At 45.2% G+C, this 57,671-nt stretch carries 52 protein-coding genes and 1 pseudogene (2 of these 53 only partly in view); 26 read left to right on the top strand and 27 right to left on the bottom strand.

Annotated features, from left to right (window positions below):
- From D8S93_RS05210 to pheT, 5 genes are all read left to right on the top strand, one after another.
- Window positions 1-406: the end of an efflux RND transporter permease subunit gene (locus D8S93_RS05210; RefSeq protein ID WP_152812309.1), read on the top strand. 1,973 nt of this gene lie to the left of the window's left edge; 406 of the gene's 2,379 nt are visible here — the last part of the coding sequence; its start codon lies off the left edge, out of view; its stop codon occupies window positions 404-406.
- An 18-nt stretch (window positions 407-424) separates the two neighbouring features.
- Window positions 425-1,216, top strand: coding sequence for an outer membrane lipoprotein-sorting protein (locus tag D8S93_RS05205; RefSeq protein WP_048626274.1), 792 nt, complete (start codon window positions 425-427; stop codon window positions 1,214-1,216).
- Window positions 1,217-1,226: 10 nt separating this feature from the next.
- A complete protein-coding gene (locus D8S93_RS05200) occupies window positions 1,227-2,402 on the top strand; it encodes a hypothetical protein (protein WP_152812307.1) in 1,176 nt (391 codons plus the stop codon).
- 191 nt (window positions 2,403-2,593) lie between these two features.
- Window positions 2,594-3,577 (top strand): phenylalanine--tRNA ligase subunit alpha, encoded by a 984-nt coding sequence (gene pheS, locus D8S93_RS05195; protein WP_005385470.1) that lies wholly within the window; start codon window positions 2,594-2,596, stop codon window positions 3,575-3,577.
- Window positions 3,578-3,595: 18 nt separating this feature from the next.
- A complete protein-coding gene (gene pheT / locus D8S93_RS05190) occupies window positions 3,596-6,001 on the top strand; it encodes a phenylalanine--tRNA ligase subunit beta (RefSeq protein ID WP_005395908.1) in 2,406 nt (801 codons plus the stop codon).
- A gap of 217 nt (window positions 6,002-6,218) precedes the next feature.
- Here the strand turns inward: pheT and D8S93_RS05185 are convergent, their stop codons facing one another.
- Window positions 6,219-7,100 (bottom strand): AEC family transporter, encoded by an 882-nt coding sequence (locus tag D8S93_RS05185; protein ID WP_047008656.1) that lies wholly within the window; start codon window positions 7,098-7,100, stop codon window positions 6,219-6,221.
- 533 nt (window positions 7,101-7,633) lie between these two features.
- On the opposite strand from D8S93_RS05185, the gene ihfA reads away from it, so the two are divergent.
- Window positions 7,634-7,930 carry an integration host factor subunit alpha gene (ihfA, locus tag D8S93_RS05180; protein WP_005377899.1) on the top strand — a complete coding sequence of 99 codons (297 nt, stop codon included), beginning with the start codon at window positions 7,634-7,636 and terminating at the stop codon, window positions 7,928-7,930.
- A gap of 123 nt (window positions 7,931-8,053) precedes the next feature.
- On the opposite strand, the gene D8S93_RS05175 is transcribed toward ihfA, so the two are convergent.
- A complete protein-coding gene (locus tag D8S93_RS05175) occupies window positions 8,054-8,833 on the bottom strand; it encodes a RelA/SpoT domain-containing protein (RefSeq protein WP_006741655.1) in 780 nt (259 codons plus the stop codon).
- A 316-nt stretch (window positions 8,834-9,149) separates the two neighbouring features.
- Here D8S93_RS05175 and D8S93_RS05170 point away from each other — a divergent pair, with 316 nt between their 5' ends.
- A complete protein-coding gene (locus tag D8S93_RS05170) occupies window positions 9,150-9,800 on the top strand; it encodes a thiopurine S-methyltransferase (protein WP_152812305.1) in 651 nt (216 codons plus the stop codon).
- 72 nt (window positions 9,801-9,872) lie between these two features.
- On the opposite strand, the gene purT is transcribed toward D8S93_RS05170, so the two are convergent.
- From purT to D8S93_RS05135, 7 genes are all read right to left on the bottom strand, one after another.
- The gene (gene purT, locus D8S93_RS05165) at window positions 9,873-11,048 is read right to left on the bottom strand and encodes a formate-dependent phosphoribosylglycinamide formyltransferase (protein ID WP_152812303.1); all 1,176 of its coding nucleotides are present in this window, start codon (window positions 11,046-11,048) and stop codon (window positions 9,873-9,875) included.
- A gap of 146 nt (window positions 11,049-11,194) precedes the next feature.
- Window positions 11,195-12,082 carry a cytidine deaminase gene (gene cdd / locus D8S93_RS05160; RefSeq protein ID WP_005397788.1) on the bottom strand — a complete coding sequence of 296 codons (888 nt, stop codon included), beginning with the start codon at window positions 12,080-12,082 and terminating at the stop codon, window positions 11,195-11,197.
- A gap of 443 nt (window positions 12,083-12,525) precedes the next feature.
- On the bottom strand, window positions 12,526-13,203 hold the full coding sequence (locus tag D8S93_RS05155; RefSeq protein WP_005377888.1) for an LrgB family protein: 678 nt from the start codon (window positions 13,201-13,203) through the stop codon (window positions 12,526-12,528).
- A gap of 1 nt (window position 13,204) precedes the next feature.
- Window positions 13,205-13,579: a CidA/LrgA family protein gene (locus D8S93_RS05150; protein ID WP_005397786.1), complete on the bottom strand. Its 375-nt coding sequence runs from the start codon at window positions 13,577-13,579 to the stop codon at window positions 13,205-13,207.
- Between the two features lie 55 nt (window positions 13,580-13,634).
- A complete protein-coding gene (sbcB, locus tag D8S93_RS05145; protein WP_130546027.1) occupies window positions 13,635-15,056 on the bottom strand; it encodes an exodeoxyribonuclease I in 1,422 nt (473 codons plus the stop codon).
- Window positions 15,057-15,212: 156 nt separating this feature from the next.
- Window positions 15,213-16,586 (bottom strand): L-cystine transporter, encoded by a 1,374-nt coding sequence (locus tag D8S93_RS05140; RefSeq protein ID WP_152812301.1) that lies wholly within the window; start codon window positions 16,584-16,586, stop codon window positions 15,213-15,215.
- A 200-nt stretch (window positions 16,587-16,786) separates the two neighbouring features.
- Entirely contained in the window at window positions 16,787-17,476 is a 690-nt protein-coding gene (locus D8S93_RS05135; protein WP_152812299.1) for an NAD(P)H-binding protein, read from the bottom strand.
- Between the two features lie 247 nt (window positions 17,477-17,723).
- Here D8S93_RS05135 and cobT point away from each other — a divergent pair, with 247 nt between their 5' ends.
- The 8 genes from cobT to btuD all read left to right on the top strand — a co-directional run bounded on the left by cobT (window position 17,724) and on the right by btuD (window position 25,789).
- Window positions 17,724-18,767 carry a nicotinate-nucleotide--dimethylbenzimidazole phosphoribosyltransferase gene (gene cobT, locus D8S93_RS05130; protein ID WP_048626282.1) on the top strand — a complete coding sequence of 348 codons (1,044 nt, stop codon included), beginning with the start codon at window positions 17,724-17,726 and terminating at the stop codon, window positions 18,765-18,767.
- Window positions 18,767-19,573, top strand: coding sequence for an adenosylcobinamide-GDP ribazoletransferase (locus D8S93_RS05125; protein ID WP_319802964.1), 807 nt, complete (start codon window positions 18,767-18,769; stop codon window positions 19,571-19,573). Before cobT ends, D8S93_RS05125 begins: the two co-directional genes overlap by 1 nt.
- Window positions 19,570-20,103, top strand: a complete 534-nt coding sequence (gene cobU / locus D8S93_RS05120) for a bifunctional adenosylcobinamide kinase/adenosylcobinamide-phosphate guanylyltransferase (RefSeq protein ID WP_152812297.1) — start codon at window positions 19,570-19,572, stop codon at window positions 20,101-20,103. Before D8S93_RS05125 ends, cobU begins: the two co-directional genes overlap by 4 nt.
- Window positions 20,104-20,114: 11 nt before the next feature.
- Window positions 20,115-20,729 (top strand): alpha-ribazole phosphatase, encoded by a 615-nt coding sequence (cobC, locus tag D8S93_RS05115; RefSeq protein ID WP_074191208.1) that lies wholly within the window; start codon window positions 20,115-20,117, stop codon window positions 20,727-20,729.
- A gap of 128 nt (window positions 20,730-20,857) precedes the next feature.
- Window positions 20,858-22,654, top strand: coding sequence for a M3 family oligoendopeptidase (locus D8S93_RS05110; protein WP_152812295.1), 1,797 nt, complete (start codon window positions 20,858-20,860; stop codon window positions 22,652-22,654).
- A 274-nt stretch (window positions 22,655-22,928) separates the two neighbouring features.
- On the top strand, window positions 22,929-23,957 hold the full coding sequence (locus D8S93_RS05105; protein WP_006741645.1) for a succinylglutamate desuccinylase: 1,029 nt from the start codon (window positions 22,929-22,931) through the stop codon (window positions 23,955-23,957).
- Window positions 23,958-24,039: 82 nt separating this feature from the next.
- On the top strand, window positions 24,040-25,035 hold the full coding sequence (btuC, locus tag D8S93_RS05100; protein ID WP_053807303.1) for a vitamin B12 ABC transporter permease BtuC: 996 nt from the start codon (window positions 24,040-24,042) through the stop codon (window positions 25,033-25,035).
- A complete protein-coding gene (btuD, locus tag D8S93_RS05095) occupies window positions 25,022-25,789 on the top strand; it encodes a vitamin B12 ABC transporter ATP-binding protein BtuD (RefSeq protein ID WP_139059910.1) in 768 nt (255 codons plus the stop codon). Before btuC ends, btuD begins: the two co-directional genes overlap by 14 nt.
- A 69-nt stretch (window positions 25,790-25,858) precedes the next feature.
- Here the strand turns inward: btuD and D8S93_RS05090 are convergent, their stop codons facing one another.
- From D8S93_RS05090 to D8S93_RS05080, 3 genes are all read right to left on the bottom strand, one after another.
- Window positions 25,859-26,434, bottom strand: a complete 576-nt coding sequence (locus D8S93_RS05090) for a nucleoside triphosphate pyrophosphohydrolase family protein (protein ID WP_005397767.1) — start codon at window positions 26,432-26,434, stop codon at window positions 25,859-25,861.
- 110 nt (window positions 26,435-26,544) lie between these two features.
- The gene (locus tag D8S93_RS05085) at window positions 26,545-27,117 is read right to left on the bottom strand and encodes a DUF1415 domain-containing protein (RefSeq protein ID WP_025766766.1); all 573 of its coding nucleotides are present in this window, start codon (window positions 27,115-27,117) and stop codon (window positions 26,545-26,547) included.
- Between the two features lie 89 nt (window positions 27,118-27,206).
- The gene (locus D8S93_RS05080) at window positions 27,207-28,430 is read right to left on the bottom strand and encodes an MFS transporter (RefSeq protein WP_152812293.1); all 1,224 of its coding nucleotides are present in this window, start codon (window positions 28,428-28,430) and stop codon (window positions 27,207-27,209) included.
- Window positions 28,431-28,536: 106 nt separating this feature from the next.
- Here D8S93_RS05080 and D8S93_RS05075 point away from each other — a divergent pair, with 106 nt between their 5' ends.
- On the top strand, window positions 28,537-29,406 hold the full coding sequence (locus D8S93_RS05075) for a LysR family transcriptional regulator (protein ID WP_025766764.1): 870 nt from the start codon (window positions 28,537-28,539) through the stop codon (window positions 29,404-29,406).
- 27 nt (window positions 29,407-29,433) lie between these two features.
- Here the strand turns inward: D8S93_RS05075 and D8S93_RS05070 are convergent, their stop codons facing one another.
- Entirely contained in the window at window positions 29,434-29,664 is a 231-nt protein-coding gene (locus D8S93_RS05070; protein WP_005377871.1) for a glutaredoxin family protein, read from the bottom strand.
- A 138-nt stretch (window positions 29,665-29,802) separates the two neighbouring features.
- Here D8S93_RS05070 and D8S93_RS05065 point away from each other — a divergent pair, with 138 nt between their 5' ends.
- Window positions 29,803-30,318, top strand: a complete 516-nt coding sequence (locus D8S93_RS05065) for a M48 family metallopeptidase (RefSeq protein ID WP_005377870.1) — start codon at window positions 29,803-29,805, stop codon at window positions 30,316-30,318.
- Complete coding sequence (gene rlmF / locus D8S93_RS05060; protein WP_152812291.1) at window positions 30,305-31,432, top strand: 23S rRNA (adenine(1618)-N(6))-methyltransferase RlmF; 1,128 nt, start codon at window positions 30,305-30,307, stop codon at window positions 31,430-31,432. The genes D8S93_RS05065 and rlmF overlap by 14 nt, the downstream gene beginning before the upstream one ends.
- Window positions 31,433-31,503: 71 nt before the next feature.
- Here the strand turns inward: rlmF and D8S93_RS05055 are convergent, their stop codons facing one another.
- The 6 genes from D8S93_RS05055 to D8S93_RS05030 all read right to left on the bottom strand — a co-directional run bounded on the left by D8S93_RS05055 (window position 31,504) and on the right by D8S93_RS05030 (window position 38,029).
- Entirely contained in the window at window positions 31,504-31,824 is a 321-nt protein-coding gene (locus D8S93_RS05055; protein ID WP_005397755.1) for a hypothetical protein, read from the bottom strand.
- A gap of 70 nt (window positions 31,825-31,894) precedes the next feature.
- The gene (locus tag D8S93_RS05050; protein WP_319802963.1) at window positions 31,895-33,487 is read right to left on the bottom strand and encodes a S41 family peptidase; all 1,593 of its coding nucleotides are present in this window, start codon (window positions 33,485-33,487) and stop codon (window positions 31,895-31,897) included.
- 364 nt (window positions 33,488-33,851) lie between these two features.
- On the bottom strand, window positions 33,852-34,616 hold the full coding sequence (locus tag D8S93_RS05045) for a transcriptional regulator (protein ID WP_152812289.1): 765 nt from the start codon (window positions 34,614-34,616) through the stop codon (window positions 33,852-33,854).
- A gap of 30 nt (window positions 34,617-34,646) precedes the next feature.
- Complete coding sequence (locus tag D8S93_RS05040; RefSeq protein WP_005377862.1) at window positions 34,647-35,321, bottom strand: GntR family transcriptional regulator; 675 nt, start codon at window positions 35,319-35,321, stop codon at window positions 34,647-34,649.
- 152 nt (window positions 35,322-35,473) lie between these two features.
- Complete coding sequence (locus tag D8S93_RS05035; protein ID WP_152812287.1) at window positions 35,474-37,006, bottom strand: aldehyde dehydrogenase (NADP(+)); 1,533 nt, start codon at window positions 37,004-37,006, stop codon at window positions 35,474-35,476.
- Between the two features lie 21 nt (window positions 37,007-37,027).
- Window positions 37,028-38,029 carry a 4-hydroxyproline epimerase gene (locus tag D8S93_RS05030; RefSeq protein ID WP_152812285.1) on the bottom strand — a complete coding sequence of 334 codons (1,002 nt, stop codon included), beginning with the start codon at window positions 38,027-38,029 and terminating at the stop codon, window positions 37,028-37,030.
- Window positions 38,030-38,138: 109 nt separating this feature from the next.
- Between D8S93_RS05030 and D8S93_RS05025 the strand changes: the two genes are divergently transcribed.
- The 7 genes from D8S93_RS05025 (at window position 38,139) to D8S93_RS04995 (ending at window position 45,950) form a co-directional block, all read left to right on the top strand.
- Entirely contained in the window at window positions 38,139-39,395 is a 1,257-nt protein-coding gene (locus D8S93_RS05025) for an NAD(P)/FAD-dependent oxidoreductase (protein ID WP_152812283.1), read from the top strand.
- Window positions 39,396-39,520: 125 nt separating this feature from the next.
- Window positions 39,521-40,594, top strand: coding sequence for a polyamine ABC transporter substrate-binding protein (locus D8S93_RS05020; protein ID WP_104974200.1), 1,074 nt, complete (start codon window positions 39,521-39,523; stop codon window positions 40,592-40,594).
- 87 nt (window positions 40,595-40,681) lie between these two features.
- A complete protein-coding gene (locus tag D8S93_RS05015; RefSeq protein WP_005393500.1) occupies window positions 40,682-41,656 on the top strand; it encodes an ornithine cyclodeaminase family protein in 975 nt (324 codons plus the stop codon).
- Between the two features lie 56 nt (window positions 41,657-41,712).
- Complete coding sequence (locus D8S93_RS05010; protein ID WP_104969357.1) at window positions 41,713-42,627, top strand: dihydrodipicolinate synthase family protein; 915 nt, start codon at window positions 41,713-41,715, stop codon at window positions 42,625-42,627.
- A 73-nt stretch (window positions 42,628-42,700) separates the two neighbouring features.
- Window positions 42,701-43,822 (top strand): ABC transporter ATP-binding protein, encoded by a 1,122-nt coding sequence (locus D8S93_RS05005; protein ID WP_005393496.1) that lies wholly within the window; start codon window positions 42,701-42,703, stop codon window positions 43,820-43,822.
- The gene (locus tag D8S93_RS05000; protein ID WP_152812281.1) at window positions 43,819-45,099 is read left to right on the top strand and encodes an ABC transporter permease; all 1,281 of its coding nucleotides are present in this window, start codon (window positions 43,819-43,821) and stop codon (window positions 45,097-45,099) included. The genes D8S93_RS05005 and D8S93_RS05000 overlap by 4 nt, the downstream gene beginning before the upstream one ends.
- 2 nt (window positions 45,100-45,101) lie before the next feature.
- Entirely contained in the window at window positions 45,102-45,950 is an 849-nt protein-coding gene (locus D8S93_RS04995; protein ID WP_152812279.1) for an ABC transporter permease, read from the top strand.
- A 120-nt stretch (window positions 45,951-46,070) separates the two neighbouring features.
- Here the strand turns inward: D8S93_RS04995 and D8S93_RS04990 are convergent.
- A pseudogene (locus tag D8S93_RS04990) lies at window positions 46,071-46,505 on the bottom strand (hypothetical protein).
- Window positions 46,506-46,807: 302 nt separating this feature from the next.
- On the opposite strand from D8S93_RS04990, the gene D8S93_RS04985 reads away from it, so the two are divergent.
- The gene (locus D8S93_RS04985; RefSeq protein ID WP_152812277.1) at window positions 46,808-49,252 is read left to right on the top strand and encodes a collagenase; all 2,445 of its coding nucleotides are present in this window, start codon (window positions 46,808-46,810) and stop codon (window positions 49,250-49,252) included.
- 160 nt (window positions 49,253-49,412) lie between these two features.
- Here the strand turns inward: D8S93_RS04985 and D8S93_RS04980 are convergent, their stop codons facing one another.
- The 7 genes from D8S93_RS04980 to D8S93_RS04950 form a co-directional block, all read right to left on the bottom strand.
- Complete coding sequence (locus D8S93_RS04980) at window positions 49,413-51,209, bottom strand: aminopeptidase P family protein (RefSeq protein WP_152812275.1); 1,797 nt, start codon at window positions 51,207-51,209, stop codon at window positions 49,413-49,415.
- Window positions 51,209-52,201 (bottom strand): ABC transporter ATP-binding protein, encoded by a 993-nt coding sequence (locus D8S93_RS04975; RefSeq protein WP_046874865.1) that lies wholly within the window; start codon window positions 52,199-52,201, stop codon window positions 51,209-51,211. Before D8S93_RS04975 ends, D8S93_RS04980 begins: the two co-directional genes overlap by 1 nt.
- A 9-nt stretch (window positions 52,202-52,210) precedes the next feature.
- Entirely contained in the window at window positions 52,211-53,194 is a 984-nt protein-coding gene (locus tag D8S93_RS04970) for an ABC transporter ATP-binding protein (protein ID WP_152812273.1), read from the bottom strand.
- 10 nt (window positions 53,195-53,204) lie between these two features.
- Window positions 53,205-54,137 (bottom strand): ABC transporter permease subunit, encoded by a 933-nt coding sequence (locus D8S93_RS04965; RefSeq protein ID WP_152812271.1) that lies wholly within the window; start codon window positions 54,135-54,137, stop codon window positions 53,205-53,207.
- Window positions 54,138-54,146: 9 nt separating this feature from the next.
- Window positions 54,147-55,067 (bottom strand): oligopeptide ABC transporter permease OppB, encoded by a 921-nt coding sequence (gene oppB / locus D8S93_RS04960; protein ID WP_005377838.1) that lies wholly within the window; start codon window positions 55,065-55,067, stop codon window positions 54,147-54,149.
- 144 nt (window positions 55,068-55,211) lie between these two features.
- Complete coding sequence (locus D8S93_RS04955; RefSeq protein WP_152812269.1) at window positions 55,212-56,822, bottom strand: peptide ABC transporter substrate-binding protein; 1,611 nt, start codon at window positions 56,820-56,822, stop codon at window positions 55,212-55,214.
- A gap of 260 nt (window positions 56,823-57,082) precedes the next feature.
- Window positions 57,083-57,671, bottom strand: the 3' portion of a protein-coding gene (locus D8S93_RS04950; RefSeq protein WP_152812267.1) for a M20/M25/M40 family metallo-hydrolase. Its footprint extends 518 nt past the window's final position; 589 of the gene's 1,107 nt are visible here — the last part of the coding sequence; its start codon lies off the right edge, out of view — the gene reads right to left on this strand; its stop codon occupies window positions 57,083-57,085.

Below are 57,671 nucleotides of genomic sequence, written 5' to 3'. Positions count from 1 at the left end.
GGTTTCTGGTGAAATTAATTTGGGGTTGTCTGTTGTTGTGACGTTGACGCTTGGCGTTGTGGTTGATGATGCCGTTCATTTTCTCTCTAAATACCAACACGCTCGTAAAGATGGCCATAGCGCGGAACAAGCGGTTCGTTACGCTTTTCGCACCGTGGGGCGCGCGCTTTGGATTACGACTGTCGTGCTTGTTGCTGGTTTCTCCGTTCTGGCGATGTCGAGCTTCCGCTTAAATGCCGATATGGGACAGTTGAGTGCCATTGTTATCTTCATTGCTCTTGTTGTGGATTTCATCTTTCTACCGACTCTACTGATGTTGTTTGACAAAGGCGTCTACGACGAGGTGGGCCGCCGAAACAAGCTTAAATCAACTGACTCTCAAACCACGGCTGTTACTCAGTCATAACGAATCAAAGGATTGAACATGAATTTACTAAAAAATGCCTTAAAAGTATCTGCACTTTCTGTCTCGCTTTTTATGAGTCATGCGGTGTTAGCGGATGAAGCGAAAGGATTAGAAATTGCTCAAGAGCGCAAAGCCCGTGATGAAGGGTGGGGGGATTCTGTTGCTACCATGAAAATGATTCTGCGGAACGCACAAGGAGAAAGCAGCACACGTTTAATGCGCCTCCAATCACTCGAAGTTGAGGACGATGGTGACAAAGGACTCACAATATTTGATGAACCAAGAGATGTGAAAGGCACCGCGTTTCTCAACCACTCTCATACAGTGGGTGCCGATGACCAGTGGCTTTACCTTCCAGCACTGAAGCGTGTGAAACGTATTTCCTCGCGTAACAAATCAGGCCCTTTCATGGGCAGTGAATTTGCGTATGAGGATCTCAGTTCCTTTGAGATTGAAAAATACCGTTTCAACTACCTAAAAGATGACAGCATAAACGGGCAAGATGTTTTCGTCGTAGAGCAAATTCCGACCGATAAGAACTCAGGTTATACCAAGCAAACGGTGTGGTTAGATAAAGCGCATTACCGCCCACTGAAAGTTGAGTTTTACGATCGCAAAGGGTCGTTGTTAAAAACGCTTTCTTTTTCCGATTACAAGCAGTACCTCAACCAATATTGGCGAGCGCACACTATGGCGATGACAAATCATCAAACAGGAAAAAGCACTGAGCTAACAACAAGTGAAATGCGCTTTAACACTGGGCTCGAAGACAATGATTTTCATAAGAATGTGTTAAAACGAGTGAGGTAGTGGAGGAGAAATGAACCGATCAAATGTTGGGTTGTTGCTTAGCGCAGCAACCTCTCTTTACTCGATGCCTCTTGCCGCCGTTGAGCTTGCAGGACAAGTCAATATTGAGCATCGTCAGTTTTTTGATTCTGGCTCTCAGGGTCAGAGAAAAGCGCAAACGTCATTGGTTTTGCAGCCAGAATTTTACTGGGAGATGCAAAATGGTGATGCGAGCTTTACCCTCACACCTTTCTATCGTTTGGATAGTCTAGACGATGAGCGAAGTCATGGAGACATAAGAGAGGCGCTTTATCTGACTTATTGGGATGATTATGAGCTTCGAGTTGGGATTAGTAAGGTCTTTTGGGGAGTGACGGAATCCGCCCATTTGGTTGATGTAGTAAACCAGACAGACGCCATTGAAGCCGTCGATGGTGAAGATAAGCTCGGTCAGCCGATGTTGCATTTTACCTCATTCAAAGATTGGGGCACCGTCCATGCAATGTTATTACCTTACTTTAGGGAACGAACGTTTGCGGGTACTGACGGTCGTTTACGAACCGAACCTGTTGTCTCAGATGATGCTATCTATGAATCAAGCAGAGAAGAAAAGCAGGTAGATGTGGCTTTTCGATATTCGAAAATGCTTGGCGATTGGGACGTAGGCCTGAGCTATTTATATGGAACAAACCGGGATCCTTACTTTCGTTTTGAGTACGGGGAATTAAAGCCTTACTACGCTCTGATGAGTCATGTCGGTCTCGATGTACAAGGAATCGTTGGCGATTGGTTATGGAAACTCGAAAGTGTTTATCGAGATAGTGCTGATAATCATGTTGGCCTTGTGACGGGATTTGAGTACACCTTCGTTGGCGCATTTGACACGGTTTGGGATGTGGGTGTGATTGGTGAATACCTCTATGACAGTCGTGGGAATAACGCACAAACTATCGGTCAAAATGATGTGTTTGCAGGCATTCGTTGGGCGCTCAACGACGAGGACGGAACGGAATTATTGACGGGAATCACAAAGGATTTAGATAACGCCGATGTTTACAATGCCAAGTTAGAAGCCTCGAGCCGAATATCGAATAACTTTAAGTGGCAAATTGATGCTTGGTTGTTCAAAAATGAAACGCCAAACGATTTGCTCTATTTCGCCCGAGATGACGATTTTATCGAGCTATCTATTCAATACTATTTCTAAAACAAAAGGGCACAACTTAACGTCAGATTAATGAAAGATGACATTTTTGACGTTTTTGTGCTCTTTTTATTCAATAACCTCTTCTTTTCGTAATTCAATTTGGCATTGGTGCCTGGTTTGGCTACTATGTACAGCTATCAAAAAACCAATCACTCCCTTATGGACACTACCAACAGGTAGATGAGGAAACGATGCAACATCTAGAAGAGATCATTGCTAGCGCGAGCACTGCAATTGAAGCTGCCGAATCGCTAGTCGCACTTGATGAAGTGCGTGTTCAGTATCTGGGTAAAAAAGGTGAGCTAACTGCTCAACTTCAAAGCCTAGGCAAACTACCACCAGAAGAACGCCGTGAAGCTGGTCAAGAAATCAACAAAGCGAAAGGCGTAGTTCAGCAAGCTATCGCAGCTCGTAAAGACGCACTACAACGTGCAGAGCTTGAAGCGAAACTAGCAGCAGAAACAATCGACGTAACACTACCAGGTCGTCGTATTGAGAACGGTGGTTTACACCCAGTAACTCGTACTGTAGAGCGTATTGAGAAGTTCTTTGGCGAACTTGGTTTTAACACCGAAGCTGGCCCAGAGATCGAAGATGCATTCCACAACTTTGATGCGCTAAACATTGCCGCTGACCACCCAGCGCGTACTGATCACGATACTTTCTTCTTCAACCCAGATTTGATGCTTCGTACTCATACGTCAGGCGTACAGATCCGTACGATGGAAAATGGTAAACCACCATTCCGTTTCATCGCACCGGGCCGTGTATACCGTAACGACTACGACCAAACTCATACCCCAATGTTCCACCAAGTGGAAGGTATGCTGGTTGATGAGAACGTAAACTTTGCACAGTTGAAAGGTATCCTGCACGATTTCCTATGTAACTTCTTCGAAGAAGAAGTAGAAGTACGTTTCCGTCCATCTTACTTCCCATTCACTGAACCTTCAGCTGAAGTAGACGTGAAAGGCAAAAACGGTAAATGGTTAGAAGTACTAGGCTGCGGTATGGTTCACCCGAACGTACTACGTAGCGTAGGCATCGATCCTGAAAAATACTCTGGTTTCGCATTCGGTATGGGTGTTGAGCGTCTAACGATGCTTCGTTATGGCGTGAACGATCTACGTGCGTTCTTCGAAAACGATCTTCGTTTCCTAAAACAGTTCAAGTAATCCAGAGGGTTCATCAACATGAAATTCAGCGAATCATGGCTTCGTGAGTGGGTAAACCCAGCGGTTACTACTGACGAACTCACTCATCAAATTACAATGGCCGGCCTAGAGGTAGACGACGTTCTTCCTGTAGCGGGTTCTTTCACTGGCGTTAAAGTGGGTCACGTTGTTGAATGTGGTCAACACCCAGACGCAGACAAACTTCGCGTTACTAAAGTAGATGTAGGCGAAGAAGAGCTTCTAGACATCGTTTGTGGCGCACCTAACTGTCGCCAAGGTCTGAAAGTAGCGGTAGCAACAGTTGGTGCTGTTCTTCCAGGCGATTTCAAAATCAAAAAAGCGAAACTACGTGGCCAGCCATCTCACGGCATGCTTTGTTCGTTCACTGAACTAGGCATTGATGTTGAGTCAGACGGCATCATGGAACTAGCAGAAGACGCAGTAATCGGTACTGATTTCCGTGAATTCCTAGGTCTAGATGACGTAACGGTAGACGTAGATCTAACAGCAAACCGCGCTGACTGTTTCAGCATTCGTGGTCTAGCTCGTGAAGTTGGCGTACTAAACCGTGCTGACGTGACTGAGCCATCAGTAGAAGCAGTTGCCCCTTCAATCGACGATAAAGTGTCTATTGAAGTGAAAGCTCCTGCTGCGTGTCCTCGTTACCTAGGTCGTGTTGTTAAGAACGTAAACGTTCAAGCTGAAACGCCACTATGGATGCAAGAGAAACTGCGTCGTTGTGGTATTCGCTCTATCGACCCTGTTGTAGACATCACTAACTATGTTCTTCTAGAGCAAGGTCAACCAATGCACGCATTCGATCTAGCGAAGATCGAAGGTGGCATCGTAGTTCGTATGGCTGAGCAAGGTGAGAAGCTAACACTTCTTGACGGCAGCGAAGCAGAACTAAATGCAGATACATTAGTTGTAGCTGACCACAACAAAGCACTTGCAATCGCAGGTATCTTTGGTGGTGAAGAGTCTGGTGTAACAACTGAGACTAAAGACGTTCTACTAGAGTGTGCATTCTTTGCACCTGACCATATCCGCGGTCGCGCTCGTAGCTATGGTCTTCACACTGATTCTTCAATGCGTTTCGAGCGTGGTGTGGATTACGCACTACAAGTGAGCGCAATGGAGCGTGCAACTCAGCTTCTTGTTGAAATCTGTGGCGGTGAAGTAGCACCTGTTGTTGCAGTAGAGTCTGAAGCAGACCTACCTAAGCCAAACAAAGTTGCTCTACGTCGCACTAAACTAGACAACCTACTAGGTCACCACATCGCTGATGCTGACGTAGTAGAAATCCTAGAGCGTCTAGGTTTGACTGTTGAAGTTTCTGAAGAAGGTTGGTTGGCAGTAGCGCCAACATGGCGTTTCGATATCGCTATAGAGCAAGATCTGATTGAAGAAGTTGGCCGTATTTACGGTTACGACAACATTCCTAACCAACACCCAGCCGCAGCACTTAAGATGCACAACCACGTTGAAGCGGATCTTCCACTGAAACGCGTTCGTGATCTTCTTGTTGACCGTGGTTACCACGAAGCAATTACATACAGCTTCGTTGAGCCTGAACAACAAAAGCTAGTGGTACCTGGTGTTGAGCCTCTAGTGCTTCCAAACCCAATTTCAGCAGATATGTCAGCAATGCGTCTTGGTCTTATCCAAGGTCTGCTGAATACGGTTGTTCACAACCAGAAACGTCAACAGCCACGCGTTCGTCTATTCGAATACGGCCTACGTTTCATCCCATGTGAATCTGCAGAAAACGGCATGCGCCAAGAGCCTATGCTTGCAGGTGTTATTGCTGGTACTCGTGGTGAAGAGCACTGGGATATCGAAACTAACACCGTTGATTTCTTCGACCTTAAAGGCGACCTAGAAGCAGTTCTAGAACTGTCAGCTAACGAAAAAGCGTACTCTTTCGCTGCACTGTCACCTGAAAGCAAAAAAGCTAACCCAGCACTTCACCCAGGTCAATCTGCGGCAATCATCGTAGATGGTAAAGAAGTGGGGGTGATCGGTACCGTTCACCCTGAGCTTGAGCGTAAGTTCGGTCTAAACGGTCGTACTATCGTATTCGAAATCGAATGGTCTGCAATCAACAGTAAAGTGATTCCAGAAGCGGTTCAGCTTTCTAAATTCCCATCAAACCGTCGTGACATCGCAGTAGTTGTGGACGAAGCGGTAGCATCTGGTGACATCGTTAATGCTTGTTTAGAGCAAGGTGGCGAGTTCCTTAAAGATGCGAAACTGTTCGACGTGTACGTAGGTAAAGGCGTTGAAGACGGTAAGAAGAGCTTAGCAATCGCTCTGACTCTACAATCAGTTGAGCGTACGCTTGAAGATGCAGACATCGCAGGTGCGGTAGACGCTATCGTGGCTCACGTTTCTGAGAAGTTTGGTGCTGCTCTACGTGACTAAGCGTTAGACGAACTATCTCTCTTAAGAAACTAAAAACCCTGTCAAATCGGCAGGGTTTTTTTATGTTGAGCATCATCTTATTGTGATTCACGTACTAGGCCGTTTACGTCACCTCCAACAACCTCAAAAATCTGGACCAAACTTGAGGTAACGCTTAATCGAGACTTGGCATATATCGTTTTTCAGCCAACAGACGCTAACGCTAGCTTATTGGCGGCTAGGCAGCGAGTGAGAGGGTATAGCTAAGCAGAAGTGGCAGCGTAAGAATACTGAAAAAGTTGCCAAATAGTACCATTGACGCCACTTTCATGGGCTCTATATTCAGCCTTTCCGCAAATAGGTAATTCATGACGGCTGGTGGCAGCATTGTGAAGAGTACCATCATTTGCAATTGCATCGTTGGAAGGGGAATTAACCAATAAATAAGTGCAAATGCAACCGCCCCAGTTGCAAGCGACTGCACGGTACACAATACACCAACCTTTAAACCGTCCACTCTTAAATGACACATTTGCGCCCCCAGGGATAAAAGCATCACGGGTACTGCCGCTTGCCCAAGTAGAGCAGTCGCTTCGTATAAAGGTGCCCATGCCCCCACATTTGACACGTTGAGAAACAGAGCCAACGACGCAGCTAAAAAGATTGGCATCTTGACTATTTGCTTAAAAGGGTTGCCATGACTAAGTAGCATTACACCTAAACTAATGTGCAAGCATGCTGATACGACAAATAGCAGTACTGCTGAGGATAGCGCAATTTCTCCAAACGTATAGGTAAACAAAGGAATAGCAAGGTTTCCGCTATTGCGAAACATATGTGGTGGTGCCCAGGTTTTAAACGACAGTGACGTCAATCGACATACTGGGATCATGAGTAGTGCAGGAACCAAAACCGCGACAATTGCTGCAAAAAGGAGTGGTCCCTGATTCGAGTCTAACGGCATGCTAACGAGCGAAGAAAACACCAGCGCAGGTGTGAAAACCTCAATGTTAATGCGGTTGATTGGACGAAAGTCAGGCTTGATGTAACGACCTACCAAATAGCCGACGCCGACAAGAGCAAAGACAGGGAAAAGAATATTTATGATTTGATTAATCATGGTCGCCTAGATGAAGTGTAAGGAGCTAATGTGGAGATACACGAAGAACCACATTATCAACCTTTATATATTGCGTCATCGCTGAACAGTGAGAAACGTGGGTTTAATCAAGCTTTCTAAGCACAGTTACAAAGCCAGGTGGTCATACCATTTAGTTCAATTGTTACGTATCGAGTTACATACAAATCACTGAATTTACGACAAGTTCTATGTCAAGTGTCTGTTAAATAACCAATCTCTGATATTTTTATTAAATAGTGATTAATGTTGATATTTAAACTACTTTTAGTTTTATCAGCTGGATGTTTTTCCTATTAAAGAGAAAACAAAAACAAAAATATCAAAATGTTGGCGTTTAACAATAATTTACATAGTGCTATTCCTTTTGTTCGCCAAGAAAAAAGTTGGCGAAAATCATAAGCTTGTCATACACTTCCTGATGTAACCCCGATATGTTGTTGAATTGGTAGGGTAAAACTGCTCTGGCGCTACACTAACGTAGCATTGTTTAACATAGCTTTGAGGAAAGTTTTATGGCGCTCACAAAAGCCGAACTGGCAGAAAACCTGTTTGATAAATTAGGATTTAGTAAGCGGGACGCCAAGGAAACGGTGGAAGTGTTCTTTGAAGAGATTCGTAAGGCACTGGAAAGTGGCGAACAGGTAAAACTGTCAGGTTTTGGTAACTTTGATCTTCGTGACAAGAATGAACGACCTGGTCGTAACCCGAAAACCGGTGAAGATATTCCAATTACTGCTCGACGTGTAGTGACTTTTCGCCCGGGTCAGAAGTTAAAAGCTCGTGTAGAAAACCTGAAGAAAGTACAGTAAGCCGAATAAATGGATCACGCTAAGGCGTGGTCTTTTTTTTGCGTAAAACTTGTGTCGCATATAAACGAAAACCACCGCAATGCGGTGGTTTTTCTGTTTTTGAGTATATCTTAATGATATGGATTACGCTGCTTCTAGGTGCGTTGTTAAGTATGGTTGCCATGCTTGTTGGTACAAGTTTTTAGACTGTGCACGCATGTTGCGAATAGAAGCGAGTTCTAGTTCGCTTAGTTCGCGTTTCTCCATCATCGCTTGGCGTTCTAGTTTCTGGATTTTTTCGTATAGGTCGTGTTCAGGACCGCTTTTCACATCTGCGATGGCTTTTAAGTGCAGTTGAACTTCCGCAACTAGATTTGTCTTTGGTAAACGAACGAGTAAGTTCAAGTCTCTATAGCCTGAAGGACCAGGTTTTTTGAAGCGATTTTTTACTTTAACAATTGTTGTTTCACGCTCTAAGGTTTCATAAATGGAGACTAAGCTCGCGACGTCTTCAGCAACAATCGTGGCACGGGCTAGGTCAGTAATGCGTTCGACTTTTCCATCTAACTCCAAAGCTATTTTTTCTTCTGCTCGTTGTTTGGACTTTACGCCTGCGAAGTATGGCTGAGCATCATTAAGAAGTGCGGTACTTTTACAGATAGTTTCAAGCTCAAATTGTGCTTGGTGAGCTTTGCTGTAAAGAATGTCGAAGTCAGTGTATGGCTGAGTTGGAGTTGCGTCGATTGACTGAATACCATACAAGCCGCTAAGGCTATGTTTAAAGAGTTTCGAACAAACTTCGTTTTGGCTTGTTGAACGATTTTGATCGCCACTCGGCGCTGGGGTAATTGGAAGTGCGGCAAATGCCGGTGCACGGCTAAGTACCAAAAGCATCAATGCTGTAGTACGAAGAAATAAGCTCATTCACTCTCCTTAACTTGCTTGTACTTAGAAAATAGGGAACATAAAGGTCGCTAAGTTCGGCAAATCAGGTACTAACTTATTAATGGGGTCATTACGAAAGATTCCAAGGTTTCAGTTTTGTCTTGAAGTGGAATCGTGCGTTAGATCACCATTTCTCTTTTCTTTATTCTGTTTATCAGACAAAGGCGTGGTTCCTATAAGAACGTTTACATCCTATCACCGCTGTATTAACCAAAGATGAACGGCATAGACAAATTGAAAAAAATCGTTAGTCTTACTTCTCAAAATGAAAATCAGCCGACAAGTAGAAAGTAAAATGAGAGACCAAGAGTTTTGGCATAATAAATGGGCCAGTAATCAAATCGGATTTCACTTGGAAGATGTAAACCCGCTATTACCTGCATATTGGCAACACACAAACCCAAAGCGTGAAGACAAAGTGTTAGTGCCTTTGTGTGGAAAGTCAGAAGACTTGATTTGGTTAGCGATGAAGCATGATTCAGTTGAAGGTGTTGAGCTGAGCCATATCGCTGTTCGTGCCTTTTTTGCTGAACATTTTTATACGCCAACCGTGACGCCTGTTAATGGTATGCACGAGCTTTATCAATTTGATGAGCTTTCTATTTATACTGGGGACTTTTTCACTGCTCCAGTATCTCAAGCCGATATCATTTATGATCGCGCCGCGTTGGTTGCTTTACCGCAAGATATGCGAGAGGAGTATGTAGAGCGCCTCAAGCAACTTTTGAATCCAGGCGGTCGTATTTTGCTTGTTACACTCAACTATCCTCAAGAAGAGATGGCGGGGCCTCCATTTAGCGTGCCAGTTGAAGAGATTGAGCAGTTATTTTCAGGTTACAAAGTTACCTGCTTGAACGTAGATGAAGCTGATGAAAACCATCCTAAAATTGCTAAAAAAGGCTTAAGGCGCTTCTCTGAAGAAGTGTACTTAATCGAGAGTGAATAGGTTTTTCTCGGTTTGGAACACGAAATAGCGCAGCAATTAGAGCTGCGCTGTTTTTTGTAGGATTGGAGCTCGTTAATAAGTAATATTCACTTTTGATGCACTTTCAATAGCACCTTGAACGGCCTCTTCGGTGGTTTTTCGTCGCGTAAGGACAACACCTAAACGACGGCGACCATCGATTTCTGGCTTGCCGAATAGACGAACTTGCGTTTGAGGTTGAGCTAAGGCTTTGGTTAGGTTGTCAAAGCGAATGTTTGTGGAAGTCCCTTGACCAAGAATAACGGCCGACGCAGATGGGCCATATTGTACGATATTATTAATCGGCATTCCGGTAAATGCACGTACGTGGAGAGCAAACTCTGACATTTCCTGAGAAATCATAGTGACCATGCCTGTATCGTGTGGGCGAGGAGAGACCTCATTGAAAATGACCTTATCGCCTTTAACAAATAACTCAACACCAAAGATGCCGTAGCCACCGAGTGCGTTGACTACTTTCTCAGCAGTGTATTCTGCTGCTTTTACTGCGTTTTCTGACATGGCTTGCGGTTGCCATGATTCGCGGTAGTCGCCATCTTCCTGACGATGGCCAATTGGAGCACAGAAGTGAACACCGTCAACGGCTCTTACGGTCAATAAAGTGATTTCGTAATCGAAGTCGATAAAACCTTCCACGATCACGCGACCTGTACCCGTACGTCCGCCTTCCTGTGCGTAATCCCATGCTTTTGCTACGTCGTCTTCGGTCTTGATGACACTTTGCCCTTTACCTGAAGAGCTCATAACTGGCTTTACTACGCACGGGATGCCTACATGCTCAACCGCGGCTTTGAAGTCTTCAAAAGTATCTGAAAAACGATAAGGTGATGTCGTCAGTTCTAGTTCTTCTGCAGCCAAACGTCGGATACCTTCACGATTCATTGTTAGCTTGGTTGCCTTAGCGGTTGGAACAACATTCAGCCCTTTTTCTTCAAGCTCTACCAGTTTGTCGGTTGCGATAGCTTCGATTTCAGGTACGACGTAAGTAGGTTGTTCCTTCGCAATAACTTCTTCTAAGGCGCTTCCATCTAACATATCGATGACGTAACTACGGTGAGCAATTTGCATCGCTGGAGCATTAGCATAGCGATCACAAGCAATCACTTCTAAACCAAGTCTCTGACATTCAATTGCGACTTCTTTACCGAGTTCGCCAGAGCCTAAAAGTAATACACGGGTAGCATTTGCGCTGGTTGCAGTGCCAAACATAGTGTTCCCTTACAAAAATAGAGTGGTGAGACAGAAATTGCAGGAGATCATACTGAAGTTTCATGACAAAGCAAACGTTTGCTTTTGGTTTTTAGGCAATAAAAAAGCTCTACATGCCGTAGAGCTTTTTATACTGAAATTGTCGCTTATACGTTGACAAAACTAAGTGGAATATCTGGATTCAACGCTTCTAACGTTGATTGCGTATCAGCCAAATGACTGATCTTGCCTTCTGAGTTTTCTACCAGAGCAGCGGCTTTGATATTGTCAAAAGTTTCGCCCGCAAGTAGTACTTGGATCAGCGCAACTTGTAATGGCGGCAAGCTAGGGTTAAACGCCGCATTTTCCGCATAAGCACCTTGGAATACACGGCCGCTAGCCATTTCTAATGCTAAGCCACTCAAGTTGTTGGTATATGGTGAGTGGCTCATGTTCATCGCTTCAACAGCGCTTTGAATTAGAGTGTCTTCATCATCGCATGAGAACTGATGCTTTACTTCTGCCATTAAGCCGGATTCGATACCGAGATCGTTTGGTCCAAAGGCTTCAGGTAGGTATTCATGCAGCGACTTTTCTTCGCGTTCTGGTAGCTGGATTTTAAGCTCGTTTGCGGTAGATAACTCGTTCATGAACTGACGGCAGTGACCACATGGGCTGAAGTTAATAGTGATATCTTTAATACCACGTTCACCTTTCATCCAAGCATGGCTAATTGCAGACTGCTCAGCGTGAACTGTTTGACCTAACTGAACACCAAAGAATTCCATGTTGGCACCGAAGTAAAGGCGACCTGAGAGACCACGAACGATAGCACCGACATAAAATTCAGAAAGAGGAGCATAGGAATATGCTGCGGCAAAAGGAAGTAGAGCAACACGAAGCTCTTTATCTGATAGACCGGTAGCTGAAAGCAACTGCTCAAACTGTTGAACTGAAAGCGTAGCATCAAAATCATCAGCTTGGATGATAGGAGCAAGTTGTTTGGAAAGTGCTTCTGGAGCGCCTGCTAGCGCCTGTTCAATGCGACTTTTCATGTTGAATCCTTGTTATTGCATGGACAGTTATTCTATGTGAAGGATAGAAATGTTCCGTGCGTTAGATCACGATAAATAATGCAATTTATAATTCTGTTACATAATTAGAGTGAGCTCACACATGTATTCGATTGCACTGACGTGAAGCGTTATCTCCGTCTCACAATTAACCATATCAGTATATATTCATATGACCAAGACGCTGGGATATGTTAATTACGATGCCTACATGTCCACACAACGTTATTCCTAGATATCTAAGCAACGTTGAGTCAGTAATATTGCACTGAATGTTGAAGTTATTAGTGTGTATCTCGACAGAGTGCCTTAACGATCTTACTAGAACGGGTTGTTAGATGAGGTAATACAGAATTTTGGAAGGGATAAGGAAGAAACAGGAAGGCCACGGCCTGCCGGAAGGAGGGCAGACCGAGAGCGCTTAACTATTGATATAGCCAGACAGCCAAAGCAAAAAAGCTTGGAGCCAAAATAGAAGTGATGATACCGCATAAAACCAAGGCGAGTGATGAGAACGCGGCATCAATGGGCTGTTTCTCTGCACATGTCGCGGTGCCTAAGGCATGAGACACGGTACCCATTGTTAGGCCACGTGCAATCGGGTGTTTAATTCCAATTAAGTTGTAAATTGGGTATGCCAAAATCGCGCCCAATAAACCAACAATCAGAACCAAGATCGCCGCAACAGCAGCTTCACCACCGAGGTGACTCGAAATTTCCATTGCTATTGGCGTAGTGACGGATTTACCCACTAGACTTGCGATTAAACTGATATCCGCTTTGAAAGCGACTGCGATCAAGGTGGTTGTCATCATCGACATCACACTGCCTACTGTGCAAGCAAAAGTGATGATTCGCCAGTTTGCTTTAATTTGTGGTAGTTGTTCATATAACGGGTAAGCCAGAGCAACTACGGCTGGTTGAAGTAAAAAACTGATCCCTTCGTTATCCGCATAATACGTTTCAAACGGTACATTTAAGTAAGTAAGCAAAGGAATGAGCACTGCAATACTGATCAGCAAAGGATTTGCTAGAGGATTATTCACTTTGATTGCAATTTGGCGCGCGACAAGAAAAACCGCAATGGTAACAACTAACCACATATCAGTGCTTCTCCTTTAGCAAGTAGTCCAGCAGCCAAGCGAGGCTGACTAGTACAATGAGTGAGCCTCCAACTGCGCTAGCAATGATAGGGAGGGCATTAGCGAGTAGCATATCGAAATGTTGCATTAATCCCACGCTAATAGGAACGAACAATAAGATCATATAGCGGATAAATAGCGTGGCGCCCGGTTTGACCCAGTCGACTTTTACAAGCCCAAGAGTCATGGAGAAAAACAGTACGAGCATACCGATGACACTTCCAGGAACGGAAACGCCAGTGAACTTTTGAATGGTAATTCCGATGCCAAGTGCTCCCATGATGAGGAAGATTGAAATGAGCAGTTGGATCAGTTGTAAGAATCGTTCTTTAATCATTTTGACAGTATATAAACAACAAGCACACCATAAGGTGCGCTTGTATTAGGAGGAGTTAAGAAGCTAAGCTCTCTACATAACGGTACACGGATTTTAATATCGCAATCTTCTTTTCGTCACTTTCATGTTCGTGAACTAAGTTTTCTAAATTCAGCATGTACTCTTCAATTTGGCTTTCAAACACTTCTCGACAGTGTAGTGCCCAGCGTCTTTGTTCTTGCTCGTCTAATGTGCCTGGGAAGTTACGCGCACGATAGCGGAACAATAGAGGTTTAATACGCTTGTCATCAAATTCAATGTCTAATGCAGCAAGATTATTCGGGTCGGTTTCTCGAATGATATCCATAGCTGCGCGATCAGCCGGAGAAAAGAACCCGTCGTAAAGCTGTGTATCGACGTCATCACTTTTATCGAATTTACGCTCGACTGAAAAGAGGCTAATCAGCTTTTCTCTAATTTCAGGATGTTGGCGCAACAAAGCGAGATTAGCGAGACATTGCTGGCGATCAATGCCAATAGACTCCGCATTTTCAGCCGTTAACGTTTTTGCAGGGGCGAGAATAGGGCATTTGTTCAAATGAACTAGTTTAACTGGCACTGGTAGCAATTCACCAAGATCTTCGCGCTTAGTGTAGAGTCTTTCGTGTAGCTCTTCTGCGGATAGCTCAAGAATAGGTTGAGGGTCTTTCGCTAAATCGATGGTGATAACGGCGTTATTATTGGTTGGATGCCAAGCAACAGGCACAATCCAGCTAGTGTACTGACATTCGCGCCCTAGCATACCTGAAACGTGCATCAACGGTGTCATGTTGACTATGTCGACTAAATCATTGAGCTTGCGCTTTTGGCGCATAGAAAAAAAGTAATCAAACAATTTTGGTTGCGCTGCTTTTACTTTCTTTGCCATTTCGATAGTCGCAATCACATCTGCCATCGCATCGTGCGCGTTACTATGTTCTATGCCGTTAGCAACAGACAAGTGCTCTAATTTAAAACTAGTGAAGCCATCTTCGTTTTCTGGCCATTCTACGCCTTCTGGGCGAAGGGCGTGGCACGCGCGTAATACATCGAGTAAATCCCAACGCGAGTTACCGTTTTGCCAACTCCATGCGTATGGATCGATAAAGTTGCGATAACAAGTATAACGTGTCACTTCGTCATCAAAGCGAATGCTGTTGTAGCCTAAACTGGTGGTATTTGGTTTCGCGAGTTCAGCGTGAATCTTAGCGATAAACTCAGGCTCAGAAAGGCCTTCTTGAACCGTTTTTTGCGGAGTAATACCAGTAATAAGCGCAGCTTCAGGAGACGGAAGATAATCAGCCGGTGGTTGACAGTACATGACTAAAGGCTCGCCGATGATATTGAAGTTTTCATCTGTACGAACACCAGCAAACTGGCTTGGGCGATCTTTCGCGGGGTTTGTTCCCCATGTCTCATAATCAAAGAAGAAAAAAGTGGGCTGATTATCTTGGTGCATTCTGCTTACCGTTTACAAAACCGATGACAGTATTAGACCATTCAACGCCTTGACTAGCAACGAAAGATGCAAGTTGAATTTTTGAAAATGAAAAAGCCGATGGCGAACCATCGGCTTGATATTTTACGTTTTATCGCTTTGGAAGGAATTTGAGTTCTATGCTCGTGTTTCTTCCAATGTTGCTTCACTTTCTGGTGACTTCAGCACTCGGCTAGCAATTGTACCCGCAGTCATTGAGCCTGAAACGTTCAGTGCGGTACGTGCCATATCGATCAATGGTTCAATAGAGATAAGCAGCGCCGCGATGGTCACAGGCAAGCCCATTGCAGGAAGAACAATCAATGCTGCAAACGTTGCACCGCCGCCTACACCTGCAATACCAAATGAGCTGATGGTGATAATCGCAATCAATGACAGGATAAAGTGCAGATCCAGTGGGTTGATGCCCATTGTCGGAGCTACCATCACTGCCAGCATTGCAGGATAGATACCTGCACATCCGTTTTGGCCGATAGTGGCACCAAACGATGCTGATAGGTTTGCAATCGCTGGTGGCACGTTAAGCTTGGTGATTTGCGCTTCTACGTTTAGTGGGATCGTTGCTGCTGAGCTACGAGATGTAAACGCGAAGGTCAGTACAGGCCAGATTTTCTTAAAGTATTCCGCAGGGCTAACGCCGAAAAAAGAGACTAATACGCCGTGAACAACAAACATCAGAGCGATAGCAACATAAGACGCCACAATAAAGCCAAGTAGGTTTAGGATGTCGCCTGCGCTTGATGTCGCCACCACTTTTGCCATCAGTGCTGCGATGCCGTATGGCGTTAACGCCATGATCATCTTCACTAATCGCATAACGATTGACTGAGCTGCTTCTACGAAAGTACGAATCGGTGATTCTAACTCTGCTTTTTCCATCATCACTTTACGAGCGGCGATACCGGTTAATACACCGAAGATAACGACAGCGATAATTGAGGTCGAGCGAGCACCTGTTAGATCAGCAAATGGGTTGGTTGGAATGAAGCTAACTAGCATTTGAGGAATAGTCAGGTCACTTACTGTACCAGCACGGCTTTCTAAAACGGCGATACGAGCGGTTTCACGAGCACCTTCAGTTAACCCTTCTGCTGACAGGCCAAATGTTGTTGTCACCAAGATACCGATAAGTGCAGCAATTGCAGTCGTTACTAGAAGAACAGAGATGGTCAGGCCAGAAATTTTACCTAATGATCCACCTTTCTCCAATTTAACAACTGCAGAGATCATAGATACCAATACTAGTGGCATGATGACCATTTTCAGTAGACCAACGTAGCCACTGCCTACAATGCCTACCCATTCAAGTGTTTGAGCAATTGCGCTGTTGCCTTCACCGTGAATGAGTTGCAAAGCAAGACCAAAAAGAGAACCAGTAACAAGACCGATTAAAACGAGACGAGAGAGTGTGTGTTTCTTTTGTTGTTGGTTAAATAGAAAGAACAATATGCCAACAAAGACGGCTAGAGAGGCTATCACTGCAAAATTCATAATCTGACCTTATCAACCTGCCGAAATGGCGGTTGTTTTTTATACGGGGTTTTATACGGATTTGTTTATGGGGCGTAAGATAACGCTCGCGATATAACTTTAAAAATGACAAACGGGTATTAGCTAGATCTAAAATGAATATAAAAACGAGATCTAAGTCGCGTGAGAGTGTGAATTAGCACGTTAAATGTACAAAATGGTTATTCGTAGTGATGCAGTAAGTCACGCATTTCTTGCCTTTGTAAGTAAACCACCGAGTCTTCTTGATAACTGAAAAGTTGATAAATCATCGCTTTGGCGACATCTTCCGCTCGAATAGGTAAAAAGTTGGACAGTTTGCCAAGCATGAGTGGGCGAATTACCTTAAACAGAGTTTGCACTAACTTCTCGTCCGTTCTTGGGCTTTGACGTTGACCAACAAGCGGGCCCGGGCGAACAAACACAATTTCCTCAAAACCCATAGCTTCGATTCGTTGTTCCATTTGTCCTTTACAGGCTAGGTAATGGGATGGCGATTTACTATTTGCACCAAGGCTAGAAACAACCGCAAGGCGTTTGACTCCGATCGTTTTCATCTGTTGGGCGACTTTACACACCAGATCAACATCTACTCTACGTAAATTATCCTTACTGCCGGCTTGCTTAAGGGTTGTGCCTAAACAGATAAAGCCGATGGTCGGTGTTGGTTGGTTATCATCCCATTGGTGGATAGAGAGGTCGGCATCAATGAGAGGAACAAGCTTATTGTCCGCATCTATGACGCCATCGAGTGGGCGACGAGAAAGAAAATATAAGGTACCAACACCTGATTGATTTATTAGGTTTGTAATGACTTTTGAGCCTACTAAGCCAGTTGCCCCAGCGATGATGGCGCAGATGTTGTTATCCATGTCCTTTCTCCTATATGGGAATATAGCCTAAGCTATTGTAGCGGATTTCAAGGAGTTACTTATAATCGAATGCTTGAAAGGTGAGACGCTCTGCGAACTCAGTAGACTTTCCTGACAGAAACCTGATTAGCGCTGCCCCAAGCGGATGCAAGGGTATACAATAGTGGACGCTCAAAACTGGGGCTGAGCAAGATTTCTTAATCAATGGAACACCTCTCACCCAGACAACATCAAAGGAACGTAAAAAATGGATGACTCTTTTGCAGCGGAGATACAAGCGCGCATAGATAACAAAACCAAACCCGTCGGTTCTTTAGGCTTATTGGAAAAGGTGGCACTACAGCTAGCTCTTATTCAAAGTCAGGATAAACCTCAGCCAGTTGATTCCATCGCTATCTGTAAACCGAGCATGCTGGTATTTGCTGGAGATCACGGCGTTGCAGAGGAAGGCGTAAGCATTGCGCCAAGCGAAGTCACTCAGCAAATGGTGGCTAACTTTCTCGCCGGCGGCGCAGCCATCAACTGCTTTTGCGACATCAATGGCATCCAACTCAAAGTAATAGATTGCGGCATGTTGGCACCTATTGATGTGCTGGTTCCAGAATTTAAGTTTCATCCAAACTTGGTTGAACAACGGTTGGGTAACGGTACGGCTAATTTTTCTAAACAATCAGCGATGTCCCCAGAACAAGTGGCGCTAGGTTTAGAGTATGGTGCGAAGATTGCTGAGCAAACCATTTTGTCTGGCTCAAATCTATTGATGTTCGGTGAGATGGGCATTGGTAACACCAGTTCGGCTTCCGCACTGTTATCGGCGCTGAGTTCATTAGATATTGATTATTGTGTTGGCGTTGGCACCGGAATCAATCAACAGCAGTTGAGCCGCAAATATAAACTGGTTGCACAGGGAGTAAACCGATGTCGAGGTCTTGATACTAAAGCGATTCTCGCACAGGTTGGAGGCTTTGAAATCGTACAAATGGTAGGCGCTTTTTTAGAAGCCAAGCGGCTTAAAACCCCAGTTTTAGTGGATGGATTTATCGTATCGGTTGCTGCGTATATTGCAACGTTGCTAGACGAAGAAGCACGCGAATACATGTTGTTTGCCCACCGCTCCGAAGAAAATGGACATAAGTTTGTATTAGAGTACCTAAAAGCAGAACCTCTACTCGATCTTGGTTTACGATTAGGGGAGGGAACCGGAGCCGCTCTTGCCTTACCCTTGTTAAAAGCTGCTGCCCAGTTTTACAACAAGATGGCGAGCTTTGAGAGTGCAGGAGTTACAGTATAGTGTCAGTCCCTGATAATTCTGAGAACGTCACGCCATCATCGTTAAGATACCAGTGGGAGTTGTTTCTATTAGCTATCAGTTTTTTTAGTCGCTTACCCGTACCCCAAGCGTTGCCATACAGTGAAGAACGCATGAATCAGGCCGGACGTTATTTCGCGTTAGTTGGTCTCGTACTTGGAGCGCTTTGTGCTCTGGTATTTTCGCTCACCTCAATTCTTTTCCCAGAATCGGTTGCCATAGTATTAACAATGGTGTTTAGCTTATTGTTAACAGGGGCATTTCACGAAGACGGCTTGACTGATATGGCGGATGGCATTGGCGGTGGCATGACTGTCGAGCGACGCCTCTCTATTATGAAGGACAGCCGTATTGGCACTTATGGTGCAGCCACTCTCATTATGGCGTTATTGGCTAAGTATGTTTTTTGGAGTGAACTGGCTAACTTGCCGCAGTTTTGGTTGGTCATTGTCGTCGCTTATACCGCAAGCCGAGCACTAGCCGCGACGCTTATTTATGACATGCCTTATGTCAGTGACAGTGATACGTCGAAAAGTAAACCGCTGGCAAATAGCCAGTCTTCTTTAGAAGTCTCCATTTTGTTGTTTACTGGTGGCATAACATTGCTTGTGCTTGGTATCACGCAGGCGATCTTTATATCGCTTGTTCTCGTGGTATTTCGTTTGATGTTCAAACGTTGGTTAACCAAGAGAATTGGCGGCTTTACGGGGGATTGCCTTGGCGCAGCGCAACAGTTGTCGGAACTGCTTATTTATCTCACTATGATTGGATTGTATCACTCCTCATGAAGCAATTGATACTCGGTGGCGCGCGCTCTGGGAAGTCGCATTTGGCAGAAAAAACAGCTAAGCAATTATCGGTCGCTTCTCAGCGAGCATTACACTATGTTGCAACCGCGCTGCCATTTGACCAAGAAATGCGAGAGCGAATAGCGCATCATCAAAAGCAACGAGGGGGCGAGTGGCAAGAGCATGAATGCCCCCTTCATTTATCTGAGTTACTGACAAATTTCGCTAACACCGATGTTGTACTGGTCGATTGTTTAACCTTGTGGCTCAATAATTGGATATTTGAGTTAGGTGATGAATGTTCCAATGAGAAGCTAGAAGCAGAAATTGAAAAGCTTATACAGGTGGTACGTGGCTCAGATGCGACGTTAATATTCGTCTCTAACGAGGTTGGAATGGGTATTGTGCCTTTGGGGGCGGTTAGTCGTTACTTTGTGGATAATGCAGGACGGATGAATCAAAAACTAGCCAGTGTTTGCCATCGTGTTACCTTTGTTGCTGCTGGTTTGCCGTTGGTTCTTAAAGAGTAGGATGGAACAAAATGAAAACACTCAATATCTATCTTGTGCGTCATGGAAAAGTAGATGCTCCACCAGGACTCCATGGCCAAACAGATGTAAAAGTTACGCCTGCTGACCAAGAAAGCATTGCTCGGGCTTGGATCGAGAGTGGACGAGGTGTGGGTGGAGTGATTTGTTCTCCTCTTTCACGTTGTCAAGAATTGGCAAATATAATTGCTGAACAGCAATTATTACCAGTAATGACGGATGAATCTTTACAAGAGATGGCATTTGGTGATTTTGATGGTATGCCTTTTGATATGCTCACTGAGCAGTGGAAAAAGCTAGATGCTTTTTGGCAATCGCCAGCACAACATACGTTGCCGAACGCTGAGAGCTTAAGCACATTTTCTGAGCGCATATGTCGCGTTTGGTCTCAAATCATCAACGATATCAATGACAATCTACTTATCGTCACGCATGGTGGCGTCATTCGTATGATTCTTGCTCATGTATTGGAGTTAGATTGGCGTAACCCCAAGTGGTATTCGACGTTGTCGATAGGAAACGCTTCTGTCACGCATATAACAATTACCATAGATGAGCAAATTTACGCCTCGGTGCGTTCGATTGGCGTACCTCTTTTAACTCGTTAATTTATAAATATTAAAATGCCCAAAGCGATACTGCTTATGGGCATAGTCACGGAAGATGTCAGTGGAAGCCCATCTGCTAGGTGCAGGAAGCGAAAATTGACTCAGTTACATAAAAAGGAAATATAGAAATGACAACGCCGAGTTGGGATTTGTCCATCGTTTATAACGACCTTTCTGACCCACGAATTCAAGACGATATTGCTCTTGTGGAACAATGTATTGATCTTTTGAATAAACAATCAGCAGATTGTGGCAACGTAGAGATCATGCAAAATGCGATTTTGACCAATGAAGCCGCGAGTCGTTTAGCGGGCACAGTTGCAAATTTTGCGAGTTGTTATGCTTCTGTTGATGCAACAAACGCCGAAGCGAAATCGTTACTTGGTAAAATGACCCGCATCTTTTCGGAGCTTTCCCAAGCGTTCAGTCCCTTTGATTTGACATTAACGCATGCCGACGAAGAGTTTATCTTGCGTGTGTTAGACCATGAGAATCCAGATATCAGTGGGCAAGCTTTTTCTATCTTGAATTCTAGAAAGTTGGCGGATACTCGTCTTAGCAACGCAGAAGAACAGTTACTGGCTGCGATGAGTGTGGATGGTAAATCGGCTTGGGGTAACCTATACGATAACCTGACTGGCTCATTGAAAGTGAAGCTTGAGTACACAGATGGTAATAGTGAAGAGCTTGGGTTTTCTCAAGCGGCAAGCATTCTTTATGGTTCTGAATTCGAGCGTCAAGAAGCCGCGTGGCGAGGCGTACAAGATGCAATGCAAACGCACCAAGAATCATTCGCTGCGATTTTGAATGCGTTAGCAGGATGGCGCTTAACTGAAAACAAAAAGCGTTCTACGAAGCGTGAAGTTCACTTCCTAGAGCCGAGTTTGCATGGTAGCCGAATCCAAGCTGAAACTTTAAATGCGATGATGACAGTCGCCAAAGACAGTCGAGCTATTGGTCAGAAAGCAGGTTTATTGATGGCGCAAGTACATGGTCTGGATGAGATGAAACCTTGGAATCATCTGGCGGCTATGCCTGCTTTGAGCGGTGAAGCGAAGATTTACGACTTTGATGAAGCGATTGATGTTATTTGTGAAGCATTTGAAACAGTAAACCCTGAGATGTCGGAGTTTGTCCGTTTGATGGTACAAAACGGATGGATTGATGCCGCGCCAAATGCCAGCAAGCGCCTTGGTGCATACTGCACCAAACTGCCAGCAACGCGAACACCACTTGTGTTTATGACTTGGAGTGGCAGTCGCTCAGACCTGATGACTCTCGCGCATGAACTTGGCCATGCGTTCCATAACTGGGTTATTCGTGATTTGCCACTTTGCCAAACTTACTACCCAATGACGTTAGCAGAAACCGCCTCTATTTTTGCAGAAAACATCGTTCGTGATCATTTGATTTCGAAAGCGGAGAGCGTCGATGAAAAGCTAGAGATGTTGTGGGAAGAGTTGTCATCTGCGCTAGCTTTAATGATCAACATTCCGGTCCGCTATGAGTTTGAGAAATCGTTCTATGAACGCCGCCAGGATGGAGAGTTAACCGCAGATGAATTCTGTGAGTTGATGTCTGAAACTTGGAAAGAATGGTATGGCGACGTAATGAGCGAGCCGGATCCGTACTTCTGGGCAAGCAAGCTGCACTTTTCTATCGATAGTGTGAGTTTTTATAACTACCCATACCTGTTTGGTTTCTTATTCAGCAAGGGTATTTATGCACAGCGAGAAACCAAAGGCGAAGCGTTTTACACCGATTACATCAATTTGCTGCGCGATACTGGCTGCATGATGGCGGAAGATGTTGTCGAAAAGCATCTATCGATGGATTTAACTCAACCAGCGTTTTGGCAGCAGAGCGTTGAGCTAGTGCGTGAAAAAGTCGATGAGTTTGAGCGTTTGCTCGCACAGCGCGGCTAAGTTTTTCGCAGTGTTGATGCATAATCTGCTTTATAGCTACAAAAATTTGATCAAATCATAATGATCTTAATCAGGGCTGTGGTAAAGTTCACAGCCCTAACACTTTGTAATTGTTTAAAAATTAAACGCCTCAATGCTTGATTTGAGTGCCTGGCGCGAAAAGGTATCGGATTTTCGAGGGAAATAGTGATTTCTACTCATAAGTGAGATCGCAGCAACAAAAATCCTTTGTACAATTTATTAACATACCCGCCGTGCTATTAAGGAGTAACGCATGACGAAGTCTCTCTTTCGCCAATCGTTTTTAACTGACACGTTAGATGTTCATATCGATGTTGCACCAGCGGAGCAGGTGCTTTCTAACGGTGTAAAACTTAAACTCTATCAGCGTGGTGTACTAGAAGTGATCCCTGAGAACTATACTCAGGATACGAAGAACGTCATCATCTCTTGTGGGGTTCACGGAGATGAAACGGCACCGATGGAGCTGGTGGATTCCATTATTCAAGACATAGAATCTGGGTTCCAGACGGTCGATACCCGTTGTCTATTCATTATCGCTCATCCAGAATCCACTCTGGCGCACACGCGATTCCTTGAAGAAAACCTCAACCGTCTGTTTGACGAAAAAGAACACAAGCAGACAAAAGAGCTTGTCATCGCTGATACGCTAAAGCTGCTTGTTCGCGATTTCTATCAGGATACCGACCCGACAACACGCTGGCACCTTGATTTACACTGCGCGATTAGAGGTTCGAAGCACTATACGTTTGCAGTAAGTCCTAAGACTCGTCATCCTGTGCGAAGCAAGGCATTAATCGATTTCTTGGACAGTGCACACATTGAAGCTGTGCTCTTGTCAAACTCACCATCGAGTACGTTTAGCTGGTACAGTGCCGAGAACTTTGGTGCGCAAGCTCTCACAATGGAGCTTGGTCGTGTGGCTCGTATTGGTGAAAATGACCTCGATAAATTGACTGCGTTTGATTTGTCTTTACGTAATTTGATTGCGGAAACGAAGCCAGAACACCTACCAAAACCATGCATTAAATATCGCGTAAGTCGCACAATCGTTCGCCTGAACGAAGACTTTGACTTTATGTTCGACGACAATGTTGAAAACTTCACTTCATTTGTTCACGGCGAAGTGTTTGGTCATGATGGCGACAAACCATTAATGGCGAAGAACGAAAACGAAGCGATTGTCTTCCCGAACCGCCATGTCGCAATAGGTCAACGTGCAGCTCTGATGGTTTGTGAAGTGAAAACCCGTTTTGAAGAGGGCGAGTTGGTTTACGATTAATCCAACATTGCTTTGAGAAGTTAATTGCAATTTACCGAGGCTTAACTGTAAGGTTAAGCCTCGTTTGTTTTTATCGGCCGCTATGGATTTTCAACAACTTATCCTGAACAAGGAACGACGCTGGCAACGTAACCTGATGGTTATGTCGATCGTGCTCGCTGTACTCTCTGCCATCCACTTGATGGTCGGAGAAATTTTCCTTTCTCCTTTTCAATCTTTATCTGCATTTGAACATAAGCTACTGGTGGACTTGCGTTTACCGAGGTTGGTGTCTGCGGCAATTATTGGTGCTGCGTTAGCGGTATCTGGCGCGACGTTACAAGTGTTGCTTGGGAACGTTTTGGCTGAACCCGGCGTGCTTGGTATATCTGGTGGTGCAAGCTTAGCAATGGTCTTAATCATGTTCGCGTCACCTGTTCTTCCCACCCCGATTGTTTTTATGTTGGCAGCGATTGCAGGCTCGATGGTATTCACGTTTGTTTTGGTGGCGATAGCAAGGGCAATGCATCTGACGACGGCTCGATTGCTTTTGGTTGGTGTCGCATTGGGTATTTTATCGAGCGCGATTGTGACGTGGGCATTTTACTTCAGTGATGATCTTAGCCTACGCCAACTGATGTATTGGTTAATGGGCAGCATTGGTGGCGCAAGTTGGTATCAACATACCGTTACCTTGGTGATGTTACCAGTGCTTATCTGGTTATGTTGTAAAGGCAAGTCGCTTGATAAATTGATGCTGGGTGAGATTCATGCGACCCAATTGGGCGTCGATGTACATCAAATGCGTTGGAAACTGATCCTCGCCATTTCTGTTTTGGTGGGTAGTTCAGTCGCTTTGGGGGGCATCATCAGTTTTGTTGGTTTGGTGGTACCGCACTTGTTGCGTTTGGCTTTTGGTACGGAAAACCGTTATTTATTGCCACTTTCTGCAATATCTGGTGCTGCGTTGCTTGTATTTGCTGATATCGGCGCAAGGCTGTTATTGGACTCTGCAGAGTTACCTTTAGGTGTCATGACAACATCGATTGGCGCACCTATTTTCATCTGGATGCTGGTGAAGAGTCATGATGCACGTTAAACATATGTCGGTTGGTAGTCGATTATTGCCTCTTTCTTTTGAATGCAAAGCAGGCGAAATCGTACATGTCGTTGGGCCTAATGGTTCAGGTAAGAGTACTTTATTGGCTGCGATTTCTGGCACGTTAAGCCACCGAGAGGGTATGAGTGGTGAAGTGTACGTTGGCAACAAAAACTTGCTTACTTTACCGTTGTCAGAGCAAGCACATGTTCGAGGTTATTTGTGTCAGCAATCACGTCCAGCATTTAATGTCGATGTTTTTCAGTATCTCGCTCTATCTCTGCCAAGTGGTGCTGAGATTGCGGATGTCAAAGTGCGTGATGCCGTCAATATGGTGGTGGAGCTGGTACAGCTGCAAGATAAGCTTCATCGCAGTATTCAAACATTATCCGGCGGTGAGTGGCAACGTGTCCGATTAGCAGGTGTATGTTTACAGGTGTGGCGTACCATTAATCCTTTTTCGCAGTTTTTAATTTTGGATGAGCCAGCAGCACCGTTAGATATTGCGCAAGAGGGTCTGCTCTATCAATTGATTAACGCTATGGCGGCGCAGGGAATTGGAGTATTGGTTGCTAATCACGATCTCAACCGCACATTAAAGCACGCAGATAAAGTATTGCTGCTTAACAACGGTGTGCTGCACTCATCAGGAAATGCCGACACTGTGCTAACGGAAGAAGCGCTCGGGGAAGTGTTCAATACTCAAGTCAAAAAGGTCATCGTAGATGAGCAACCTTATTTAATCTTTGATTAGTATTTAAGGGGCAATAAAAAACGACCTTCTTGAGGTCGTTTTTTTAATCGAGATAGCCAAACTCAACGTTTACTGAGTCAGCGGTTTTAGATCTGCTGGGCGGTAGTAAACAGATTTGAGTACTTTGCCTTTACGAATGGTTTTACCTTCCGATACGAAATCTTCGGCGCATTTCGCGATAATGTATTCACCTTTCTGCACCGCCATCAACTTGATGCCTTGTTCCGCGTAGAATGCTTCTGTTTCTGAGTACTCTTGCTCGTTACGGCATACTTTGCTCATGTTGCTTGAGTGTACTTCATCCCAGCAAGGAATAAATTCGATACCACGGTTTACTGCAACGTTTAATAGAAGATCAATTAAGTAGCTGATCGCTAGGTTGTCTTCTACTTTGCTGTGGCCAAGATGAACGAGACGGCCCATTAATACATATACGCTGTCTACGATGGCATCTGCTTGCTCAGTTTTACAATCTGCTTCTGCTAGCTCTGTTAGCTCTTCGATCGCCAAAGAGGTGTGTAGTGTGTCTGCTTGCGCATCAAGGCTTGCAGCGTCTGCGACTGGTAAGTCGAACGTACTACGGAACTCGGTGATATCACGGTATAAGTGATCAAAAATCTCTTGGGTTAGCTTTGACAGTTGCATTCTAATTTCCATTGAATCGATTGAAGCGGCAATGATACCAAACCGCACTTTGAACCCCAAGGGCATTGCATCCAACTGGTGATAAATCTGCCTTTGGATAATGGTGGAGCTTAACGAAATAGGTAAGGAAACAGCTTTTTACGTTCTTCCTCTGAAAGGGCGGAAACACGAGCGATGTTCGTATCGGGAATGGATTCAGGATCAGGATAGTGTTTTAGTACCTTTTCCATACTCTCTTCGCGAATCAAATGGAAGATTGGGTAAGGAGAACGATTGGTCAGGTTTTCGTCGTCTTCAGGCCTTGCGCCGCCAAAACAGTAATCAGGATGGAAAGTCGCTACTTGGAAAACACCTTCCCAGTTTTGCTGCTTAATTAATCCTTCAACCCAATCGATACAAAAGTTGTAGTCCCAGAAATCTTGTAGCATGTTGGGAACCACAACCAACGTTGTCTCAAGTTGTTCGGGTTCTGTGTTACTCAGCTCAATCAGCTGCAATAAAATATCTTCAAGAAGCGCTTCTTCTTGAGTCGCTTCACTAACAAAGATTTTGATTTGTTTATTACGTTGCGGTTTGGCAGCAAACGGACAAAGGTTGAGTCCGATTACCACATCGTTGAGCCATTGATCGACCTGTTGAGTGATCGCTTCGATATCTGTGTTTTGTGTTGAACGCGTTGACATACGACTTTCTGGTTTTTATTAAAGTAGCGCAAGCATAGCAGAGTTGGTTATCCAAGTAACCAGAGAGGTATTACGCAAATGAGCTTACCCTAGCTACTCTTTAAACTCGCTGCGTCAGGTGTTTGGTCAGTGTGCTTTCTTTCGGCGATGTGTTTCAAATACGCAATCGCAGCAAACATCGCTAGGTAGACGGCGCTTCCCCCCATAAGAACACTCGACCAACCTCCATGCTGCCAACAATAAAGAAGCAAGAATCCTCCTAAGCTACCGCCTACGTAGTAGTGTACTAAGTAGAGCGCTGTCGCGGTGGCTTTGGCGCGAATGGCATTCTGACCGACCCAACCGTAGGCGAGGGTATGAGTAAAGAAGGCACCAAAACTTATCAGCAACAACCCAACTAGCATTGCAGTCAGGCTTTCAACCGCAGCAATCCACATTCCCGTCATGCTCACTATCGCGCCTAAGAACATACCGAGGATTGAGGAATAACGTTTACTCCAGTGGCCTGCACAACGAGAGGAGAAAGTCCCTCCCAAGTAACAAATAAAGATCAGTGAGGCCAACCCGACGGGTACATTGTGAGGTTCACTCACCAGACGGAAACCCATTACGGAATAAAGGTTGACGAACAAAGCAAAGTTGAGTCCTCCTATCAGCATCGCGAACCACACGCGTTGGTTTTTAAAATGACCAATAAGCGCACGATTTTGATGGCGCAAACTGCTTGATGACGGGGTGAAGTTGCGCTGTGTTGGCAATAAATAGTGAACACCAATGACACCAAGAAGAGTGAACACCATCATAACTTCAATGGCGACATCAACACTGAAATTGTCCGCCAATAAGCCGCCGCTAATACGCCCTGCAATACCGCCTAATGAGTTAGCCGCAATGTACGTTCCAATTGCCATCGAGAAAGCGTGCTTGTCGAGCTCTTCTGCCATGTAAGCCACGGCGACCGCAGCAAAAGCCGCGAGCGCGACCCCGATCAGTGCTCGACATACCACCAAAAACAGGAATGAGTCACCAAACAGCATCAAAGCGGAAAGGGTAGGAATCGAAAACAGACCGGCCATCATGACTGGCTTTCGTCCCACTGATTCTGATAACACAGCCATTGGGACGAGGCTAAAAGAGAGAGCCAGTGTTGAGGCCGCAAATAGCCAGTTCACTTGTGTTTCTGAGATCGTGAAAATTTGGGCAAAAGTGGGCAGCATTGGCTGTAGTAGGTATAAATTTGAAAAAACCAAGAAGGAACCAAGCGCTAGCGAGAGCGTAATGCGTTTGTATTCCGGTGTGCCAAAACTGACCATGAATCCTGCCTAATGTGAGCAAATGGAGAGACTGTGATCAATCTATCAGTTCGTTGTAAATTAAAAAAATATATTAAAAATATGGACACCATATATTTTTGATCTAATGGAATCGAAACAACTTAAACATTTTCTGGCGGTCGCTGAACATGGAAACATTACCCATGCGGCGAAAGCCCTGCATATTGCCCAGCCCGCATTAAGCATTTCTATCAAAAAGTTTGAGCAGTCTTTGGGCGTTACCCTATTTCGCCGTGATGATAAAAAAATCAGCTTAACGAAAGAGGGCGAAACGCTACTTGTACATGCCAAGCGGGTGATTCAACAGTTGCACGACGCGCAGCTCGCGATTGATGAGTTGAAAGGTTTAGCGAAAGGAGAAGTACGACTCGGGACGCCATCAATGATGGGCAGTTATTTCTTTCCACGAATTGTGATGGCGTTTAAAAGCCAGTTCCCGGAGTTAAAATTGACCTTGGTCGAAGCTGGGACTCAATCGATTCGTCGTATGCTGCTTAATGGTCAACTTGATATCGGTGTGATCAGTTGTGATAACGTGCCTGATGACCTAGAAACTGACCATTTGTTTACTAGCCAAATGGTCGCAGTTGTTTCACCTGAGCATGAGTTAGCCCAGCGAGACGCTCTTACTTTTGATGAGTTCTTTGAACACGATTTGGTTATGTTTCAGCATGGCTATTTTCACCGCGAATTTTTGGATCAGGTGAGTGAGGAGCATGGGTTTACCATGAAGTCATCATTCGAGACCAACTTACTGCCTTTGATTTTGAGTATTGTGAAACAAGAGTTTGCGATTACCGCGTTACTGGAACTGGTGACTCAACATGAGTCGGGCGTTGTTGGCCTACCGTTTGAACCACCAGTGACGCTGGATCTGGCACTTGCTTGGCGCAAGCAGGGGTACTTATCAATAGCAGATCGAACGTTTATCGACTTTATCAAGCGCTACGTTTAAACGCAGCGCAGATTCATCGTCCGAGCACTAGTCGCCTTTGTACATCTTCTCGAAGTTCTTTGGGTTCCAGCCAATCATTACCCGATCACCAATTTTTAAAACTGGCACTGAACGAGCACCAAGCGCATCAAGTTCTTTGCGACCGCGTTGCATCTTAGCATTGCACAAACGATAGTTAATATTTTTCGAATCCAGATAACGTTGAGCATCTTTGCAGTGAGGGCATTTATCTTTGACGTAAAGAACGACACGTTTCATTGAATTTCTCTCCATTATCATTGGGAGGCGAAGTTTAACGGCCTTTCACCATAAATGAAAGGCGAAAGCTAAGGTGAAACTGTCCTTTATCTCAGGTATATTGAGCGCCTTTATTTTGTCATAACAGACGTTAATTCTATGCATCCGTCACTTCGATACATTCAAGGCTACCCACAAAACATCGTAGAGCAGGTGAGCTCATTGATAGCGAGTGGCAAGTTTGTTCCTTGGTTCGAAAAGCGTTATCCCGATAGGCACCAAATCAAAAGCGAAAGGGCGCTCTATGAGTACGCCATGGCAATCAAAAACCGCTACATGAAGAAAGCCGCGCCAATCAGTAAAGTTGTCTACGATAAGAAAATTCACGCGGTAAACAACGCGCTTGGTTTGCACAGTGTTATCAGTAGAAACCATGGCGGTAAGCTGAAGTCGAAAAACGAGATTCGCATTGCCAATGTATTTAAGGATGCGCCCGAGCCACTATTAAGAATGCTGGTGGTACATGAGTTGGCGCATACTCGTGAGAAAAACCACGACAAGGCGTTCTATCAGCTGTGTTGCTACATGGAGCCTGAGTATCACCAACTCGAATTTGATGCTCGTTTGTTTATGATTTACCTCGATTTAAAAGCGAATTTGAATGAAGAACAATAATCACAACGCGAAGCAAGCAAAGCCAAAGACTTCAAAGGCGGCTCAGAATAAAGACGCGAATAAAGCCAAACCGAAGCGTGTTAAAGACAAAGTTGCGCGCAAATCCCCGCAGCCTGCAGGAAAGAGCGAAGTCGAGTTCATAAAAATAGCGAAGAATGGTTTGCATGAGCGTAATGTTCATCGAGGTCGTTACGATTTTAAAAAACTCGTGGAAAGTGAACCACAGTTAAAGCCATTCGTTATCAAAAATCCGAAAGGGGAAGACTCCATAAACTTCGCTGATCCTAACGCTGTCAAAATGCTCAATAAAGCATTGCTTGCTGCGTATTATGGTATCGAGTTCTGGGACATTCCCGACACTTATCTTTGCCCACCGATTCCGGGCCGCGCTGATTACATTCACCGAGTGGCAGAACTACTTGATGGTGAAGTAAAAGGTCAGTACGCGCACCAAAAAGTGAAAGCGTTGGACATTGGCGTGGGAGCAAACTGTATTTATCCGATTGTTGGTGTAACAAAATACGGTTGGCACTATACGGGCAGCGATGTCGATCCAAAATCCATCCAATCGGCTCAAACGATCGTAGAGCACAATCGTGTTTTGACGGGAAAAATTGCACTAATACAGCAACACAATGATGCCAATATTTATCGCGGTATCATTCAACCGAATGATCGTTATGATGTGACGACATGTAATCCGCCATTCCACCGTTCGGCGGAAGATGCCGCTATGGGCAGCCAGCGTAAAATCGATAATCTAAAAGCAAACCAGCGTAAGAAAGGGCTAAAACCTCAAACCGCACAAGTAAAGACAAGTAAGCCTGCGTTGAATTTTGGCGGTCAAAACGCTGAATTGTGGTGTGAAGGCGGAGAAGCGGCGTTTATCCGAAAAATGGCGAATGAAAGCCAAGCTTTTGCTGCGCAGGTCTTGTGGTTTACAACACTTATATCCAAAAAAGACAACGTTCGCCCGATGCGCAAGCAGCTTGAAAAATTGGGTGTGAAAGCCATTCGTGTGGTTGAAATGAGTCAAGGACAGAAAGTGAGCCGCTTTGTAGCTTGGTCATACATGGATAAACAACAGCGTAAAGCATGGATTGAATTAAAGTAACATTGACCGTTTCACGCTGAGCAATAAAGTAGAAAGCCCGCTGATATCAGCGGGCTTCTATTTTGGGAGATCTAAAACTTAATGATGGGCTCACAATCTAGTGAACTGAGAGAGACAAAAGTATCTGTTTTGGCATAGTATAAGCCACAGGTTTCACCTCTTATCTGCAACGTATATTGGTCTGGAAGATCCGTATAGCTGCCATCCAACAGTTGATTGTTGTTCCCTTTTACTCGTCCTTTTTCAATCAACAAATGCGGTGAGGATTCAAATACGTTATTTGCGATTCTAGGTGCTGGTGTCCCTTGGATTTCTGCGATCGCGTTTTGAATCTCTATGACTGTTTCCGGAGAGTTCTTTTTACTCAATGCTTCAACGGGTTCTTGTGACATAGCTTGGCATCCTATCAAAGAAATCGAAGTGCCTAAGAAAAGCGCAACCCGAATCAGCATTCGTAAAAAGTTAGTTGATCTCAACATGAATTGCCTCTGTTCGTAGCGGAGAGCGAAGATCGCTTAACTCCGGAGATGAAATGTTACGCGGCATGGCGTTGAAACTTGAAGAGGAGACTGGCGGACAGGTTCCAGTTTCCATGTAGTTTAGTGCCGCAGAAAGCATACCTTCAGACGGATCGCCTAATGGTTTTGTTAGGTCATCATTGACCCAGCAACCTTCCACTCTATTGTTTAAGCCTAGCTCGGTATTGATTTGGCTCTTTGGAGTAGGAATAAAACCATCAGAGAAGTCGCCAAATTTTTTCTCGTTCGCTGACTTGAACTGAATAGTGTAGTACATAGTGCCGCAGTTTTGTTCTGCTGAGAACCCATACGGTTTACCTGTGGTTGTTGAGCCTATTTGGATAACCTCAACATCAATGCCGCGCAAAGCGTTGATCAACAGTTCACTTGAGGAAGCCGTGCCTCCTGAAGTCAGCACATATACGCGCTTTTTGTTCAGTGTCGGCAGCATTTGGTCCGAATACTTTTGTGCTGCCCAGTCTATTGCTAGATTCGTAAAGCGATAGATGTTATCCCCATCTTTAATGGTACGCATCACTTTGTCGTTGTGAATCAACTCACTGAAGACTCGGTTCTGACCAGCACCGCTTAGCATGTAGCCTACTTGCGAGGACTGAAGTACTAAGCCACCGCCGTTGTAACGTAAATCAACGACGATCTCGTCAACATTCTCTGCCGAGAGCGTACTGAACGCCTCAATAAGTGGGGCTTGAGCGCTTGGTTCAAATGAGTTGTATTGTAGATAGCCGATCTGCATACCATTGTGTGCGATCACTTTGGCATTTTTAACTGGAGAAGTCATGACATCAGAGGCGGTAAGCGTCACGGTTTTCTCTAGGCCGTCAACACTCTCAAATGTGAAGGTGTAATCTTGATTGATGTCAGGGTTAAACAGCGTTCTATTAATAAAATCAATGTCGGACTGACTACCGGTGTTAACCACATCAATATTATTGATTTTCAGAAGCTTATCACCACGAGCAATGCCGCTTCTATCAGCTGGAGAGGCTTCTTCAGTATAGGAGATACGAACGTCTCTAGGTTGTACGCCACGTAGGAATGCCCAGTTAAAACCAAACCCAGCGACTAAACCAGATTGCGATGATTTCATCTCATTTTCATAAGGGACGGTAAAGTGGAAGCGATCTTTCGGTTTACCTGTCGTGGTAGTAGCAGAGGTGACCAATGTGTTGAAGTAATCCGTCACGGTTTTGTAGTTTGCTGGATTATTATCAGGAACTTCGTCATACCAAAGGTAAGTTTCGTTAGTAAAAGCTCTTAAAAAGAGTTTTTCGTGTAAAGCAGAACCTAATTTATCTGGATAGGCGGCATAATTGTTATATGGGTCTCGACCCACTCGTGGGGTTTCACATTGGTTGACAAACGAGCTTGATGGTTGGCTAAAATCACCGGCTTTCCATGTTGGTCCGGTTGCGCTGCTAGTTGACGGAGTAGATGAACCATCACCGCCGCCACCGCCACAGCCTTGTAATAATGCGAGAGTGACTGCCGTTGCTAAAGAATACTTAAATTTCACTTTTCTATGTCCTTATAAATAATAGAATTATAATTATCTGTTTTGCTTTTGTTTTTATTAGCTAAGTGAATGTATTAATTTAATTCGTTCGTCTGCAAATTTATATTTAAAGAGTGTGAGGTAAATAACGTAAAAATGTTTATCTTTTATTCTTATAAATCCATTAGTTATTCCTTAAGTTCCTTAGTAGTTTCAGCGTAATAATAAGGAAAAAAACAAAGATGAAATGGAGGGTTCTCTTAGTCGACTAATTGTTGTTTGCTAAATAGAAAGTAAGTTTCGGGACGGGAAACTCTACTTATTAGAGATTTGGTAGGAATAAATGATGCGTTCTAGGTTTGGGGTAAATTTTTAATCTGATGTTTTAATTTATTTTAGTCAATTGGGCGACGTGCTTTAACAGGCTTCCATCAATATCCGGCAAGTCATCTGCGAAAAATATCTGAGCGCCAGGAGTGCAGCGCATTAATATATTTGTTAGTTCACCTTCGTTGTTGGAAGTGTTAACTGCGTTAAGTTTCGCTAATTTATTACAAAGCTCGTCCTCTATTTGCACTTTTTGCTCTTCGGTGAGCCTAATGCGACCCACACACACACCTGGGTTGATGTTATGAGAAAGCGACTCTTGTTGAAATCGCTCTTTGAATAAGGTGTCCAATGCGGTACCTTCTTCCATAATAAATCGACGATCAGAACGGTAAAATAAGCCGTCTCCGAAGTTCTCCACATACCCTAGAATTTCCGCGATACGCAAATAGAATCGTAAGCTTGTATCAGAAAGTCCGTAAGTATGGGCTATCTCTTGCGGTTTAATATCACGAGAAGTCAGCATATAAATAAAATCAAGTAAATAAGGATGCTCAACGAAAAGGGCGCTCTCTTCATCTGTTAGCATTTGCTCGTTTTGGTGCTGAAGCTCGTTGGCTAAGGTTGCGAGTTCGATGAGATCGGTATTCAGGTAGTTCAGATAAATAAGTACTTTATCCAAACCTAAAGCAGGATTATGTAGGTGGCGTTTAATACTAGATAAAGGGATGCCACTTTTCTCTGACAAGGAATTATAGCAAAGCCCTTCTTCTTTAATCTTTTGTCGTAGCGCTGCGAGTAAAAACTTTGGTCCAACATTCATCCTTGAATATCACCTTATTCGTTATTCCGTTTACTGGCTGATATTTTGCCTTTCAAGCAGCAGGTTTCGAATCGCTGTGCCTGCTTCTAGAATGTGTTTTTTCAGCAGGTACTTGGCGCCTTCTATATCGCGATTTTGGCACATTTCAAACAAGCTTAAGTGCTCTTCTTCTGCCTTTTTAATGCCTGTTGTAAACAATAGCTGCATGCGTATGTATCGGTCACACTTTGTGTTCAGGTTGTAAATGACGTCCATAGTTTCAGGCATGTTGGCTGGCGCATATAGGGCTTTATGGAACTCGTAGTTGTAGTTGCTCCATTCTTCTACTTCGTCGCCACTGTTCACTACTGACTCGAAACGTTCGCGAACTTCTCGCGCGCGTTCTAGGTCAGCGTCCGTCATGTTCTGAATCGCACGCTCTAAAATGTGGCATTCCACGACAGCGCGCAGTTCAAATAGCTCATTGATTTTCTCTGGAGATAGCTCAGTGACCGTCGCACCTTTGTGAGGTTCAAAGCTAACGAGTCCTTGTGCTTCCAATTGAACTAACGCTTCACGCACAGGAATTCGGCTAACATTAAACTCTTTTGCTAACGCATCTTGACGTAAAGGTTGACCAGTTTTTAACTCGCCCTTCAAGATCTGAGTTCGAATTGCTTCCTCAACGAGCTGAGTGCGCGTTTTAAAAACAGGTTTCTGTGACATTGAAGTCTCCCGTGAAATTAATATTGTATCCAATCCATTTTACTTTAGTAGTTTATTGTTTTTCTGGCACAAACCAACTAGGAAAGAAGGTTTTGAGAAGTAGAGTGAAATAAAAGGCATCAGTTGATGCCTTTTTGAGCCATTTGGCGATCTTATTGGGAAACTTTGCCATCTATGGCGCGTTGAATACCCAGTGGGTTCGACGCTTTTAATGAATCCGGCAATAAAGATTCTGGCAAAGCTTGATAAGCTACGGGACGCAACCAACGATGAATAGCCTCCGCTCCGACAGATGTTGAGGCAGAATTGGTTGAAGCAGGATATGGTCCACCATGAACCATAGCGTAACCAACCTCGACGCCAGTTGGCCAACCGTTGAATACAAGGCGTCCGGCGATTTCTTCCAAACTTGGAAGCAGTTGCTTCGCTTGTTCTTCGTCTTCAGCGGTGGCGTGAAGGGTTGCGGTGAGGGAACCTGCCAGCGAATCACTCAGTTTCAACATGTCTTCGAAATCTTCACAGGTTACGATTAACGATTGAGGGCCGAATATTTCTTCCTCCCATTGCGGGTTTTTACGCCAGTTTTTACTGTCCGTCACGAACAGTGCTGGTGAGACATTGGTCGCTTCTGCTTGTTCAGAACGAGTGACGTTAATGCCTGTTTCGGAAGTTCGCTTATCCACTTCGGATTCATATGTTTCTCGGATTCCTTGCGTTAGCAAAGTGGCCGTTGATTGTTGTCGAATTAACCCTTGAGCGGTTTCGATAAAGGCTTGCGTTTCTGGGCAATTCAAGACAAATGCAACGCCTGGTTTTGTACAAAATTGTCCACAGCCCAAAGTCATAGAAGCCACAAATTCTTCAGCCAATGATGCGTTTGCCCGTATGGCTGAAGGGAGAATAAATGTTGGGTTAATCGCCCCTAGTTCGCCATAGAATGGGATTGGCTCTGGTCTTTGCTGAGCTAGGTTAAACAGCGCGCGGCCACCACCGACTGAGCCTGTAAACCCGACCCCTTTAATTTTTGGATGGGTAACGAGTGCCTGGCCAAGTGCGCGTTTGTTGCCTTGCAATAGCGTGAAGATGGCTTGCGGTAAGCACTCTTTCTCAAGTGCAGCCTCAATACACTCAGCAACAAGTTGACTGGTGCCAGGGTGGGCGGTATGGCCTTTTACAATCACAGGACAGCCAGCTGCCAGTGCCGAAGCCGTATCACCACCTGCAGTAGAAAATGCGAGCGGAAAATTAGACGCACCAAACACGGCGACAGGTCCAATTGCGATTTGCTGACGACGAATATCTGGTTTCGGCAGTGGTTGACGGTCTGGGTTTGGCGTATCGAAAATTGCTTGATGGTGATTGCCCGATCTCACGACCTCGGCAAATAGTCGTAATTGGTTCGCGGTACGTCCTATTTCACCGCTTAAACGTGCTTCGGGAAGGGCAGTTTCCAAATGAGCACGAGCAACGATTTCTTCACTCTTCATTTCCAATTCAGAGGCGATAGAGCAAAGTAAGCTCGCTCGCTTTGCATTGCTTAGTTGGCGAAACTCACGCGCAACGCTTTGGGCGGCTGAGGCGGCTTGATTAACTTCTTGCTCTCCATGCACCGGAAACGCTGTGGGTAGAGGCTCACCAGTAAAGGCGTTGACTGCGTAAAAAGTGGTTGGTTCTTGTGGGTTCATCATTCTTCCTTACTATCCTTATTACTTCACTTCAAATCCGTACGCATATGGGTCTTCATCGTCTACCCATATCGTGTTGTGACCGTATACTTGTGCCCATCCTTCAATGCTTGGCAAAATAGCGGCTTTGCCATTCACTTCGGTAATGCCTTCTATACGTCCTTGAAATAGGCTGCCGATGATACTTTCGTGAACAAAGTCTTCCCCTTGATTGAGTTTGCCTCTTGCATGCCATTGCGCCATGCGTGCACTTGTTCCCGTACCACATGGCGATCGATCCAACGCTTTGTCGCCGTAAAACACAGCATTTCGAGCGGTGGCGTTTTCTTGAGTGGGCTCTCCGGTCCATAGCACGTGAGAAACACCGCACACTGTTGGGTCTTCTGGATGTATGCACTCAACCGCTCGAGATACCGCTTCGCGAACTTTTGGAGAAAGCATCAAAATTTCATCTGGAGAGTAGTGTTCAAGTCCGGCGTAGTTTTCTTGAGGGTCGACGATTACGTAATAGTTTCCGCCATAAGCAACATCGACAGTGAGCTCACCTAAGCCCTCTATGTCCACGGTTACGTCTTGGTGGGCAAGGTAAGCCGGTACGTTAAATATCTTTACCGACGTGACCTTGTTACCTTTTGTTTGGTAGTGCACTTCGATTTGTCCTGCTGGGACATCAAGTATCAAACGGCCTTCTTTTTTGGGAGTGATAAGGCGATTCTCGATAGCGGTGGTGACGGTTCCAATGGTGCCGTGGCCACACATTGGTAAACAGCCACTGGTTTCAATAAACAGAATTGAAGCGTCTGCGTTATCGCTGCAAGGAGGCAAAACAACGGACCCCGACATCATTGAGTGTCCGCGAGGCTCAAACATGAGTGCCTGACGAATCCAATCATAATGCTCAAGAAAGTATTGGCGCTTTTCGCTCATGGTATTGCCTTCGAGTGGAGGCACACCGCCTGCGACCAGCCTAACTGGGTTGCCGCAGGTGTGGGCATCAATACAGAAAAAAGTTCCTTGTCTCATTTTTCGCTCCTTGCTGAAAAAATGGTTGAATTAAACAATAGTAATGTTAACGTAATGTAAAATATATTGTATACAATCTACGTTTTCAAGTGTGACTCGGAGCATATTTATGTTGGTCAAGGATGAAACCAAAAAGGAAAGGATCGCCGTGATAGGTGCGGGGATTATCGGCTTATCAATTGGATTGAAGTTGCAGCAGCAAGGTTATCAAGTCACGATTTTTGATCCCAACGGCGTGGGGAATGGATGCTCTAAGGGAAATGCAGGTCATATCGCGACTGAGCAAGTCTTCCCTCTTGCAACGCCAGCGCTGCTTCCACAATTACCTAAAATGCTGCTAGATCCCAAAAGTCCGGTTTCGATCCGTTGGCAAGATATTCCAAACACAATCGGGTGGATGATTCGTTTTCTATTACAAACAAAGCCATCAGCCGCGAAGCGGGCACAAAACGCGATTAAGAGTCTTAACGAGCGGTCAGTGGCAAGTTGGCGTGACGTGCTTGATTCAATCGGAAAAGCACATCTAATAAAAATGAATGGTTCATTGCTCACTTTTGAAAACGAGAAACTGTTTCAGAATTATCAAAGCACGCTTAACTCACTGGTTAAAAACGGTGTGACGTATCAAGTTTGGACACAAGAGGAGATTCGAGAGCGGATACCTGATCTCAGCAATAAGGTTTGTGTCGGAGTCTTTTTTCCCGATACAGGTCATACGCTAGACCCTTATCAGCTCTGTGTTGAGCTAAGTGAAGCTTTTGAAGTTCTTGGCGGTAAGGTTTTACAAAAAGGTGTATCTGCGTTGGCGAAAAATGGCGATGTGCTGGTTGAGTCTCAAACACATTCATTTGACCGAATCATTGTTGCCGCAGGTGTACATTCTAAGCCTTTGATACGGCAACTAACCGGAGTCAAAGTGCCTATTCAAGCCGAGCGTGGTTATCACCTAATGGTGGATGACAAGCGTGATGTATTGCCATTTCCTATTAGCTCTGCCGATAGAAAATTCATCATGACTCCTATGTCAGGTGGGTTACGCTTGGCAGGCACTGTTGAGTATGCCGATGTAGAGTCACCACCCAATATGAAACGTTCAGAAATGCTTTTTCAGTTAGGTGATGAGATGTTTGAATCGGGGTTACATCCACTCAAGCAAGGAGAAAAGTGGATGGGGAATCGGCCTTCAACAGTCGACTCGTTACCGGTTATTGATAGCATTTGGGATGGAAATGTATTACTGGCATTTGGTCACCAACACCTTGGATTAACTCAAGCGGCGATTACGGCAGATCTCCTTTTAGAGCTTATCGAAGGAAAGCCGACATCGATTGATCTTTCACCTTTTTCACTACAACGATTTGCCTGAAAAAATTTAATATTAAATATTGTATAAAATATATTAAATGCTAATGTTAACTTAATTTTAACAAAAACTGGTGTCCAACAGCCGTACTCGGATGCCTCCAGAAAAACAACCAAAAGGAGTAATACATGTCACGAATGACCAAAGCACCATTGGCGCTGTTGATTTCAGGAATGCTGTTGGGGACCTCTGCTTATGCTGAAGACAAATTGACGGTCGTATCTTGGGGTGGTGCATTCACAAAGAGCCAAGTGGAGGCATATCACAAGCCTTTCATTAAAAAAACAGGTGTTGAGATCGTATCCGAGGATTTCAGCGGCGGATTAGCCGAAATTAAAGCGCAGGTGGAAGCGAACAACGTGCGCTGGGATTTGGTGTCTCTCGACAAGCCGGACATTGTTCGTGGTTGTGCCGAAGGGTTATTAGAACCAGTGAACCCAAGTATTTTGCCTCCGGGCGCAGATGGAACACCAGCACAAGAGGATTTCATTGATGGTGCGATTCACGAGTGCGCAATCAATACCATCGTTGTGTCCACAGTATTAGCGGTGAACGAAGACGCGTTTAAAGGTAAGGTTTTGCCTAGCAAGTTGACCGATCTTTTTGACCTAAAAACTTTTCCAGGTCGACGTGCATTGCAAAAACAACCTCAGGGTAATCTTGAGTGGGCACTATTGGCTGATGGTGTAAAACCAGAAGAGGTCTACAGCCTGCTCGAAACCGAAGCGGGGCGTGAGCGTGCGTTTGCTAAGTTGGATACGATCAAATCAGAAGTGCTGTGGTGGACAACAGGTGCCCAGCCACCTCAAATGCTTGCTGACAAAGAAGTGGTGATCGCCTCGGCGTTTAACGGCCGAATTCACAATGCCCGTAAAGATGAAGGTCAACCATTTCGGATTATATGGGACCGTCAAATGGGTTACATGAATGGATGGGCAATACCTAAAGGGAGCGAGAACACAAAGCTTGCATTGGACTTCATCGCTTTTTCTTCAGGAACAAAACCATTAGCTGATCAAGCTAAGTACGTTGCCTACGGGCCTACGCGTAAATCGTCTTCGGCGGAGGTGAACCCAGACATTTTAGCGAACCTTCCTACCGCACCTCAAAACTTCCAAACCGCCTTCCTGATTAACGATGAATGGTGGTCAGACTATGCGGATGAACTAAATGAAGAGTTCAATACCTGGCTGCTTAACTAGGCGTTAATTTATATATGGGGCCGAGTTTTCATCCATAAGCGAGGTTCCATACTTTTCCTCAACTGTATTTATGTTTTCGGAGAAATGATGAAAGTCATCGAAGCACAGCAAGTCGCGCAATGTTTAACAATGGAGTCTCTTATTGAAACGATGCGTGAAATGTACTCGCGGCCAGCGACAATACCTCAACGCCGAGTCATGCCCTTAGAAGAGGGAGAATACGAGGCGTTTGCGCTACTTCCAGCTTGGAACCAGGAGTTGATTGCGGTGAAAGCCTTTACGTATTTCCCGCATAACCCTGAGCAAGGCAAAGATACGCTTGCATCTAAGCTGCTTGTTTTTAGACGAAACGATGGTGAGCCGCTCGCACTCGTGGACGGTAAAGTTTTAACGTTTTGGCGCACCGCCGCAGCTTCTGCGTTGGCAGCGGACTATTTAGCGCGTCCTGATGCCGATCGTCTGTTGATCTGCGGAACGGGCAATCTTGCGCCTTATTTTGCGTGGGCATACGCTGCGGTTCGCCCACTTAAGCAGGTTTATATTTGGGGGCGTAACTCAGACAACGCCGAGGCGACGGTAGATGCCATTGTGTCATCTTCAGAGTATCAGTCGCTTCCTGATGAGCGTCGGTTCCGTGTTTCAGTCGTAGAAAATGTGGACCACGTTATCAAACACGTTGACATCATCAGCTGTATTACCGCATCAGCAGAGCCTTTGTTTAATGGCGCAGACGTGCAGCCGGGCACCCATATTGATTTGGTCGGTAATCATGACTTGGACAAGCGTGAATGCGACTCTAAAGCAGTGCAACGAGCACAGGTGTATGTTGATAGCCGTATTAATGTATTAGCCGAAGCGGGCGATCTTCTCATTCCAATTCAAGAGGGCGTATTCACGTCAGACGATATCAAAGGGGAATTACCGCAGCTTTGCGCCCAACAAATCTCAGGACGTCAAAACGATGAGGTCATTACTTTATACAAATCAGTTGGCAGTGCTTTGGCTGATTTGGCCGCTGTAAAGGCGGTGTTGTTAGAAAATGGCATAGATAGCCATGCCTGAGCATTTTTGCTCGTTTATTTAAATTGCATACAATATACATATAAGGAAAGTAGTTCATGAAAATTGATTGGAAAGGTGTTTATCCGGCGGTCAGTACGCAATTTCGTCAAGATCAGTCAATCGACTTAGACGCAACGCAAACCGTTATAGATAACCAAATTAAAGATGGTGTGAATGGCATTATCTGCTTGGGTACCGTCGGTGAGAACTGCGCGTTGTACCCGGAGGAGAAACGCCAGGTCTTGCAAGCGGCAAACGAAGTCGTAAATGGCCGTGTGCCTTTGATTGCTGGTACAGCAGAGTCTATTACCACAGCAGCTGTTGATTACATGCAGGATGCGTACAAAATTGGTATCGATGGTTGTATGGTGATGCCTGCCATGGTTTACCGCACGTCTGAGAGCGAAACGTTCGAATATTACCGCACGCTAGCAAAAGCAACGCCAGAAATGCCAATCATGATTTACAACAACCCGGTTGCTTATGGTGTCGATGTAAACCTCGATATCATGGCGAAACTGGCTGAGTTTGAAAGCATTGTAGCTATTAAAGAGTCGACCACTGATACTCGTCGTATCACTGAGCTTTACAATAAATTTGATGACCGCTTTACCGTGTTCAGTGGTGTTGATGACATTGCTCTTGAATCATTGATGCTAGGCGCGACCGGCTGGATTTCTGGTTTAACCAACGCATTCCCAGAAGAATCCGTCGCGATTTATAAACTGGCAAGCCAAGGTCGTTATGCTGAAGCGTTAGAAATCTACCGTTGGTTCTTACCGCTACTGCGTTTAGACACCATTCCTACGCTGGTTCAGTGCATTAAACTGGCCGAGCAAGTCTGCGGACGTGGATCTGAACAAGTTCGTGCGCCACGCCAACTTTTACAAGGTGAAGAGCGTCAACAAGTCATTCAAATGGTTGAACATGCGTTAGAAACCCGCTTAGACCTATCCAAATACAATCTGTAATTGTGCTGTTTAGTAGAGCGTTAACTGACGCTCTACTCATTCGTAATATTCAAAAAATGAGAAGAGGGAAGTCATGAGCACGGAAAACAAGGACTATGTCAGCTTTCAACACGTTAAGAAAACCTACGATGGCACGAATTTGGTGGTGAAAGACTTCAACTTAGATATTGCTCCTGGAGAGTTCGTTACTATGTTGGGGCCGTCAGGATCGGGCAAGACCACTTGCTTAATGATGCTAGCGGGCTTTGAAACCGCGACCGGTGGAGACATTTATATCGATGGCGTTCCCGTTAATCATCTCGCGCCACACAAGCGCGATATCGGTATGGTGTTTCAAAACTATGCGTTGTTTCCACATATGACCATTGCCGAGAATCTTGCGTTTCCTTTAAAGGTGCGAAAACTCGACAGTGACACGATTCAAAGCAAAGTTCAGAGTGTATTAGAAATGGTCGAGCTTGAGCATGTTGCGACTCGATACCCGAAGCAGTTATCAGGCGGTCAACAACAACGTGTTGCGCTAGCGCGAGCATTAGTGTTTGAGCCTAAACTCGTGTTGATGGATGAACCGCTAGGCGCATTAGATAAGCAGCTGCGTGAGCAAATGCAGATGGAAATTAAACATTTGCATGAAAAGCTTGGCATCACCATTTTGTATGTGACGCACGATCAAGACGAAGCTCTCACTATGTCCGACCGTATTGCGGTTTTTAATCACGGCGAAGTGCAACAACTCGCGACACCAACCGAGCTTTATGAATCTCCGAGTAATACGTTTGTTGCGCAGTTTATTGGAGAAAACAACCAACTCTCAGGTTTAGTCAAAGAGTGGAACGGAAAGTATTGCCAAGTGCTCGTTGGGAAAGAGTTATTTACTGCGAAACCTGTCAGAGTCTCTGAGCAAGGGCAGAGGACAACACTTTCCATTCGACCAGAAAAGATTGTTATTCAACCAGAGAAAGCGTCTTGTGAGAACCAAGTCTCAGGCGTCCTACGAGAATTGATTTATCACGGTGATCATTATCGTCTGGTCGTCGAAGTAGAGAGCGTTGGTCACTTCATCGTTAAAGTACCTAACGATAATCGTAAACACTTGCAGTTAACGCCTGGCTCAATTTGTCGTATTGGTTGGCAAAGTGAGGATTGCCATGCTCTTGATGGGACACAAACTCAAAGTAGCGAGGTAGCAGCATGAGTCGAGAGCTAACCGCATTAGATTCTGTATTGGAAATCGAACGTCAAGTTCATCAGCAAGAAACCAATCTGAAAGCGCAGTTGCAAAAGGCAGAGCGCCGAAAAAAGCTTCGCTCCATTATGCTCACAACGCCATTGGTGTGTTTTATTCTGCTTACGTTTGCTTTTCCTATCCTCGACATGCTTTATCGAAGCGTGGATAACCGAGAAATATCCCAGTCACTCCCACAAACTATTCAAGCCTTAGAAAGTTGGGATTATCAAGGTCAGCCTCATCAAGAAGTCATTGAGACATTCTCTGTTGAAGTACTTGCGCTTTATCAAAGCAAAGAGCTACCGAAAATAGCCAGCCGGATGAATATTGAAGAGTCTGGTATGCGCAGTTTACTTATGAAAACCGGCAGAAAGTTGTCTCGTTTGACGTCGCTGCCGAACTCGGTGACACAGTTGGCCAAGCTTGATAAGCGATGGACTAATCCTAAATATTGGGCGGCGTTTAAGAATCTTAGTGGCGCATTAACATTCAGTCATTATCTTGCTGCGCTAGACTTGCAAGTGAATGAGTTTGGAGACATTGAGCCCCAACCAGAAAAACGCCAAATATACGTCGACCTTTTCTTTAAAACTTTTTGGATGTCTATTTCAATCACCTTAATTTGTTTGGTGATGGCGTACCCCGTTGCTTACCTGCTTGCCAATTTACCTGATAAGCGCGCGAACTTACTTTTAATCATTGTGCTGCTGCCATTTTGGACGTCATTATTAGTCAGAACCACGTCTTGGATTGTTCTGCTGCAAAACCAAGGGGTCATTAATGATCTCCTTATTTGGTCGGGTTTTACTTCCGAGCGAATTCAGATGATTCACAATACCTTCGGAACGGTGGTGTCTATGATTCACATTCTGTTGCCGTTTATGATCCTGCCTCTGTATAGCGTAATGAAAGGAATTAGCCCAACTTATTTCCGTGCAGCTCGTTCTCTAGGCGCGACGCCTTTCATTGCGTTCATGAAAGTTTATATGCCGCTTACGTTACCTGGGATAGGTGCGGGGGCCTTGCTCACTTTCATCCTTTCTATTGGTTTCTACATTACGCCCGCTTTGGTTGGTGGAAGAAGCGGACAGATGATATCCAATATGATTGCCTATCATATGCAGACGTCACTGAACTGGGGGATGGCTGGCGCATTGGGTGGACTGCTTTTGTTCGTTGTACTGGTTCTGTTTTATATGTTCAACCGTGTGGTTGGCATTAACAACCTTAAGGTAGGGGGATAACCATGGCATTACCAAACTATGCATCAAAAGTAGAGCGAGTCGCTTACGCAGGTTACTTAGTTTTTTGTGGGTTGGTGCTGTTCTTTTTAATCGCTCCAATTCTGACCATCATCCCGTTATCGTTTAATGCAACGCCTTACTTTACTTTTACCGAGGGGATGCTAGACCTTGATTCGGCAGCGTATTCTACTCGCTGGTATCAAGAAATGTTTACTAGTGATCAGTGGCTGTTGGCGCTGAAAAACAGCACGTTCATTGCTTTTATGGCGACACTCGTTGCAACAGGGCTAGGAACTCTGGCGGCGTTGGGTTTAGCCAGTAGTAATTTGCCTTTTCGCAATACGATTATGGCGCTGTTGATCTCACCTATGATCGTACCAGTCATTATCTCTGCTGCTGCGATGTACTTTTTCTACACACGCCTTGGCTTATCACAAACTTATCTAGGCGTCATTTTGGCACACGCCGCATTAGGTACGCCTTTTGTTTTCATTACCGTTACTGCGACCTTAAGCGGCTTTGATCATAGCCTGGTAAAAGCGGCGGCTAGCTTAGGAGCAAACCCTGTTTATACTTTCAGACACATTACCTTTCCGCTGATTCGTCCGGGGATGATTTCTGGCGGCTTGTTTGCCTTTGGCACCTCGTTCGACGAGGTTGTGGTGGCGTTATTCCTGACTGGGGCAGAACAAAAAACCGTTCCGAGGCAGATGTGGTCAGGAATTCGAGAGCAAATTAGTCCGACCATATTGGCGGTCGCTACGTTGCTGATTTTTATGTCGGTGTGTTTGCTCGTGACTTTAGAAGTTCTACGTAGGCGTAATGTACGCATTCGAGGCATTCAAGAATAACCAAACTTTTTCTTTGTTGCTCGCTATGCACTTTTGTTTAGGGGCTCCTCAATTTTTGACCAAATGCGCCTCATTGTAGGCGCTTGTCTTTTGTGTTTATCGTCAGCGATGACTGACATGTCACTCTTGTAGCTTAATGCCAGCCTGCTCGAAACGTGCCAAAGGCGACTTGTTCGATTGCTGATACCAACTAGCTGGCATGTTTGATTTAAGTTGCGCTTTTTCTTCCTTGCTAATCACAACATAGTGCAAAAACATATTAAGTGTGGTTACCATCACGTCAAACGTCATTTCCCCATCTTTGCTGATGGCTTTCAATAACCCAACGACGGTTTCCTCAGAGACTAACGGTTCAACCACCGCGTTTTTTCGCTATTTTATTGATGTTGAAGCGGGCAGGTTTGCACGTGCCGTCTCCCAGCAAACTTTGTTGGTTTTACTGACAAGGTTGTGCTTGTAGCAGTAGTAACTGAATAAAAAGCGTGGCAGATTTTGCCAGCGTTCGGTTTGGACTTCTAACCAAAGGTGTTGTAGCTCAATATCAGCGTCGGTCATAGGAGTTGTTTAGCAAAAAGAAAAGAAACCATTTTATCGCTTTTGTGAGGAGCAATAAAAGATATTTGAATGGAAAGATAAACAACTAGTTGATCAATATTACTAAAGCAAATCGATTTCTGGCAAGCTCGTGCAACGGCAACTCGAGTACCAAAAACTGATACCGCCACATCCAGTTGTTAACAAAATGTTTCTTCTTGTCTTGCGAGTAGATTATATGGAGATGCTCTTGCAGTAATAAGGGCAGTGGCGATGCAAAAGACGTAATGCATCAAAGGAAAACTCAATATAGAAGAAATTAGATGGAACTGAAGATTTTGAGTGTCGCGATTGCGACAACATTAACCAGCACTGGCGTATTTGCGTTAAGCGAGCCAGTTTCTCAAGTTACAGAGCAACATGCACATTCGGCTCATACACACGGTGTTGAATCCAATCGAGTTGAATACCAACCAACCGCAACTCTCCCTATTCAGCCCTCCAAGGCAACTCGAGTACAGTCACTTGAAAGCCTTGATGAGTCGAGCACTGCTTGTGATTTGGAGGCATTGGTTACCGAAAGCAGTAACCAATTGATCAGCGAAATTTTAAGTCAGGGCGCGACGTGTGTGGACCAGTTATTCTCTGCTGAAAGTCGGATTCAAGAGTCGGTATTTAGCTCCGATCATATGTACAACATCGCTAAGCACACTACGACATTGGCGAAGGGGTATACGGGTGGCGGGAGCGATGAACTCGAAACGTTGTTCTTATACTTACGCGCGGGTTATTACGCCGAGTTTTACAATGACAACATCTCATTTATTGAATGGGTCACACCAGCGGTGAAAGAATCAGTGGATGCGTTTGTTAATAACGCAAACTTCTACGAGAACAGCGACCGTCACGGCAAAGTGCTTAGTGAGGTCATCATCACTATGGATAGTGCCGGCTTGCAGCACGCGTACTTACCACAAGTGACCCAGTGGCTTACACGTTGGAATGATCAATACGCCCAGCACTGGTATATGCGCAATGCAGTTAACGGTGTTTTCACTATTTTGTTTGGTGGGCAGTGGAACGAGCAATTTGTGCAAGTAATTGGTAACCAAACAGACCTTGCCAAAGCTTTAGGCGATTTTGCTCTAAGGGCGTCATCAATCGGTGCTGAAGATGAGTTTATGGCCGCGAATGCGGGGCGAGAGCTCGGGCGTCTGACCAAGTATACGGGTAACGCGAGTTCTGTTGTGAAGAGTCAGCTGAGTCGAATCTTTGAACAGTATGAAATGTATGGTCGGGGTGACGCGGTTTGGCTTGCGGCGGCGGACACCGCCTCATATTACGCAGATTGTAGTGAGTTCGGAATTTGTAATTTCGAAACTGCGCTAAAAGGCTTGGTGCTATCGCAAACTTATACTTGTAGCCCGACAATCCGAATTTTGTCTCAGAATATGACGCAAGAGCAACACGCGGCCGCATGTTCTAAAATGGGCTACGAAGAGGGTTACTTCCATCAGTCATTAGAAACTGGTGAACAGCCAGTAAAAGATGACTACAACACTCAGCTCCAAGTCAATATCTTCGATTCAAGCACTGATTATGGTAAGTACGCAGGGCCAATTTTCGATATTAGTACTGACAATGGCGGTATGTACTTGGAGGGCGACCCTTCCCAGCCGGGGAATATTCCCAACTTTATTGCTTATGAAGCCTCTTATGCGAACGCGGATCACTTTGTCTGGAACCTAGAGCACGAATACGTGCATTACTTAGATGGTCGATTTGATCTCTATGGAGGGTTTAGTCATCCAACTGAAAAAATAGTGTGGTGGAGTGAAGGCATTGCAGAGTATGTCGCTCAAGAAAATGACAACCAAGCAGCACTTGAGACGATTTTAGACGGCTCGACGTATACCTTAAGCGAGATTTTCGAGACTACTTATGATGGGTTTGATGTTGATCGAATTTATCGTTGGGGGTACTTAGCTGTACGTTTTATGTTTGAAAATCATAAAGATGACGTAAACCAAATGCTGGTGGAAACACGCCAAGGGAATTGGAGCAATTACAAAGCAACGATCACCCAATGGGCGAATTTATATCAAAGTGAGTTTGAGCAGTGGCAGCAAGCCCTTGTCTCAAATGGTGCACCTAATGCAGTCATAACCGCAAACAACAAGGGGAAAGTCGGTGAAAGCATTACATTTAGCAGTGAAAACAGTACAGACCCAAACGGGAAGATCGTCAGCGTCTTATGGGACTTCGGTGATGGCTCGACAAGTACACAAACCAAGCCGACGCACCAATATGGGAGTGAAGGGGAGTATTCGGTCAGCCTAAGTGTGACAGACAGTGAAGGCTTGACGGCAACCGCCACTCATACTGTTGTTATCTCAGCGTTGGGCGGTAATGACACATTGCCACAAGACTGCGCGGTGCAAAGTAAAGTAAGCGGTGGGCGCTTAACAGCAGGAAAACCAGTTTGCTTGGCAAATCAACAAACCATTTGGCTGAGCGTACCAGCGGTGAATGAGAGCTCAAACCTGGCGATAACGACGGGGAATGGTACGGGCAACCTAAAGCTTGAATACAGTAACTCTGGTTGGCCGGATGATACTAATCTTCACGGAAGGTCAGATAATATTGGTAATGGAGAGTGTATTACGTTGTCAAATCAGAGTAACTACTGGGGCTACGTTAAAGTCTCTGGTGACTTTGAGAATGCCGCCATCGTCGTTGATTTTGATGTTCAGAAGTGTCGTCAGTAGGGCAATTTAACTACGTCATTTAAACTAAGTGGAGCGCCTCGCTAACATCGCGGGGCGTTTTTGTTTTTCACGCCGTTATCTCTATAAAAAAACCAGCCCGAAGGCTGGCAAACAAGGAGTTTGAGATGAAAATGAAAACGTTATAAAACTTGCTGATATCCTATTTCTCAATAAGTTGGGTTGTGCTTTGCAGCCAGTTTTTATCTTGCGCATCAAGAAAAGGGCTAAGCGCCTGATAGACACGTGAATGGTAATGATTAAGCCAGTCTAGCTCTGCTTGATCTAGCATTGATAAATCAAGGGCGTTGGTCGCAATTGGAGCAAGAGTGATGGTCTCAAAACCGTAGAACGTGCCGAACTCATTTTGTTCTACTTCTACAACTTTAAGAATGTTCTCTATTCTTACCCCGTACTCACCTTCGCGATAAACGCCTGGTTCATTAGTAATGACCATACCTGGTTTTAGCTCAACCTCGCGGTGGCTTTGCGAGAAATTTTGTGGGCCTTCGTGAACATTCAAGCAAATGCCTACGCCGTGTCCAGTGCCGCACTTGTAATCAATACCATGTTGCCATAAGACGCCACGCGCCATGATATCAAGATTGGCACCCGTAGAGCCTTTCATGAATCGAGTTTGAGTCAATCGGATGACCGCTTTGAGCACCAAGGTATAATCTTTGCGCTGCTTAATGGTCGGTGACCCGAAGTGGAAAGTACGGGTGATGTCTGTTGTCCCGCCAAGGTACTGACCACCAGAATCGACGAGAAAGAAGTTGCTTTCATTGACTGCCGCATTGCTTTCTTCATCGGCGGCATAATGCATTTTTGCCCCGTGAGCTGCGAAGCCTGCGATAGTGCGGAAACTGTCACTCACATAATGTCGGGTTTGACGGCGATAGTGATTCAGTTGTGCTTCAGCAGACAATTCTGTAACGAATCCGCTTGGAACTTGCTCTTCTAGCCAGTTCATAAACCTTACGATTGCCACACCATCATCTGTTAATGCCTGTTCTAGGCTAGTTAGCTCGGTCGCATTTTTTATGGCCTTCATTGCCGTTACAGGGCAAGCCATTGTCTTTAGATTCACATTCCGTTCAATCGAACTTACCAATAAGCTGTCTGTGTGGGTCGGGCTAAAAGCGAGCGATAATCCCTCACATTGCTGATTTAAATACTGGCTTACGTAGTTGTAATGGCGAATGTGTACACTCTGCTCGGTCAGCGCTCTTTCAACGTCTTGAGGCAGTTTGGCTTTATCAATAAACAGTGTCGCAAGTGATTGCTCTACGATTAGATAGGCTTCAGAAACTGGGCAGTAATTCGTATCACTACCTCGAATATTCATTGTCCACATGACATCATCTAGCGTTGACACTAATAAGCTATCTACTTGGTTCTCGGTTAACCAAGAACGGATTCTCGCTAACTTATTTTCTGTGTCAACGCCGGCAAAAGCGGTGGGATGCTCGAATACGGGTGTACTTGGGCGAAGTGGTCTTTCAAGCCAAATCGGTGCGAGTAAATCCAGGTCGAGAATGATCTTAATGTTTTTCGCTTCAAAGGCATGTTTGAGGCCTTGATAAAAAGCGTAACTGATGGCGCGCCCGTCAACCGCTACAATACTGTTTTCTGGGAGTGTGGTAGCTAGCCATTTGGCAATTGTCGGCGTTTCTGGTTGTTTGGCTTTAAACAGTTCAAGTCCTGTGCCGTGTAACTGTTCTTCAGCTTGAATATAGTAACGACCATCAGTCCAAAGGCCACCACCTTGTTGGGTAATGACGACATCGCCTGCTGAGCCGGTAAAACCTGAAATCCAGCTTCGCGCTAACCAATGATCCGCTGAGTATTCGCTGTTATGCGGGTCATTGTTGGTCACGATATATGCAGACACGTTGTGAAAGGACATTGCCTCACGCAATAACGTAAGGCGTTGGTTTACTGAGTTAGTATTGTTCATTAAATGGTTCCTAAAGTCATATTTGAGCAATAGATATGATGCTGCTCCGAGCCTGTTTTTATTGGGTTCTGTTGCTCGCATACTTCTGTGGCTTCTGGGCATCGAGTACGAAAAACGCAACCGCTCGGTGGGTTAAGTGGAGAAGGAAGATCGCCGGGCAATAGTTGTATCTCGCGGTCACGTGCTAATTGCGGATTAGCTATCGGGACAGCAGATAACAGTGCTTTGGTGTAGGGGTGTTGCGCATCATCAAATACTTTATCGTAACGTCCTACTTCCATAGGTTTACCAAGATACATCACCATAACGCGGTCGCTGATGTGGCGCACCACGCTTAAGTCGTGCGCAATCATTACCAGTGTTAACCCCATTTCTTGTTTAAGATCATCTAGAAGATTGATGACCTGAGCTTGTATGGAGACATCTAGCGCACTAACAGGTTCATCACACACGACCAAATCTGGATTGAGAATTAATGCTCTTGCAATGCCCACACGCTGGCATTGACCTCCGGAAAATTCATGTGGATAGCGGTTTCGCTGGCTCGCCAAGAGACCCACTTTATCCATCATAGCGATGACACGCTTTTCTACCTCTGCCCGTTTAAGTTGTGGCTCGTGGGTGAGCAGTGGTTCGGCGATGCATTCTGAGATGGTTAATCTCGGATTCAAACAAGCGGATGGGTCTTGAAACACCATCTGAAATTCTCTGCGTCGAGAGGAAAGCTCTTTTTTACTAAACCCGAGCATGTCTTGACCTTTCCAAGTCAACTCGCCATGTGTAGGTTCAATTAAGCGAAGTAAGGCGCGTGCAAGCGTTGATTTTCCGCAGCCTGATTCCCCCACAATGCCAAGTGTTTCGCCTCGATAAACATCTAAGTCGATACCATTGACCGCTTTCACGATTTTACGTCGACTTGGAATAAGGTGACGCGACACAGGAAAGTGGACGTTTAAATCACGAGCAGACATGAGGACTTCTTTTTTATTCATAACGCCTCCTTAAGCTTTTATTTGAATAGGAGTGATAACACTGGGTGCGTTAACGTGACAGGCAATGGACTGGCTCGTGTTTAATGGAGAAAACCGTGGGGTTTCGTATTGGCAACGCGTCTCTCGATGCTCGCACCGCTCTCTAAACGGACACCCTTGATGGTTAATCAACGCACTTGGTGGGTTACCTGGGATGGTTGGTAAACGTGGCATATCTTCAGTGATAGAAGGAATAGCCTTTAGCAGGCCTTGAGTATAGGGGTGCGCAGGTTGAGCGAACAATGTCTCGGTATCTGATTGCTCCATTTTTTGACCACCATACATGACCAATACGCGATCACACATCTCGGCGACGACGCCCATATCGTGAGTGATCAGTAAAATTGCGGTGTTGAACTCTTGTTGTAAGTCTCGTAATAGCGTCAAAATTTGAGCCTGAACGGTCACATCCAGCGCGGTAGTTGGTTCGTCTGCAATTAACAACTCGGGCTTACACAACAATGCCATCGCTATCATGATTCGCTGACGCATTCCGCCAGATAATTCGTGAGGGTATTGATTCATCCGAGTCTCGGGAGAGGGAATACGCACCGCATCCAACATGTGAATCGATTCAATTTTTGCTTGTTTTCGGGTCATTCCTTTATGAATCATGAGAACTTCACAAAGCTGTTTGCCAATTTTCATAAATGGGTTGAGTGACGTCATCGGATCTTGAAAGATCATTCCGATTTTCTCTGCACGGATGCGGTTGAGCTGCTTTTTCGACATTGCGAGTAAATCATCATCGTGGAACATCGCGCTGCCAGACACGGCGCCGTTGTCCGCGGTTAACCCCATTAATGCGAAGACAGACTGGCTTTTTCCCGAACCTGACTCACCAACAATCCCAAGAGTTTCGCCTGCTTTAATCGAGTAGGAGAGATTACTGACCGCTTGCACTTGCCCATCTGGCGTATCGAAGCGCACGTTCATGTTTTCAATAGATAGCATGGGTTTGTCCTTATCGGTCTTTCGGGTCAAGAGCATCACGCAAGCCATCACCGATGAAGTTAAAACAAAAGAGGGTGGCAACTAAAAACAGAGAGGGAAAAAGCAGCATCCACAATGCAACGTCAATCGTTTTTGCGCCTTCGGAAATCAGGATCCCCCAGCTTGTATCCGGTGGTTGAACACCAAGCCCTAAGAAGCTTAAAAACGATTCGAACATAATGAATCCAGGCACCATTAGGGAGGAATAAACCATCACGATACCAAGCACATTAGGCAGAACATGGCGTCGGACAATTGTCAATTTAGAAACCCCAATAGAGTGTGCGGCTTCGATGAATTCTCGCTTTTTGAGACCGAAGGTGACACCACGTACAACACGGGCAATGCCCAGCCAAGATACCATTCCGATCACGATAAAAATCAGGTAGATGTTGTTGCCAAAAAGGGTAACAAACAGGATAACCATAAACATAAATGGCACCGAATCGAGCACCTCAATAATGCGCATCATTACGCTATCGACAACGCCGCCAAGATAGCCGGAAATACTTCCCCAAATCGTACCAATAACAACGGCGACTAATGCCCCGACAAAACCCACCAAAATAGAGAGCCTGCCGCCTTGCATCGTGCGAGCAAAGACATCTTGCCCGAGATCATCGGTACCAAAGTAATGGCCACTGCTCAGTGAAGGTTTCCCTAACTCGTATGGATCGATGAGCACTTCCCAGTCAATTTCATCATGACCAAAAGCGGCAAGAGAGGGGCCGAAGGTGATGCATAAGGTAATGAACGCCAAAACATACACTGATGTCATCGCGGCTCTGTTTTTACGAAATCGAGTCCATGCATCCTGCCAAAGACTGCGACCTTCGACGTCTTCAATATTGTCGACGACTTGATCTTGAAGAGCTTGTGTATCCAGTTTTTTGATCGTTAACATGCCGGACTCCTAAACGCGTATACGAGGGTCGATAATCGTATATAGCAAGTCGACCACAAGGTTAAAGAAGATAGTGAGTGAAGCGACAATCAGAGTAATGCCCATTACTAGGCCGTAGTCGCGGTTGAGAGCTCCAGACACAAAGTGTTGTCCCATGCCACCTGTACCAAAGAAAATGTCGATAATCACCGAGCCTGTCACGACAGACACAAACGCAGGGCCGAGCATCGCAACGACGGGAATCAAGGATGGTCGCAAAGCGTGATGGAATAAAATGTAGGTTGTGGACAAACCTTTGGCTTTTGCCGTTCGAATGTATGGTTGGTTGAGCGTTTCAATCATTGCGCCACGCATGACACGCGCAATACTCGCAATGGAGCCAATCGCCAGGCTGAGCACGGGAAGAACAAGAAAAGCCAGCTTTCCTCCTTCCCAACCACCAGCAGGGAACCAGCCGAGCTGAATAGCGAAGATCATGACTAAAACTGGAGCAAGCACGAAAGCCGGAACCACAACTCCAGTCATCGAAAGTGTCATCAGGCCGTAATCTAGGCGGCTATTTCGGTTCAATGCCGCAATGGTGCCAAGCAACATGCCAAGTGGAACGGAAATACAAAAGGAGAGTACGCCTAATACTGCCGAAACTGGCCATGATTGTGCGACGAGCTGTGTAACACTGAAGTCTTGATAAACGAAGCTCGGACCGAGATCTCCTTGTATGAAATTACCAATGTAAATCCAAAACTGAGTAAGGAAGGGCTGGTCCAAATGGAATTTTGCTTCGATATTCGCACGTACCACTTCTGGCATAGGCCGTTCCATATCAAATGGCCCCCCTGGTGCAATGTGCATCAGCCAAAATGATACGAGTGCGATGAATAGAAGCGTGGGGATAGCGATAGCTAATCGCTTAACAATGTACCAAATCATGATCCATCATCCTTTGGTCATCCGAAATCACTTCGAACGGTTATGAATAAAAAATGGTCTGAGCTCAGGTTGCCTTCTCCACCGAGAGATATGAGGAACGACAAGTAAACATTGAACTTGCCGACTCAGACCGAAAACATGCTTTTAGTGGGCTTTTACATAGACATTCTTGCGGTAGTACGACGACTCAGGGTTTGTCAGTTCGTAGCCGCCCACGTAAGGCTTGATGAGGTATTGATCGTTACCCGGACGATAAATAGGAATAATGGCCATGTCTTCAATCAGCATGCTTTCTGCTTGTAGATACAGTTCTGATGGAGTGCTCATGGTCTTTGATCGAGCCATTAACTCGTCGTATTGCGGGTTGTTGTAACGAGAATCGTTGTACTCGCCACTAGAAATGAAGATATCCAACCATGTAGAGGCTTCATTGTAGTCGGCCGTCCAGCCGCCGCGAGTAATGTCGGTCGGCTCTTTAAGTGCGTAGAACACTTTCGGTTCTAGCTGTTTTATCGTGACTTGCGCACCCAATCGGCTTTTCCACATGCCTGCCATGGTTGTTGCCATTTTTACGTCCATCGAGAAAGTTGGCACGGTAAACGTTAACTTAAGCGGATTGCTTTTATCGTATCCAGCTTCTGACAGTAATTGCTGCGCTTTTTCGATACGTTTATGACGGTTCCAAGTTGCGAACTCAGGAGTGTGAGATTGAAAACCATCTGTTTGAGGTGGCACAAGGGTATACATTGGAACCCCACCGTTTCTCAAGATAGCACTCGTTAACAGTTGACGGTCAATGGCATATGAGAGGGCTTTACGGACCCGCACGTCTTTTGTTGGCCCTTGTTGAGTGTTGAGGTAATAGAATGTGGAGCCAAGAGACGCACTGGTACTTGCCACTTCTTGCGGGCGTTGTTGAATTAACTTTTTCTTCTGAGCGGCAGGAATGGAAACCGCTTGGTCTATCTCACCAGCTAGGTAGCGGTTTAGCACTACGTTTGCATCACCAATTGGTAGCCAGGTGACTTTTTCCAGCACTACATTGCTTGCGTCCCAGTAATGTGGGTTTTTAACCATCACCATTTTTTCGTTAACTTTCCATTCAGAGACATTAAACGCACCATTTGTAACGATATGTTCTGGCTGGGTCCAGCGGTTGCCATATTTTTCTACGGTCGCTTTGTGAACGGGGGCAAGCACTGGATGACTTAATAGTTTCGTAAAGAAGGGAATAGGCGCTTCGAGTGTAACCTGGAATGTTTTTTCATCCAGCGCCTTCACGCCCAAAGACTCAGGCTCGGCTTCGCCCTTCATAATGGCTTGCGAGTTTTCGATATTTGGAATGGCCGCAAACCAAGCGTATGGTGAAGCAGTGCTTGGATTCAGTAAGCGTTGCCAGCTGTAGACAAAATCTTGTGCAGTGACCGTTTCGCCATTGGACCATTTTGCATCACGTAAGTGGAAGGTATAAACCGTATTGTTGTCATTGACTGACCAAGACTCAGCAACACCAGGAATGGTTTTACCTTGCTTATCTTGAATGACCAGACCTTCAAATAGGTCTCGACCGAGATTAAAAGCGGGCTCTGCGGCTTGCTTGGCTGGGTCAATAGAAGTAACTTCAGCCCCATTGTTTAGCGTAATTTCTTGTGTCTCATTGAGGGTCACACCTGCGGGATGCGGCGCGGCATAGCTTGGTGTTGCCAGTATTGGACTCATCATCGACGCTAACAAAAGCAACTTAGGTAATTTCATCCTTGTCTCACTCTTTTCATCCTGAAAGATGCTAAAAATGTATATTGTATAAATTGTCTACACAATCGAGTTTTAACATTGTTGTAACAGGGTGCCGGATGTTGGGCTATTTGGTATCAAAAAGTGAGCTGGGGGATTGATATGGAGCCAGCACTAAGTCCGCATTACGGGGTAGGCTTTGTTTCGCGCAAATAAAAAATCCCCTTCAAGCGCGCGCTAAAAGGGGAGGGTAGTTCGTCTGTTCTTCAAAAGGTACGACGTTAACTGACTAGGAAATGTTTTACGAACTCAGCGATTTTGACCATATCACTTACCGCGATAAACTCTTCTGTCGTGTGTACTTTTGCCATGCCAGTTGAAAGATTGACCGTTGTGAGACCTTTCTTGTTAAAGTTGTTAGCATCGCTACCGCCGCCAGTGCCTTTTGTGAAAGCCTCAATTCCCAACTCTGCAAACGCCGCTTTTATAGCGCTAACGTGTGGGTGTTTTTCTTCAATAACAAAAGCGTCGTAGGCTCGGCTAGATTCAATGTCGACTTCTGCACCGTGTTTTTCACAGACAGACTCTAATGTTGAGATCATATGATTGACCTGAGCATCTAGTTTATCGCCATTCAGGGAGCGTGCTTCTGCCACGATTTTTAATTCAGGCATGACAATGTTTGTGGCCTGACCGCCATTCACTATACCGATGTTGGCTGTCGTTTCTTCGTCGATGCGAAGCAGCTTCATTTGGTTGATGGCATCTGCCGCCACCATGATAGCACTGATGCCTTCTTCTGGCGCAAGCCCTGCATGTGCTGGTCGACCTTTGATTGTTGCCACGATTTTTTGCTGGCCTGGGGCTGCG

The organism is Vibrio sp. VGrn 2 (assembly GCF_009361695.1).
GTDB lineage: Bacteria > Pseudomonadota > Gammaproteobacteria > Enterobacterales > Vibrionaceae > Vibrio > Vibrio diabolicus.
This window is presented reverse-complemented; position numbering and strand designations above follow the sequence as displayed.

Coding starts and splice junctions, on each gene's coding strand:
- D8S93_RS05205 (WP_048626274.1), top strand. CDS start 425: ATGAATTTACTAAAAAATGCCTTAAAAGTATCTGCACTTTCTGTCTCG.
- D8S93_RS05200 (WP_152812307.1), top strand. CDS start 1,227: ATGAACCGATCAAATGTTGGGTTGTTGCTTAGCGCAGCAACCTCTCTT.
- pheS (WP_005385470.1), top strand. CDS start 2,594: ATGCAACATCTAGAAGAGATCATTGCTAGCGCGAGCACTGCAATTGAA.
- pheT (WP_005395908.1), top strand. CDS start 3,596: ATGAAATTCAGCGAATCATGGCTTCGTGAGTGGGTAAACCCAGCGGTT.
- D8S93_RS05185 (WP_047008656.1), bottom strand. CDS start 7,100: ATGATTAATCAAATCATAAATATTCTTTTCCCTGTCTTTGCTCTTGTC.
- ihfA (WP_005377899.1), top strand. CDS start 7,634: ATGGCGCTCACAAAAGCCGAACTGGCAGAAAACCTGTTTGATAAATTA.
- D8S93_RS05175 (WP_006741655.1), bottom strand. CDS start 8,833: ATGAGCTTATTTCTTCGTACTACAGCATTGATGCTTTTGGTACTTAGC.
- D8S93_RS05170 (WP_152812305.1), top strand. CDS start 9,150: ATGAGAGACCAAGAGTTTTGGCATAATAAATGGGCCAGTAATCAAATC.
- purT (WP_152812303.1), bottom strand. CDS start 11,048: ATGTTTGGCACTGCAACCAGCGCAAATGCTACCCGTGTATTACTTTTA.
- cdd (WP_005397788.1), bottom strand. CDS start 12,082: ATGAAAAGTCGCATTGAACAGGCGCTAGCAGGCGCTCCAGAAGCACTT.
- D8S93_RS05155 (WP_005377888.1), bottom strand. CDS start 13,203: ATGTGGTTAGTTGTTACCATTGCGGTTTTTCTTGTCGCGCGCCAAATT.
- D8S93_RS05150 (WP_005397786.1), bottom strand. CDS start 13,579: ATGATTAAAGAACGATTCTTACAACTGATCCAACTGCTCATTTCAATC.
- sbcB (WP_130546027.1), bottom strand. CDS start 15,056: ATGCACCAAGATAATCAGCCCACTTTTTTCTTCTTTGATTATGAGACA.
- D8S93_RS05140 (WP_152812301.1), bottom strand. CDS start 16,586: ATGAATTTTGCAGTGATAGCCTCTCTAGCCGTCTTTGTTGGCATATTG.
- D8S93_RS05135 (WP_152812299.1), bottom strand. CDS start 17,476: ATGGATAACAACATCTGCGCCATCATCGCTGGGGCAACTGGCTTAGTA.
- cobT (WP_048626282.1), top strand. CDS start 17,724: ATGGATGACTCTTTTGCAGCGGAGATACAAGCGCGCATAGATAACAAA.
- cobU (WP_152812297.1), top strand. CDS start 19,570: ATGAAGCAATTGATACTCGGTGGCGCGCGCTCTGGGAAGTCGCATTTG.
- cobC (WP_074191208.1), top strand. CDS start 20,115: ATGAAAACACTCAATATCTATCTTGTGCGTCATGGAAAAGTAGATGCT.
- D8S93_RS05110 (WP_152812295.1), top strand. CDS start 20,858: ATGACAACGCCGAGTTGGGATTTGTCCATCGTTTATAACGACCTTTCT.
- D8S93_RS05105 (WP_006741645.1), top strand. CDS start 22,929: ATGACGAAGTCTCTCTTTCGCCAATCGTTTTTAACTGACACGTTAGAT.
- btuC (WP_053807303.1), top strand. CDS start 24,040: ATGGATTTTCAACAACTTATCCTGAACAAGGAACGACGCTGGCAACGT.
- btuD (WP_139059910.1), top strand. CDS start 25,022: ATGATGCACGTTAAACATATGTCGGTTGGTAGTCGATTATTGCCTCTT.
- D8S93_RS05090 (WP_005397767.1), bottom strand. CDS start 26,434: ATGCAACTGTCAAAGCTAACCCAAGAGATTTTTGATCACTTATACCGT.
- D8S93_RS05085 (WP_025766766.1), bottom strand. CDS start 27,117: ATGTCAACGCGTTCAACACAAAACACAGATATCGAAGCGATCACTCAA.
- D8S93_RS05080 (WP_152812293.1), bottom strand. CDS start 28,430: ATGGTCAGTTTTGGCACACCGGAATACAAACGCATTACGCTCTCGCTA.
- D8S93_RS05075 (WP_025766764.1), top strand. CDS start 28,537: ATGGAATCGAAACAACTTAAACATTTTCTGGCGGTCGCTGAACATGGA.
- D8S93_RS05070 (WP_005377871.1), bottom strand. CDS start 29,664: ATGAAACGTGTCGTTCTTTACGTCAAAGATAAATGCCCTCACTGCAAA.
- D8S93_RS05065 (WP_005377870.1), top strand. CDS start 29,803: ATGCATCCGTCACTTCGATACATTCAAGGCTACCCACAAAACATCGTA.
- rlmF (WP_152812291.1), top strand. CDS start 30,305: ATGAAGAACAATAATCACAACGCGAAGCAAGCAAAGCCAAAGACTTCA.
- D8S93_RS05055 (WP_005397755.1), bottom strand. CDS start 31,824: ATGTCACAAGAACCCGTTGAAGCATTGAGTAAAAAGAACTCTCCGGAA.
- D8S93_RS05045 (WP_152812289.1), bottom strand. CDS start 34,616: ATGAATGTTGGACCAAAGTTTTTACTCGCAGCGCTACGACAAAAGATT.
- D8S93_RS05040 (WP_005377862.1), bottom strand. CDS start 35,321: ATGTCACAGAAACCTGTTTTTAAAACGCGCACTCAGCTCGTTGAGGAA.
- D8S93_RS05035 (WP_152812287.1), bottom strand. CDS start 37,006: ATGAACCCACAAGAACCAACCACTTTTTACGCAGTCAACGCCTTTACT.
- D8S93_RS05030 (WP_152812285.1), bottom strand. CDS start 38,029: ATGAGACAAGGAACTTTTTTCTGTATTGATGCCCACACCTGCGGCAAC.
- D8S93_RS05025 (WP_152812283.1), top strand. CDS start 38,139: ATGTTGGTCAAGGATGAAACCAAAAAGGAAAGGATCGCCGTGATAGGT.
- D8S93_RS05020 (WP_104974200.1), top strand. CDS start 39,521: ATGTCACGAATGACCAAAGCACCATTGGCGCTGTTGATTTCAGGAATG.
- D8S93_RS05015 (WP_005393500.1), top strand. CDS start 40,682: ATGAAAGTCATCGAAGCACAGCAAGTCGCGCAATGTTTAACAATGGAG.
- D8S93_RS05010 (WP_104969357.1), top strand. CDS start 41,713: ATGAAAATTGATTGGAAAGGTGTTTATCCGGCGGTCAGTACGCAATTT.
- D8S93_RS05005 (WP_005393496.1), top strand. CDS start 42,701: ATGAGCACGGAAAACAAGGACTATGTCAGCTTTCAACACGTTAAGAAA.
- D8S93_RS05000 (WP_152812281.1), top strand. CDS start 43,819: ATGAGTCGAGAGCTAACCGCATTAGATTCTGTATTGGAAATCGAACGT.
- D8S93_RS04995 (WP_152812279.1), top strand. CDS start 45,102: ATGGCATTACCAAACTATGCATCAAAAGTAGAGCGAGTCGCTTACGCA.
- D8S93_RS04985 (WP_152812277.1), top strand. CDS start 46,808: ATGGAACTGAAGATTTTGAGTGTCGCGATTGCGACAACATTAACCAGC.
- D8S93_RS04980 (WP_152812275.1), bottom strand. CDS start 51,209: ATGAACAATACTAACTCAGTAAACCAACGCCTTACGTTATTGCGTGAG.
- D8S93_RS04975 (WP_046874865.1), bottom strand. CDS start 52,201: ATGAATAAAAAAGAAGTCCTCATGTCTGCTCGTGATTTAAACGTCCAC.
- D8S93_RS04970 (WP_152812273.1), bottom strand. CDS start 53,194: ATGCTATCTATTGAAAACATGAACGTGCGCTTCGATACGCCAGATGGG.
- D8S93_RS04965 (WP_152812271.1), bottom strand. CDS start 54,137: ATGTTAACGATCAAAAAACTGGATACACAAGCTCTTCAAGATCAAGTC.
- oppB (WP_005377838.1), bottom strand. CDS start 55,067: ATGATTTGGTACATTGTTAAGCGATTAGCTATCGCTATCCCCACGCTT.
- D8S93_RS04955 (WP_152812269.1), bottom strand. CDS start 56,822: ATGAAATTACCTAAGTTGCTTTTGTTAGCGTCGATGATGAGTCCAATA.